The 57,671-nt window shown below is 47.8% G+C and carries 46 protein-coding genes and 3 pseudogenes (2 of these 49 cut by a window edge); 23 read left to right on the top strand and 26 right to left on the bottom strand.

The features are described 5' to 3' along the window. A protein-coding gene (gene yjiA, locus BEA93_RS10725) for a GTPase (protein ID WP_001297640.1) crosses the window boundary here: on the top strand, nucleotides 1-422 show its final stretch. The gene continues 535 nt to the left of window position 1, outside the view; 422 of the gene's 957 nt are visible here — the last part of the coding sequence; the start codon falls outside the window, past its left edge; its stop codon occupies nucleotides 420-422. 43 nt (nucleotides 423-465) lie between these two features. On the opposite strand, the gene mrr is transcribed toward yjiA, so the two are convergent. After that, nucleotides 466-1,380, bottom strand: a complete 915-nt coding sequence (gene mrr, locus BEA93_RS10720; protein ID WP_105224521.1) for an adenine/cytosine-specific restriction endonuclease Mrr — start codon at nucleotides 1,378-1,380, stop codon at nucleotides 466-468. A 187-nt stretch (nucleotides 1,381-1,567) separates the two neighbouring features. Between mrr and hsdR the strand changes: the two genes are divergently transcribed. The 4 genes from hsdR (at nucleotide 1,568) to symE (ending at nucleotide 8,765) form a co-directional block, all read left to right on the top strand. Next, the gene (gene hsdR / locus BEA93_RS10715) at nucleotides 1,568-5,080 is read left to right on the top strand and encodes a type I restriction-modification system endonuclease (protein ID WP_105224522.1); all 3,513 of its coding nucleotides are present in this window, start codon (nucleotides 1,568-1,570) and stop codon (nucleotides 5,078-5,080) included. A gap of 201 nt (nucleotides 5,081-5,281) precedes the next feature. Continuing rightward, nucleotides 5,282-6,871: a type I restriction-modification system methyltransferase gene (gene hsdM, locus BEA93_RS10705; RefSeq protein WP_105224523.1), complete on the top strand. Its 1,590-nt coding sequence runs from the start codon at nucleotides 5,282-5,284 to the stop codon at nucleotides 6,869-6,871. Continuing rightward, complete coding sequence (locus BEA93_RS10700) at nucleotides 6,868-8,196, top strand: restriction endonuclease subunit S (RefSeq protein ID WP_105224524.1); 1,329 nt, start codon at nucleotides 6,868-6,870, stop codon at nucleotides 8,194-8,196. Before hsdM ends, BEA93_RS10700 begins: the two co-directional genes overlap by 4 nt. 227 nt (nucleotides 8,197-8,423) lie before the next feature. Continuing rightward, nucleotides 8,424-8,765: an endoribonuclease SymE gene (gene symE / locus BEA93_RS10695; RefSeq protein WP_046076301.1), complete on the top strand. Its 342-nt coding sequence runs from the start codon at nucleotides 8,424-8,426 to the stop codon at nucleotides 8,763-8,765. 46 nt (nucleotides 8,766-8,811) lie between these two features. Here the strand turns inward: symE and BEA93_RS10690 are convergent, their stop codons facing one another. The 4 genes and pseudogenes from BEA93_RS10690 to BEA93_RS10675 form a co-directional block, all read right to left on the bottom strand. Next, nucleotides 8,812-9,975 (bottom strand): GmrSD restriction endonuclease domain-containing protein, encoded by a 1,164-nt coding sequence (locus BEA93_RS10690; protein ID WP_105224525.1) that lies wholly within the window; start codon nucleotides 9,973-9,975, stop codon nucleotides 8,812-8,814. Nucleotides 9,976-10,251: 276 nt separating this feature from the next. After that, nucleotides 10,252-10,905: pseudogene (locus BEA93_RS10685) on the bottom strand (DUF262 domain-containing protein); the annotation flags it as partial. Between the two features lie 95 nt (nucleotides 10,906-11,000). Beyond that, nucleotides 11,001-11,129, bottom strand: a complete 129-nt coding sequence (locus tag BEA93_RS10680) for a DUF1127 domain-containing protein (RefSeq protein ID WP_228995449.1) — start codon at nucleotides 11,127-11,129, stop codon at nucleotides 11,001-11,003. A gap of 237 nt (nucleotides 11,130-11,366) precedes the next feature. Then, nucleotides 11,367-12,314: an Rpn family recombination-promoting nuclease/putative transposase gene (locus BEA93_RS10675; protein WP_105224526.1), complete on the bottom strand. Its 948-nt coding sequence runs from the start codon at nucleotides 12,312-12,314 to the stop codon at nucleotides 11,367-11,369. 174 nt (nucleotides 12,315-12,488) lie between these two features. Between BEA93_RS10675 and BEA93_RS10670 the strand changes: the two genes are divergently transcribed. The 6 genes from BEA93_RS10670 (at nucleotide 12,489) to BEA93_RS10645 (ending at nucleotide 18,237) form a co-directional block, all read left to right on the top strand. Beyond that, entirely contained in the window at nucleotides 12,489-13,769 is a 1,281-nt protein-coding gene (locus BEA93_RS10670; RefSeq protein ID WP_085448622.1) for a DUF445 domain-containing protein, read from the top strand. Between the two features lie 118 nt (nucleotides 13,770-13,887). Then, nucleotides 13,888-15,033, top strand: coding sequence for a double-cubane-cluster-containing anaerobic reductase (locus BEA93_RS10665; protein ID WP_105224527.1), 1,146 nt, complete (start codon nucleotides 13,888-13,890; stop codon nucleotides 15,031-15,033). A 9-nt stretch (nucleotides 15,034-15,042) separates the two neighbouring features. Next, entirely contained in the window at nucleotides 15,043-15,810 is a 768-nt protein-coding gene (gene yjiL, locus BEA93_RS10660) for a putative 2-hydroxyacyl-CoA dehydratase activator YjiL (RefSeq protein ID WP_105224528.1), read from the top strand. After that, nucleotides 15,807-16,064, top strand: a complete 258-nt coding sequence (locus BEA93_RS10655) for a DUF3343 domain-containing protein (protein WP_001517685.1) — start codon at nucleotides 15,807-15,809, stop codon at nucleotides 16,062-16,064. Before yjiL ends, BEA93_RS10655 begins: the two co-directional genes overlap by 4 nt. A gap of 64 nt (nucleotides 16,065-16,128) precedes the next feature. After that, nucleotides 16,129-16,989 carry an SdiA-regulated domain-containing protein gene (locus BEA93_RS10650; protein WP_105224529.1) on the top strand — a complete coding sequence of 287 codons (861 nt, stop codon included), beginning with the start codon at nucleotides 16,129-16,131 and terminating at the stop codon, nucleotides 16,987-16,989. Between the two features lie 69 nt (nucleotides 16,990-17,058). Then, nucleotides 17,059-18,237 carry an MFS transporter gene (locus tag BEA93_RS10645; protein ID WP_105224530.1) on the top strand — a complete coding sequence of 393 codons (1,179 nt, stop codon included), beginning with the start codon at nucleotides 17,059-17,061 and terminating at the stop codon, nucleotides 18,235-18,237. On the opposite strand, the gene kptA is transcribed toward BEA93_RS10645, so the two are convergent. Beyond that, a complete protein-coding gene (gene kptA, locus BEA93_RS10640) occupies nucleotides 18,232-18,804 on the bottom strand; it encodes an RNA 2'-phosphotransferase (protein WP_001151954.1) in 573 nt (190 codons plus the stop codon). The genes BEA93_RS10645 and kptA overlap by 6 nt on opposite strands. Nucleotides 18,805-18,941: 137 nt before the next feature. Between kptA and BEA93_RS10635 the strand changes: the two are divergent. From BEA93_RS10635 to BEA93_RS10625, 3 genes and pseudogenes are all read left to right on the top strand, one after another. Continuing rightward, nucleotides 18,942-19,216: pseudogene (locus tag BEA93_RS10635) on the top strand (hypothetical protein); the annotation flags it as partial. Nucleotides 19,217-19,228: 12 nt separating this feature from the next. Next, complete coding sequence (gene iadA, locus BEA93_RS10630; RefSeq protein ID WP_016249540.1) at nucleotides 19,229-20,401, top strand: beta-aspartyl-peptidase; 1,173 nt, start codon at nucleotides 19,229-19,231, stop codon at nucleotides 20,399-20,401. A gap of 4 nt (nucleotides 20,402-20,405) precedes the next feature. Further along, nucleotides 20,406-20,581: pseudogene (locus tag BEA93_RS10625) on the top strand (hypochlorite stress DNA-binding transcriptional regulator HypT); the annotation flags it as partial. A gap of 86 nt (nucleotides 20,582-20,667) precedes the next feature. On the opposite strand, the gene nhaC reads toward BEA93_RS10625, so the two are convergent. The 3 genes from nhaC to dhaR form a co-directional block, all read right to left on the bottom strand. After that, nucleotides 20,668-22,071, bottom strand: coding sequence for a Na+/H+ antiporter NhaC (nhaC, locus tag BEA93_RS10620; RefSeq protein ID WP_001208427.1), 1,404 nt, complete (start codon nucleotides 22,069-22,071; stop codon nucleotides 20,668-20,670). A 14-nt stretch (nucleotides 22,072-22,085) separates the two neighbouring features. Continuing rightward, nucleotides 22,086-23,456, bottom strand: a complete 1,371-nt coding sequence (gene ibeA / locus BEA93_RS10615; protein ID WP_000397943.1) for a putative intracellular survival FAD-dependent oxidoreductase IbeA — start codon at nucleotides 23,454-23,456, stop codon at nucleotides 22,086-22,088. Between the two features lie 286 nt (nucleotides 23,457-23,742). Beyond that, nucleotides 23,743-25,677 carry a dihydroxyacetone kinase operon transcriptional regulator DhaR gene (gene dhaR, locus BEA93_RS10605; protein WP_001031487.1) on the bottom strand — a complete coding sequence of 645 codons (1,935 nt, stop codon included), beginning with the start codon at nucleotides 25,675-25,677 and terminating at the stop codon, nucleotides 23,743-23,745. Between the two features lie 393 nt (nucleotides 25,678-26,070). Between dhaR and gcl the strand changes: the two genes are divergently transcribed. The 4 genes from gcl (at nucleotide 26,071) to BEA93_RS10585 (ending at nucleotide 30,728) form a co-directional block, all read left to right on the top strand. After that, nucleotides 26,071-27,810 (top strand): glyoxylate carboligase, encoded by a 1,740-nt coding sequence (gcl, locus tag BEA93_RS10600; protein ID WP_016249538.1) that lies wholly within the window; start codon nucleotides 26,071-26,073, stop codon nucleotides 27,808-27,810. A 12-nt stretch (nucleotides 27,811-27,822) separates the two neighbouring features. Further along, the gene (gene hyi / locus BEA93_RS10595; RefSeq protein WP_105224531.1) at nucleotides 27,823-28,605 is read left to right on the top strand and encodes a hydroxypyruvate isomerase; all 783 of its coding nucleotides are present in this window, start codon (nucleotides 27,823-27,825) and stop codon (nucleotides 28,603-28,605) included. An 18-nt stretch (nucleotides 28,606-28,623) separates the two neighbouring features. Continuing rightward, the gene (locus BEA93_RS10590; protein WP_001020470.1) at nucleotides 28,624-29,511 is read left to right on the top strand and encodes a 2-hydroxy-3-oxopropionate reductase; all 888 of its coding nucleotides are present in this window, start codon (nucleotides 28,624-28,626) and stop codon (nucleotides 29,509-29,511) included. A 74-nt stretch (nucleotides 29,512-29,585) separates the two neighbouring features. Beyond that, the gene (locus BEA93_RS10585; RefSeq protein WP_016249537.1) at nucleotides 29,586-30,728 is read left to right on the top strand and encodes a glycerate kinase; all 1,143 of its coding nucleotides are present in this window, start codon (nucleotides 29,586-29,588) and stop codon (nucleotides 30,726-30,728) included. A gap of 52 nt (nucleotides 30,729-30,780) precedes the next feature. Here the strand turns inward: BEA93_RS10585 and BEA93_RS10580 are convergent, their stop codons facing one another. The 4 genes from BEA93_RS10580 to BEA93_RS10560 form a co-directional block, all read right to left on the bottom strand. Further along, nucleotides 30,781-32,331 carry a BCCT family transporter gene (locus tag BEA93_RS10580; protein WP_105224532.1) on the bottom strand — a complete coding sequence of 517 codons (1,551 nt, stop codon included), beginning with the start codon at nucleotides 32,329-32,331 and terminating at the stop codon, nucleotides 30,781-30,783. A gap of 300 nt (nucleotides 32,332-32,631) precedes the next feature. Further along, nucleotides 32,632-33,996, bottom strand: coding sequence for an FAD-dependent oxidoreductase (locus BEA93_RS10570; protein ID WP_024257680.1), 1,365 nt, complete (start codon nucleotides 33,994-33,996; stop codon nucleotides 32,632-32,634). Nucleotides 33,997-34,013: 17 nt separating this feature from the next. Next, the gene (locus BEA93_RS10565; protein WP_016249535.1) at nucleotides 34,014-35,282 is read right to left on the bottom strand and encodes an MFS transporter; all 1,269 of its coding nucleotides are present in this window, start codon (nucleotides 35,280-35,282) and stop codon (nucleotides 34,014-34,016) included. A 65-nt stretch (nucleotides 35,283-35,347) separates the two neighbouring features. After that, nucleotides 35,348-36,430: a glycerol dehydrogenase gene (locus tag BEA93_RS10560; RefSeq protein ID WP_105224533.1), complete on the bottom strand. Its 1,083-nt coding sequence runs from the start codon at nucleotides 36,428-36,430 to the stop codon at nucleotides 35,348-35,350. A 324-nt stretch (nucleotides 36,431-36,754) separates the two neighbouring features. On the opposite strand from BEA93_RS10560, the gene dhaK reads away from it, so the two are divergent. Genes dhaK through ptsP form a run of 3 tightly spaced genes read left to right on the top strand, consistent with a single transcriptional unit; the run spans nucleotide 36,755 to nucleotide 40,846 of the window. Beyond that, complete coding sequence (dhaK, locus tag BEA93_RS10555) at nucleotides 36,755-37,819, top strand: dihydroxyacetone kinase subunit DhaK (protein WP_000733763.1); 1,065 nt, start codon at nucleotides 36,755-36,757, stop codon at nucleotides 37,817-37,819. 12 nt (nucleotides 37,820-37,831) lie between these two features. Beyond that, a complete protein-coding gene (dhaL, locus tag BEA93_RS10550) occupies nucleotides 37,832-38,464 on the top strand; it encodes a dihydroxyacetone kinase subunit DhaL (protein ID WP_000701649.1) in 633 nt (210 codons plus the stop codon). A gap of 3 nt (nucleotides 38,465-38,467) precedes the next feature. Beyond that, nucleotides 38,468-40,846 (top strand): phosphoenolpyruvate--protein phosphotransferase, encoded by a 2,379-nt coding sequence (gene ptsP, locus BEA93_RS10545; RefSeq protein ID WP_016249532.1) that lies wholly within the window; start codon nucleotides 38,468-38,470, stop codon nucleotides 40,844-40,846. Nucleotides 40,847-40,893: 47 nt separating this feature from the next. On the opposite strand, the gene iraD is transcribed toward ptsP, so the two are convergent. The 4 genes from iraD to uxuA all read right to left on the bottom strand — a co-directional run bounded on the left by iraD (nucleotide 40,894) and on the right by uxuA (nucleotide 45,400). After that, nucleotides 40,894-41,277 (bottom strand): anti-adapter protein IraD, encoded by a 384-nt coding sequence (gene iraD / locus BEA93_RS10540; protein WP_010378341.1) that lies wholly within the window; start codon nucleotides 41,275-41,277, stop codon nucleotides 40,894-40,896. A gap of 409 nt (nucleotides 41,278-41,686) precedes the next feature. Then, nucleotides 41,687-42,460, bottom strand: coding sequence for a Uxu operon transcriptional regulator (gene uxuR, locus BEA93_RS10535; protein WP_000833695.1), 774 nt, complete (start codon nucleotides 42,458-42,460; stop codon nucleotides 41,687-41,689). Between the two features lie 214 nt (nucleotides 42,461-42,674). Further along, nucleotides 42,675-44,135, bottom strand: a complete 1,461-nt coding sequence (locus BEA93_RS10530; protein WP_105224534.1) for a fructuronate reductase — start codon at nucleotides 44,133-44,135, stop codon at nucleotides 42,675-42,677. Between the two features lie 80 nt (nucleotides 44,136-44,215). Further along, a complete protein-coding gene (gene uxuA, locus BEA93_RS10525) occupies nucleotides 44,216-45,400 on the bottom strand; it encodes a mannonate dehydratase (protein ID WP_001517676.1) in 1,185 nt (394 codons plus the stop codon). 339 nt (nucleotides 45,401-45,739) lie between these two features. On the opposite strand from uxuA, the gene gntP reads away from it, so the two are divergent. Further along, nucleotides 45,740-47,083 carry a gluconate permease GntP gene (gntP, locus tag BEA93_RS10515; protein WP_000558241.1) on the top strand — a complete coding sequence of 448 codons (1,344 nt, stop codon included), beginning with the start codon at nucleotides 45,740-45,742 and terminating at the stop codon, nucleotides 47,081-47,083. Nucleotides 47,084-47,267: 184 nt separating this feature from the next. Here the strand turns inward: gntP and fimH are convergent, their stop codons facing one another. From fimH to fimB, 9 genes are all read right to left on the bottom strand, one after another. Continuing rightward, nucleotides 47,268-48,170 carry a type 1 fimbria D-mannose specific adhesin FimH gene (gene fimH / locus BEA93_RS10510; protein ID WP_105224535.1) on the bottom strand — a complete coding sequence of 301 codons (903 nt, stop codon included), beginning with the start codon at nucleotides 48,168-48,170 and terminating at the stop codon, nucleotides 47,268-47,270. Between the two features lie 18 nt (nucleotides 48,171-48,188). Then, a complete protein-coding gene (gene fimG / locus BEA93_RS10505) occupies nucleotides 48,189-48,692 on the bottom strand; it encodes a type 1 fimbria minor subunit FimG (protein WP_000872022.1) in 504 nt (167 codons plus the stop codon). A 12-nt stretch (nucleotides 48,693-48,704) separates the two neighbouring features. Then, nucleotides 48,705-49,235, bottom strand: a complete 531-nt coding sequence (gene fimF / locus BEA93_RS10500; protein WP_000837649.1) for a type 1 fimbria minor subunit FimF — start codon at nucleotides 49,233-49,235, stop codon at nucleotides 48,705-48,707. Between the two features lie 9 nt (nucleotides 49,236-49,244). Beyond that, a complete protein-coding gene (gene fimD, locus BEA93_RS10495) occupies nucleotides 49,245-51,881 on the bottom strand; it encodes a fimbrial usher FimD (protein ID WP_105224536.1) in 2,637 nt (878 codons plus the stop codon). A 66-nt stretch (nucleotides 51,882-51,947) separates the two neighbouring features. Continuing rightward, nucleotides 51,948-52,673 carry a type 1 fimbria chaperone FimC gene (gene fimC / locus BEA93_RS10490; RefSeq protein ID WP_001517673.1) on the bottom strand — a complete coding sequence of 242 codons (726 nt, stop codon included), beginning with the start codon at nucleotides 52,671-52,673 and terminating at the stop codon, nucleotides 51,948-51,950. Between the two features lie 36 nt (nucleotides 52,674-52,709). Next, nucleotides 52,710-53,249: a fimbrial protein gene (locus tag BEA93_RS10485; RefSeq protein WP_000831509.1), complete on the bottom strand. Its 540-nt coding sequence runs from the start codon at nucleotides 53,247-53,249 to the stop codon at nucleotides 52,710-52,712. A 66-nt stretch (nucleotides 53,250-53,315) separates the two neighbouring features. Beyond that, the gene (gene fimA / locus BEA93_RS10480) at nucleotides 53,316-53,870 is read right to left on the bottom strand and encodes a type 1 fimbrial major subunit FimA (protein ID WP_105224537.1); all 555 of its coding nucleotides are present in this window, start codon (nucleotides 53,868-53,870) and stop codon (nucleotides 53,316-53,318) included. 479 nt (nucleotides 53,871-54,349) lie between these two features. Further along, a complete protein-coding gene (gene fimE / locus BEA93_RS10470; RefSeq protein ID WP_000044701.1) occupies nucleotides 54,350-54,946 on the bottom strand; it encodes a type 1 fimbria switch DNA invertase FimE in 597 nt (198 codons plus the stop codon). 479 nt (nucleotides 54,947-55,425) lie between these two features. Then, complete coding sequence (fimB, locus tag BEA93_RS10465) at nucleotides 55,426-56,028, bottom strand: type 1 fimbria switch DNA invertase FimB (protein WP_000790567.1); 603 nt, start codon at nucleotides 56,026-56,028, stop codon at nucleotides 55,426-55,428. A gap of 1,466 nt (nucleotides 56,029-57,494) precedes the next feature. Between fimB and nanC the strand changes: the two genes are divergently transcribed. Then, nucleotides 57,495-57,671, top strand: the 5' portion of a protein-coding gene (nanC, locus tag BEA93_RS10445) for an N-acetylneuraminic acid outer membrane channel NanC (protein WP_000709387.1). The gene runs 540 nt beyond the window's last position; the window shows 177 of its 717 coding nt (coding positions 1-177); its start codon is at nucleotides 57,495-57,497; its stop codon lies beyond the right edge, outside the window.

The raw sequence follows: 57,671 nt of genomic DNA, 5'->3' as shown, positions 1-57,671 counted from the left end.
GTGCACCGGTCTACACCGTCACTCACGGCGACATCGACCTGGGTCTGCTGTTCAACACCAACGGTTTTATGCTGGAAGAGAACGTTGTCAGCACCAAACCGCGTTTCCACTTTATCGCGGATAAACAAAACGATATTTCGTCGATTGTGGTGGAACTGGATTACCCGGTAGATATCAGCGAAGTTTCCCGGGTGATGGAAAACCTGCTGCTGGAATCGGCAGATAAGCTGCTGCGTTACAAAGGGATGCTATGGATTGACGGCGAACCTAACCGCCTGCTGTTCCAGGGCGTCCAGCGCCTCTACAGCGCCGACTGGGACCGCCCGTGGGGCGATGAAAAACCGCATAGCACGATGGTGTTTATTGGGATCCAGTTGCCGGAGGAAGAGATAAGGGCAGCGTTTGCGGGGTTGAGGAAGTAAAGGCTGGTAGGCCGGATAAGCACAGCGCATCCGGCCAGGTTTTTCACTCAAAATAGTCCATATCCAGTTTCGGCACCTTCAACAAACGTGAAGAAACCCCTACTTCGTTTTCGATCATTAAGTGCACCAGGCGTTCCCCATCAACCAACACCATCCCCTCGACGGATTGGGCAAAGTCACGCGCCTGAGACGTAAATCCAGAAGTGGTAATAAAAACTCCACGTTTCGCTTTTTGCCCGGCCAGTGCGCCATAAAACGCCTGTAATTCTGGCCTGCCTACAGTGTTCTGCCAACGTTTTGCCTGAACATAAACTTTCTCCAGGCCCAGTTTATCAAGCGAGATTACGCCATCAATACCACCATCTCCAGTACCGCCAACACGCTGCAAATCATCACGGTGGCCGCCATACCCCAGGCGATGCAAAACATCCAGAACAATGACTTCAAAGCGCGAAGGAGAAACCTGCAATAAGTTTTCCAGAACCTCATCAGCCACCGCATCACGAAGTTCCTTTAGCGCCTGATCTAACCGATCGTCCGGGCTGCTCTTTGCCAGTTCTTCATGATCGGGAGTGTCGGTTTTTGGCTCTAAATCGACGGCATCCGGCTGTGACTTGAGTTTGACATTCGTAAAATCGAAGGCCAGATGGTTCGTCTCCTGCTCCGTCATTGGCTGGGGATGAGACGCAACCCAGTCAAAGCCAGCGGGGGTTAGGCACCATTTGCCACGCGACAAACTCTGCGATAACCCGGCACGTTTTAAACGGTCATGCGCCCATCCTGCACGATTTTTATAAACAAGTTGTCCGCTGGTAATGACTTTCGCTCGCTGGCTGTCATCCAGCCCTAATGCATCCGCGGCAGCCTCATGGACATCACGCGCGGCTGCACCTTCCGGTTTTGTCGCCAGATAACGCAGAACAGGTTCAATAAATTTGTCATAGGTAGGAACCGTCATAGTACATCCTTGCAGAATCAGGTAGATGTTTTTCGGCTACTATAGCACTACAAAAATAGACGAACACGTTAGAAATGAGTCAGTTGCTGTGACCGCGGTCATTGCCCGGAAAGGTACAGAAAGCTAAGATGAGATGTTATGGGCCTTAAATATTTGGACAGGCCCACACAGCAATGGATTAATAACAATGATGAATAAATCCAATTTTGAATTCCTGAAAGGCGTCAACGACTTCACTTATGCCATCGCCTGTGCGGCGGAAAATAACTACCCGGATGATCCCAACACGACGCTGATTAAAATGCGTATGTTTGGCGAAGCCACAGCGAAACATCTTGGTCTGTTACTCAACATCCCCCCTTGTGAGAATCAACACGATCTCCTGCGCGAACTCGGCAAAATCGCCTTCGTTGATGACAACATTCTCTCTGTATTCCACAAATTACGCCGCATTGGTAACCAGGCGGTGCACGAATATCATAACGATCTCGACGATGCCCAGATGTGCCTGCGACTCGGGTTCCGCCTGGCAGTCTGGTACTACCGTCTGGTCACTAAAGATTATGACTTCCCGGTGCCTGTGTTTGTATTGCCAGAACGTGGCGAGAACCTCTATCACCAGGAAGTGCTGACGCTAAAACAACAGCTTGAACAGCAGGTGCGAGAAAAAGCGCAGACTCAGGCAGAAGTCGAAGCGCAACAGCAGAAGCTGGTTGCCCTGAACGGCTATATTGCCATTCTGGAAGGCAAACAGCAGGAAACCGAAGCGCAAACCCAGGCTCGCCTTGCTGCACTGGAAGCGCAGCTCGCCGAGAAGAACGCAGAACTGGCAAAACAGACCGAACAGGAACGTAAGGCTTACCACAAAGAAATTACCGATCAGGCCATCAAGCGCACACTCAACCTTAGCGAAGAAGAGAGTCGCTTCCTGATTGACGCGCAACTGCGTAAAGCAGGCTGGCAGGCCGATAGCAAAACCCTGCGCTTCTCCAAAGGCGCACGCCCGGAACCCGGCGTCAATAAAGCCATTGCTGAATGGCCGACCGGGAAAGATGAAACGGGTAAACAGGGCTTTGCGGATTATGTGCTGTTTGTCGGCCTCAAGCCCATCGCGGTGGTAGAGGCGAAACGTAAAAATATCGACGTTCCCGCAAAGCTCAATGAGTCGTATCGCTACAGTAAATGCTTCGATAATGGCTTCCTGCGGGAAACCTTGCTTGAGCATTACTCACCGGATGAAGTGCATGAAGCGGTGCCGGAGTATGAAACCAGTTGGCAGGACACCAGCGGCCAACAACGGTTTAAAATCCCCTTCTGCTACTCGACCAACGGGCGCGAATACCGCGCAGCAATGAAAACTAAAAGCGGCATCTGGTATCGCGACGTGCGTGATACCCGCAATATGTCGAAAGCCCTACCCGAGTGGCATCGCCCGGAAGAGCTGCTGGAAATGCTCGCCAGCGAACCGCAAAAACAGAATCAGTGGTTTGCCAATAACCCTGGCATGAGCGAGCTGGGCCTGCGTTATTATCAGGAAGATGCTGTCCGCGCGGTTGAAAAGGCAATCGTCAACGGTCAACAAGAGATCCTGCTGGCAATGGCGACCGGTACAGGTAAAACCCGTACGGCGATCGCCATGATGTTCCGCCTGATCCAGTCCCAGCGTTTTAAACGCATTCTCTTCCTCGTTGACCGCCGTTCTCTTGGCGAACAGGCGCTGGGCGCGTTTGAAGATACACGTATTAACGGCGACACTTTCAACAGCATTTTCGACATTAAAGGGCTGACGGATAAATTCCCGGAAGACAGCACCAAAATTCACGTAGCCACCGTACAGTCGCTGGTGAAACGCACCCTGCAATCAGATGAACCAATGCCGGTGGCCCGTTACGACTGTATCGTCGTTGACGAAGCGCATCGCGGCTACATTCTCGATAAAGAGCAGACCGAAGGCGAACTGCAGTTCCGCAGCCAACTGGATTACGTTTCTGCCTATCGTCGCATTCTCGATCACTTCGATGCGGTAAAAATCGCCCTCACCGCCACCCCGGCGCTGCATACGGTGCAGATTTTCGGCGAGCCGGTTTACCGTTACACCTACCGTACCGCGGTTATCGACGGTTTTCTGATCGACCAGGATCCGCCGATTCAGATCACCACCCGCAACGCACAGGAGGGAGTTTATCTCTCCAAAGGCGAACAGGTTGAACGCATCAGCCCGCAGGGGGAAGTGATCAACGACACCCTGGAAGACGATCAGGATTTTGAGGTCGCCGACTTTAACCGTGGTCTGGTGATCCCGGCGTTTAACCGCGCCGTCTGTAACGAACTCACCAACTACCTTGACCCGACCGGGTCACAAAAAACGCTGGTCTTCTGCGTCACCAATGCCCATGCCGATATGGTGGTGGAAGAGCTGCGTACCGCGTTTAAGAAAAAGTATCCGCAACTGGAGCACGACGCGATCATCAAGATCACCGGTGATGCCGATAAAGACGCGCGCAAAGTGCAGACCATGATCACCCGTTTCAATAAAGAGCGGCTGCCTAATATCGTGGTGACCGTCGACCTGCTGACCACCGGCGTCGATATTCCGTCGATATGTAACATCGTGTTCCTGCGTAAAGTACGCAGCCGTATTCTGTACGAGCAGATGAAAGGCCGCGCCACGCGCTTATGCCCGGACGTGAATAAAACCAGCTTTAAGATTTTCGACTGCGTCGATATCTACAGCACGCTGGAGAGCGTCGACACCATGCGTCCGGTGGTGGTGCGCCCGAAGGTGGAACTGCAAACGCTGGTCAACGAAATTACCGATTCAGGAACCTATAAAATCACCGAAGCGGACGGCCGTAGCTTTGCCGAGCACAGCCATGAACAACTGGTGGCGAAGCTCCAGCGCATCATCGGCCTGGCCACGTTTAACCGTGACCGCAGCGAAACGATAGACAAACAGGTGCGTCGTCTGGATGAGCTATGCCAGGACGCGGCGGGCGTGAACTTTAACGGCTTCGCCTCGCGCCTGCGGGAAAAAGGGCCGCACTGGAGCGCCGAAATCTTTAACAAACTGCCTGGCTTTATCGCCCGTCTGGAAAAGCTGAAAATCGACATCAACAACCTGAATGATGCGCCGATCTTCCTCGATATCGACGATGAAGTGGTGAGCGTAAAATCGCTGTACGGTGATTACGACACGCCGCAGGATTTCCTCGAAGCCTTTGACTCGCTGGTGCAACGTTCCCCGAACGCGCAACCAGCATTGCAGGCGGTGATCAATCGCCCGCGCGATCTCACCCGTAAAGGACTGGTCGAGCTACAGGAGTGGTTTGACCGCCAGCACTTTGAGGAATCTTCCCTGCGCAAAGCGTGGAAAGAGACGCGCAATGAAGATATCGCCGCCCGGCTGATTGGACATATTCGCCGCGCGGCGGTGGGCGATGCGCTGAAACCGTTTGAGGAACGTGTCGATCACGCGCTGACGCGCATTAAGGGCGAAAACGACTGGAGCAGCGAGCAATTAAGCTGGCTCGATCGTTTAGCGCAGGCGCTGAAAGAGAAAGTGGTGCTCGACGACGATGTGTTCAAAACCGGCAACTTCCACCGTCGCGGCGGGAAGGCAATGCTGCAAAGAACCTTCGACGATAATCTCGACAGCCTGCTCGATAAATTCAGCGATTATATTTGGGATGAACTCGCCTGACACGTATACACTTCATCCTTCAGGCTGCCTCTGCGTTGGCTGCGCTCGTTCACCACGGTCACGTACTTCTGTACGCTCCTGGGGATTCACTCGCTTGCCACCTTGATGCAACCTGAATGATTTTGTGTATATTACCCCCCGGCAATTTCTTTTTCTGCGGCCCCGAACATGCGGGCCGCTGCTTAATTTACGGAACTCACAATGAACAATAACGATCTGGTCGCGAAGCTATGGAAGCTGTGCGACAACCTGCGCGATGGCGGCGTTTCCTATCAAAACTACGTCAATGAACTCGCCTCGCTGCTGTTTTTGAAAATGTGTAAAGAGACCGGACAGGAAGCGGAATACCTGCCGGAAGGCTACCGCTGGGATGACCTGAAATCGCGCATCGGCCAGGAGCAGTTGCAGTTCTACCGTAACCTGCTGGTACATCTGGGCGCCGACAATCAAAAGCTGGTGCAGGCGGTATTCCAGAACGTCAACACAACCATTACCCAGCCAAAACAGTTGACCGAGCTGGTCAGCAATATGGATTCACTGGACTGGTACAACGGTACGCACGGTAAGTCGCGCGATGACTTCGGCGATATGTACGAAGGGCTGTTGCAGAAGAACGCCAATGAAACCAAGTCTGGTGCGGGCCAGTACTTCACCCCGCGTCCGCTGATTAAAACCATTATTCATCTGCTGAAACCGCAGCCGCGTGAAGTGGTGCAGGATCCGGCAGCAGGTACGGCGGGCTTTTTGATTGAAGCCGACCGCTACGTTAAGTCGCAGACTAACGATCTGGATGACCTTGATGGCGACACGCAGGATTTCCAGATCCACCGCGCGTTTATCGGCCTCGAACTGGTGCCCGGCACCCGTCGTCTGGCACTGATGAACTGCCTGCTGCACGATATTGAAGGCAACCTCGACCACGGCGGCGCAATCCGTCTGGGCAACACTCTGGGTAGCGACGGTGAAAATCTGCCGAAGGCGCATATTGTCGCCACTAACCCGCCGTTTGGCAGCGCCGCAGGCACCAATATTACCCGCACCTTTGTTCACCCGACCAGCAACAAACAGTTGTGCTTTATGCAGCATATTATCGAAACGCTGCACCCCGGCGGTCGTGCGGCGGTCGTGGTGCCGGATAACGTGCTGTTTGAAGGCGGTAAAGGCACCGACATTCGTCGTGACCTGATGGATAAGTGTCATCTGCACACTATTCTGCGTCTGCCGACCGGTATTTTTTACGCGCAGGGCGTGAAAACCAACGTGCTGTTCTTTACCAAAGGGACGGTGGCGAACCCGCATCAGGATAAGAACTGCACCGATGATGTGTGGGTATACGACCTGCGTACCAATATGCCAAGCTTCGGCAAGCGCACGCCGTTTACCGACGAGCATCTGCAGCCGTTTGAGCGCGTGTATGGCGAAGACCCGCACGGTTTAAGCCCGCGCACTGAAGGTGAATGGAGTTTTAACGCCGAAGAGACGGAAGTTGCCGACAGCGAAGAGAACAAAAACACCGACCAGCATCTGGCCACCAGCCGCTGGCGCAAGTTCAGCCGCGAGTGGATCCGCACCGCGAAATCCGATTCACTGGATATCTCCTGGCTGAAAGATAAAGACAGCATTGATGCCGACAGCCTGCCAGAGCCGGATGTATTAGCGGCAGAAGCGATGGGCGAACTGGTGCAGGCGCTGGGCGAACTGGATGCGCTGATGCGTGAACTGGGGGCGAGCGATGAGGCGGACGCGCAGCGTCAGTTACTGGAAGAAGCGTTTGGTGAGGTAAAGGAATGAGTGCAGAGAAATTGCCGGAGGGGTGGGTTGAAACTCAATTAGAAAATATCGTTGATATTTTAGACTCAATGCGTGTCCCGGTTAATAATTCTGAGAGACAATCACGCATTGCAGGAAAAAAAGAAAATGAACTTTATCCCTATTTTGGTGCTACCGGTGAAGTCGGTAAAATTGATGATTATATTTTTGATGAAGAACTTGTTGCATTAGGTGAAGATGGTGTTCCTTTTTTTGATGGGCACAAAAATAAGGCTTATATGCTGTATGGTAAAACGTGGGTGAATAATCATGCTCATGTAATAAGAGCTATCTCTGGACTAAGCCATAACAAGTATTTATGCCATTATCTTAACCAATTCGACTATCATGATTATGTAAACGGCGGGACCAGGCTTAAACTTACACAAGCGAATATGAGAAAACTACCTGTTAGTTTAGCGCCTCTCGCCGAACAAAAAATCATCGCTGAAAAACTCGATACGCTGCTGGCGCAGGTAGACAGCACCAAAGCACGTCTTGAGCAAATCCCACAAATCCTGAAACGTTTTCGTCAGACGGTGTTGGCTGCTGTTGTTAATGGAAAATTATCAAAAAACACGAAGCAATGGGAAATATACTTATTAAAAAATATTTGTACAAGTATTTCAGATGGTGATCATCAGGCTCCTCCAAAATCAGAAACAGGAATACCTTTCCTCGTAATCTCCGACGTTAATAAAGGGGTGATTGATTTTGATAATGTATCCAGATGGGTGCCTGAATCTTACTACCAATCGCTGAAAGAAATTAGAAAACCATGCCAATATGATATCTTATATACAGTTACAGGTTCTTATGGAATACCTGTAATTGTTAACAACAATAAACCATTTTGTTTCCAACGACATATTGCCATAATCAAGCCAAACAGAAATTTAATTGATCATAGATTTTTAGCTTTCTATTTAGAATCACCACAGATTTTCAAACATGCAAGCGATGTTGCTACTGGGACTGCACAAAAAACAGTATCGCTGTCAAGTCTCCGAAATTTTGAGATCTCTGTTCCCCCTTTAAAAGAACAACACGAAATTGTTCGCCGCGTCGAGCAACTCTTCGCCTACGCCGACACCATAGAAAAACAGGTCAACAACGCCTTAGCCCGCGTCAACAACCTGACGCAATCCATCCTGGCAAAAGCGTTCCGTGGTGAACTCACCGCCCAGTGGCGGGCCGAAAACCCGGAATTAATCAGCGGAGAAAACAGCGCCGCCGCGTTGCTGGAAAAAATCAAAGCTGAACGCGCAGCCAGCGGGGGTAAAAAAGCCTCGCGTAAAAAATCCTGATCATTATTTTCTGGCGCACCTTTCCGGTGCGCTTTTTATTATTTCACGCCAATCATAACTCACGCAAATATATTTAAATCATTCCAGAAACCGCCCATTTTATTCTATTTTTAGCTGGACTTTCCCTGTATTTACTGATGATATATTCAGGTATTTAGCGCGGTGCGGATGTGCGCCAACACACCCGCACCGCTCATCACAATCACTATTATCGGAGAATAGCAGTTATGACTGACACGCATTCTATTGCACAACCGTTCGAAGCAGAAGTCTCCCCGGCAAATAACCGTCAATTAACCGTGAGTTATGCGAGTCGCTACCCGGATTACAGCCGTATTCCCGCCATCACCCTGAAAGGTCAGTGGCTGGAAGCCGCCGGTTTTGCCACCGGCACGGCGGTAGATGTCAAAGTGATGGAAGGCTGTATTGTCCTCACCGCCCAACCACCCGCCACCGAAGAGAGCGAACTGATGCAGTCGCTGCGCCAGGTGTGCAAACTGTCGGCGCGTAAACAAAAGCAGGTGCGGGAGTTTATTGGGGTGATTGCCGGTAAACAGAAAGTCGCCTGATACATTGACCCGGTAGCGCCAGTGCTACCGGGTATTATTCGCCGCGTTACACCAACGCGCTCTCCATCTGCTTTTCAAATGCCTGACGAATTAATCCCATAATGTAAGGAAGTTGTGTTAGGTCGCTGAAACCAATTTCCACATCGCCATTGCCACTACGTGCCATACCGGTTACATCTCTTGCCATCCGTTGAGGATCAATCAGTTCGGGAAATGGCATATTCAGTGTCAAATGCAATTGTTTTTTCTGTGGCACCACATCGACAAAGTTCGTTTCAGCTTTAAAGGCGATATACCGTTTCAATACTTCCTGCGTAATCCCGGCACCTATATGCATCACTGCATCGCAAAAATAATCAAACAAGATTCGGCTATGCTCACCTTTTTGTAAGAACGGATAATCATTCAAATTGTACCGGGGCAAGCGGGCCGGTTGCGCACGCCAGACCGCCAATACCTCTTCCGGAAGATACGGCGTCCCCCAGACCTGGACCGCAAGCTCCGCCAGACGATCGGCTCGGGCATGAATGGCAGCTTCATCCCATTTTTCGCACTGTCCAAGACCGATATTCAAATAGAGCGGGCTATGTTTAAAGCCCTCTTCAATATCGCGTTTTTCCGCAAAAGATCTGTCACTGTAGCGGGAGTTATAGCGCGTTAAAGTGAGATTCCCCAACGTATGTAAAAGTTCTTTATGCACACGCTGCCAGTCACTTCCCAGCTCTTCGCGCCATTTAGCCGACAGGTTCTCGTTCTGTGGCATAATGTGTTCAATCGTAAACTCTTCCACGCGCTCTCTGCGTTTATCGTTTTCCAGTCGTCGTAACCAGTAGCTGCGGCTGCGGAAGTTATAGAGATCGCGAATTTTTAATTCCCGTTTAAACTCCTCATCGTTGGGAAAACGACGATATGAAGGTAGTTCTAATAAATGCGCCTGAACGCTTTCCAGATATTTTTCTTTATTAATGGCCTTATAAAAAGTCGCAAACGTCTTATTCAGAGAATTTGTCGGAATCGCACATACTGCACGGCGGAAAACATAAGATTCAATTAAACGAATTATGCGCAGGAAATCTTCGTGAGACAAAACGCTATTTTTATAGTCATGATAAAGCACCAGTAAAAAAGGATACGCCACATCGACTTTTAACTCACGCAAGTCATGAAAAGCCGTGGCAAGCGATTTGTCACTTTCTTTACCCAATGCCATCGCACAGTAATACTCCGCATAGATGTGAATATCTTCAACCAGCCGATCCACGCCTTTTTCAGCAACACTCTGGCTGCGGGCATGCAGTTTAAATGCCTCATAGACTTCATCTGTCCGAGGGATCTCCCCCGTTTTTACCGTCAGATAATGACGCATAAAACTGTCAAAATATTCGCTGTAACCATGCTGACCAAAAGCGACTTCCATTGGTCGCCAGTGATCTTCATACAACCGGGTTTGATGCTCTGGTTCGAGGCCCATCAGAATAAAATTGCGCACCAGATCGGCCTGGCTTAACGCCTTACCGGTGGAATTCATACTTTCAAAAATCAGTTGCGGATTATCCTGACCACGATTAAGCGCCACATCGACAATTAATAACTTTGCTAACCCACGACATAAGGGGCTCAAGTCATCACCGAGTTTGGCAATTTGCTCATCAAAGAAAGTAAAGTTTTTCATTATTCGATGGGAATAGTTTTCTGGCATTGGTCTTTGTTTTATTAACGCCAGCAAACTGTCTTTATCAGTCTCAGTCAGCAGTAATTTAAATCCTTTCTCGCCGGACTCATAAGGATTGAGTAAATAATAATTACGCAATTTCATTGCCGAAAAGCCCTCAAAAACTTCGTCTTCGCCAAGATGGCGCGATAAAGCCTCAATCAGCAACATTGCGGTCGTCAGCCGCTGCTGACCATCAATGACCAGCAACGGAGAAATACCAGAAACCTGATACAACCCCTGCTCTATATAAACAACAGAACCGATAAAATGCGCTGATATATCGTCACGCTTTCCGGCACGAATGATGTCGTCCCAAAGTTGCCGACATTGTTGCCCGGTCCATGAATAGGTGCGTTGATAAATGGGAATAACAAACTGCTGCGAACGTTTTAAAAAATCGAGTAGGCGAGCCTCTGTGGCTTTCATCCTGGCGTCCTTCCATGAAGCAATAATGGCGCAATAATAACCACTTCCTTGTGGAGGTTATAGAGAAATCCTGTTTATCCGCGACGAACTGTCCTTCACTCCACATCCTCCCTGCGCAACCCAATATCCTTCAACCGCTCATCACTCATCTGCTGTAACACGCGCCGGGTCTGCTTTTTCAGCCACCAGCTTCTCACCGCCTGCCAGAGTTGCACAAGGCCGATAAACGGCGCTTTGGCTTTGTTTTCGTGAAATTACATCTGCTGCCTCCTCATCTTTCAGAGGCTTCATCATCCGCCTTCTGGCAGCTCACAATGCAGATACAACTATTACTTTTATTTAACATACAGACAGGTTAAAACAGCATCTACAAATATCGTAAATTCAATAGATTGCAGATAAAATGTAGGTTTGATAAGCGTAGCGCATCAGGCAGTTTTTCGTATGCCATCAGTCTCTGATTAGTACTCGATCCATGGATCGCGCTTGCTTTCAGGCAAGGGCTGCTCTAATGCCTGTATTTGCTCTGCCGAAAGTCCGGTGATTTTTTGTATCCATTCAGGATCTGCCCCATTCTGCAACAACAATCGGAGGAGGCGCTGTTCCCCTTCTTCTTTCCCTTTCTCCCTCCCCAACAGCCATCCATCATGATGAATTCGCTCTGCAATCGTCATTATTCGCTCCCTTTGTTGTGGCATTCGACGGGTAAGTTCGCTGATAAACTTCTTAAAACGCGCTTCATCGCCAGTCAGTAAAATGTAATTTAACAGCGCAGTTATCTGGCTGTCATTAGCACACTCTGTAACCAGTAATACTACCAGTTGATCGATAAGCCCCATCAGATCGCGCTGGCGAATATGCTTTTGGATCAACTCCAACAGGGCGACTCTGCGATGCTGCACAATCTCGTCGTCCGGCACCACGGTGACATCCACCAGCGGGAACGCGGCGGAATAAAGTTTCCGTGCGGTAGCCGGGTCGGCAAATTCATCCAGCCAGCACAAAGACCAGGGATAAGGACTACGGCTACCGTGATAAAACAGCATAGGGATGACCAGCGGTAGCGGTTGGCGTTTATCATGCTCTATATGGCGCTGCATCACCGCCATGGAATATCGCATCAGACGAAAGGCCATATGAATATCCTCGCGGCTCTGATGTTCAATCACCACATAGATATAGCCATCACCTTCGCGGGTCTTTACCGACCACAGAATATCGGAGTGTAGCGCCCGCAATTTTTCATCGACAAAGCGGGCTGATTCCAGTTTTAAGGTGTCGAGATCGCACAGTTCACGTAAATCTTTGGGTAAGTGGATCTCCATAAAATCCCGCGCGGTGTCAGGGTGGGTGAGAAAGGATTTAAATAATGCGGCGTGCTGGTCGTGAAGTTTGTCATGGCGAGCCATCACCTATAAAAGAGATGGCCTGACTTTAGCGATTAATAAACCGACTCTCACCCGGTAATTTCCCATTCCCCGAGGCGCTTTCCAGGCTATTTTGGTTCTCCTGCAAGCGATACATTTTTCTGGAAGGCATCTCGATTTTTGCGTGAATCTACCGCCAGGCTCTATCCTTACGATATGAATAAAATCATTGAACTCCGACGCGCCAAAATGCTGGCGCTCTCTTTGCTGCTCGTCGCTGCTGCGACCTTTGTTGTTACGCTTTTTCTACCCGCCAATTTTTGGGTGAGTGGTGTTAAGGCTATCGCAGAGGCGGCAATGGTCGGCGCGCTGGCAGACTGGTTTGCGGTGGTGGCGTTGTTTCGCCGCGTGCCGATTCCGATTATTTCTCGCCATACGGCGATTATTCCGCGAAATAAAGACCGGATTGGCGAAAACCTCGGCCAGTTCGTGCAGGAAAAATTTCTTGATACCCAATCGCTGGTCGCGCTGATTCGTCGTCATGAACCGGCATTATTGATTGGCAACTGGTTTAGCCAGCCGGAAAACGCCCGCCGTGTCGGTCAGCATCTGTTGCAGATCATGAGTGGTTTTCTCGAACTGACCGATGATGCACGTATTCAGCGTCTGCTTAAGCGCGCGGTGCATCGGGCGATTGATAAAGTGGATCTTTCCGGCACCAGTGCATTGATGCTGGAGAGCATGACCAAAAACGATCGTCATCAGGTGCTGCTCGATACGCTGATCGCACAGTTGATAGCCCTGCTCCAGCGTGATAAATCGCGCAAATTTATCGCCCAGCAGATTGTCCGCTGGCTGGAGAGTGAACACCCGCTAAAAGCCAAAATTTTGCCTACCGAATGGCTGGGTGAACATAGCGCAGAGTTGGTTTCTGATGCCGTGAATTCTTTGCTTGATGATATCAGCCGCGATCGCGCTCATCAGATCCGCCATGCGTTTGATCGCGCCACCTTTGCGTTGATCGATAAGCTAAAAAACGATCCCGAAATGACGGCGCGCGCCGACAATATCAAAGCGTATCTGAAAGAAGATGAAGCCTTTAACCGCTATCTCAGTGAATTGTGGGGGGATTTACGGCAGTGGCTGAAAGCGGATATCAACAGCGAAGACTCTCGCGTGAAGGAGCGTATCGCGCGGGCAGGTCAGTGGTTTGGCGAGACGTTAATTGCCGATGACGCCTTGCGGGCGTCGTTAAATGGTCATCTCGAACAGGCCGCGCACCGCGTCGCGCCTGAGTTTTCGGCATTCCTGACGCGACACATTACTGACACGGTAAAAAGCTGGGACGCACGAGATATGTCACGGCAAATCGAGTTAAACATCGGCAAAGATCTCCAGTTTATCCGCGTTAATGGCACGCTGGTTGGGGGTTGTATCGGGTTGATACTGTATCTTTTATCGCAAATCCCGACCTTGTTATCCATCGGCAATTTTTAGAGATCAATGAAAATACGCTAAGAGGCTAACCGCGAGAGAGATCAAATAAACCACACTAAAAACATGGTAATAATGTGGCCTCTTTTCATCATCTCCCGTGTTACGGGGAAGGAAAATCATGTCACTTGTCACCGATCTACCCGCCATTTTCGATCAGTTCTCCGAAGCTCGCCAAAAAGGCTTTCTCACCGTCATGGATCTCAAAGAGCGCGGCATTCCGCTGGTTGGCACCTACTGCACGTTTATGCCGCAGGAGATCCCAATGTCCGCCGGGGCGGTTGTTGTCTCGCTCTGTTCCACCTCTGATGAAACCATTGAAGAAGCGGAGAAAGATCTGCCGCGCAACCTCTGTCCGCTGATTAAAAGTAGCTACGGCTTCGGCAAAACTGATAAATGCCCTTACTTTTCTGATCTGGTGGTCGGTGAAACTACCTGCGACGGCAAAAAGAAAATGTACGAGTACATGGCGGAGTTTAAACCCGTGCATGTGATGCAACTGCCGAACAGTGTGCAGGACGAGGCTTCGCGCGCGTTGTGGAAAGCTGAAATGCTGCGCTTGCAAAAGGTAGTGGAAGAACGTTTCGGGCAAGAGATCACAGAAGACGCGTTGCGCGATGCCATTACACTGAAAAATCGCGAACGCCGTGCACTGGCGAACTTCTATCATCTGGGGCAGTTAAATCCCCCGGCGCTTAGCGGCAGCGACATTCTGAAAGTCGTTTACGGCGCAACCTTCCGTTTCGATAAAGACGCATTGATCAATGAACTGGATACAATGACCGCCCGCGTTCGTCAGCAATGGGAAGAAGGTCAGCGGCTGGAGCCGCGTCCACGCATTTTAATTACCGGCTGCCCAATTGGCGGCGCAGCAGAGAAAGTGGTGCGCGCGATTGAAGAGAACGGCGGCTGGGTGGTCGGTTATGAAAACTGCACGGGGGCAAAAGCGACTGAGCAATGTGTGGCGGAAACGGGCGATGTCTATGATGCGCTGGCCGACAAGTATCTGGCGATTGGCTGCTCCTGTGTTTCTCCGAATGATCAACGTCTGAAAATGCTCAGCCAGATGGTGGAGGAGTATCAGGTCGATGGCGTGGTAGACGTGATTTTGCAGGCGTGCCATACCTACGCGGTGGAATCGTTGGCGATTAAACGTCACGTGCGCCAGCAGCACAACATTCCTTATATCGCCATTGAAACGGACTACTCCACTTCGGATATCGGGCAGCTCAGTACCCGCGTCGCGGCCTTTATTGAGATGCTGTAAGAGGTGGCTGTGAGGTATTCGATAGGCATTGATTCCGGTTCTACCGCCACCAAAGGGATCTTACTGGCAGACGGCGTAATTATGCGCCGTTTCCTCGTTCCAACGCCATTTCGCCCGGCAATAGCAATTACAGAAGCCTGGGAAACTCTGCGCGAAGGGTTAGAGACAACGCCGTTTCTGACGCTCACCGGTTACGGGCGGCAACTGGTGGATTTTGCCGATAAACAGGTGACGGAAATCTCCTGCCACGGGCTGGGAGCGCGATTTCTTGCGCCAGCAACGCGCGCGGTGATCGACATCGGCGGCCAGGACAGCAAAGTGATTCAACTTGATGGTGACGGTAATCTGTGTGACTTCCTGATGAATGACAAATGTGCGGCAGGAACCGGACGTTTTCTGGAAGTGATTTCGCGTACGCTGGGCACCAGCATCGAGGAACTCGACTGTATTACCGAAAATGTGCCACCGCACGCCATCAGCAGTATGTGTACGGTGTTTGCCGAATCAGAAGTGATCAGTCTGCGTTCTGCCGGGGTAGCGCCGGAAGCGATTCTCGCCGGAGTGATTAACGCTATGGCGCGCCGCAGCGCCAATTTCATTGCTCGTCTCTCCTGTGAAGCGTCGATTCTGTTTACTGGCGGTGTCAGCCATTGCCAGGTCTTTTCCCGGATGCTGGAAACTCACCTGGGAATGCCAGTACATACCCATCCTGATGCACAATTCGCTGGCGCAATTGGCGCAGCGGTGATTGGTCAGCGGCAGAGAAAACGGGCATGACGGAATTCTTATTTTTATTTCATTCAACGGTCGGCGTCGTGCAAACGCGCAAGGCGCTGCAAGCAGCGGGCATGGCTTTTCGCGTCTCGGATATTCCCCGTGAGTTACGTGGAGGCTGTGGGCTATGCATCTGGTTGAGGTGTCCTGCTGGTGAGGAAACACAATGGGTTATCCCAGGTCAAACAGAGTCAATTTATTATCAGCAGGATGGGAGCTGGCTGTGTATTGCAGATTACGATTCAACTCCGCGTTAAGGATTCATTAAGATCGCTACGTATACTTCTCGATATCTTATTGATTTGCCTTAAAGGGAATGCCATGACAAAAAGTTTTTCGTTACATAAACGCATCACGGGTATTGCTATTCTTTTTGCCATCGTAGTCGTGAGTTTTTTCTTTGTGCAATCTTGCGCCCGTAAAAGCAATCATGCGACATCATTTCAGAATTACCACGCCACCATTGGCGGCAAAGAAATTGAAGGTGTAACGAATAATATCTCCTCGCTGACCTGGTCGGCACAGAGCAATACCCTGTTTAGTACTATCAACAAGCCCGCGGCAATTGTTGAAATGACCACCAATGGCGACTTGATCCGCACTATTCCTCTGGATTTTGTAAAAGATCTCGAGACGATCGAATACATTGGCGATAATCAGTTTGTCATTAGCGATGAGCGCGATTATGCCATTTATGTCATTTCTCTTAATGAAAACTCAGAGGTGAAAATCCTCAAAAAAATAAAAATCCCGCTGCAGGAAACGCCGACCAATAGTGGTTTTGAAGGACTGGCTTATTCTCGCCAGGACCACACTTTTTGGTTTTTTAAAGAGAAAAACCCGATTGAGATCTATAAAGTTACCGGACTATTACGTAGTGACGAGTTGCACATTAGCAAGGATAAATCATTACAACGGCAATTTACTTTAGACGACGTGTCTGGCGCGGAATTTAACCCACAAAAAAATACACTTCTGGTGCTGTCTCATGAGTCTCGCGCACTCCAGGAAGTCCCCCAAACAGGCGAGGTCATCGGTGAGATGTCGCTTACCAAAGGTAGCCGGGGTTTGTCACATAACATCAAACAGGCCGAAGGGATAGCGATGGACGCCACTGGCAATATCTATATCGTTGGCGAACCCAATCTTTTTTATCGCTTTACCCCTACATCATCACATTAACAGGCTGGCATGTTTTCCTTTTTTGTTATTAACTTGTTAACAACAAAAAAAATACAAATAAGGTAAAACATGTCCCCTTCATTGCATCCCGTAGAACGCTTCTCTTTCAGCACCGCGTTTTTTGGGATGCTGGTTCTGACCTTAGGGATGGGGTTAGGCCGCTTTCTGTATACGCCAATGCTACCTGTCATGCTGGCGGAAGGAACGTTTTCATTTAGCGAACTGTCGTGGATTGCCAGCGGCAACTACGCAGGGTATCTGGCAGGCAGCATGCTGTTTTCATTCGGCGCGTTTCATCTGCCGTCGCGTCTGCGCCCGTTTTTATTGGCTTGCGCCCTGGCAACCGGATTATTGATCCTCGCGATGGCATGGTTGCCAACTTTTGTTCTGGTGTTGTTGATTCGCTTTCTGGCGGGCGTCGCCAGCGCCGGAATGCTGATATTCGGCTCGACGCTGATTATGCAACATACCCGCCATCCCTTTGTGCTTGCGGCGCTGTTTTCTGGCGTTGGCGTCGGTATCGCGCTGGGCAATGAATATGTGCTGGCGGGACTGCATTTTACCCTCTCCTCGCAAACATTGTGGCAAGGAGCCGGAGCGCTTTCTGCCATTATATTGATTGTTCTGGCACTATTGATCCCGTCGAAAAAACACCTCATCGCGCCTGCGCCGTTGGCAAAAAACGATCAACAGATGATGAGTTGGTGGTTGCTGGCGATTCTGTATGGTCTGGCAGGTTTTGGTTATATCATCGTCGCCACTTATCTGCCGCTGATGGCGAAAGATGCAGGCTCGCCATTGTTAACCGCCCATCTCTGGACGCTGGTTGGCTTGTCGATTGTCCCGGGTTGCTTTGGCTGGCTGTGGGCGGCAAAACGCTGGAGAGCGTTACCTTGCCTGACAGCGAACTTACTGGTGCAGGCGATCTGCGTACTGTTAACCCTCGCCAGCAGCTCGCCTTTATTACTCATCATCAGTAGTGTTGGGTTTGGCGGCACCTTTATGGGTACCACCTCGCTGGTGATGACCATCGCCCGCCAGCTTAGTGTGCCGGGAAACCTCAACCTGTTAGGCTTTGTGACGCTTATTTACGGCATTGGGCAAATTCTTGGCCCGGCGCTGACCAGTTTGCTCGGCAACGGAACATCGGCTCTCGCCAGTGCCACTCTCTGTGGCGCAGCGGCGTTGTTTATTGCGGCGCTGATCTGCACAGTGCAATTGTTTAAGCTGCAAGTGGTGACTTCATAAGGGCTGTTTCCCTTGCCAGTCAAGAAACTCAACCGCAACAGTTGATGTCAGCCAGACCCCGTTTTCCGCTTGCCAGAAAGGTATTCCTCGTTTCGCCATTTCCTGTGCTTTGACGGTTAAGATAACCGGCGCTCCGTGTCTTTCTCCTACTTTGCGAGCTGTCGCTTCATCAGCAGAGAGATGCACATAGTGACGCTCCCCTGCAATTAATCCCTGACTTTTTATCGCCTCAAGGAAACGACTTGCCGTACCGTGGTAGAGAAATTGTGGCGGTGTTTTTTCGGTGAAGGCAATAGCGACCTGCGAAGTCGAATGCCCCTGAACAGCACGAATACACCTACCATCACTGGAATAACTAAAGCGCTTCTTATCACTGGTGGCGACCACGGAATCCAGTAATGCACGCGTTAACCGCTTGCCCGCTTTTTGTGCACAGAGTATGAGCTTATCGATATTCGCCCACCCTTCACGATCCAGCACGATGCCAATCGCCTCTGGTTTATGTCGGAGGACAAAACTTAAAAACTTACTCGTATCCGCCAGATCTTTTTCACTGTACTTTGCCATTTTGCATTCATCCTTGTATTTTCCGCCTTTACTTACTCATCGTTATTGTCACTGTGTTTATGAATTTTCTGCAACTCAATCCTATTTTTCCACTCTGCAAAAAACACGTAGCAACACACGGTCACAAAAACGTTGTGGGAATGCCCGGTGAAGCGGCAACTGTCTTTTAGCCACGTTGATGAGTATGGACGACGCGGTCGGCGTTGCTGCCAGCCAGGCGACCGCGGGCGCATTAACCGATCATGATGTCACCGTTTTACTGCTCGCGATGTATTTAATGGGCAACCCGGTGCAAAATGTCGGTCGCTGCCTGGAGACAGCCGAAGTGAATGCCAAATATTACCCGCATATCATTACGGTCTGCGTGATTAACGCATTGCTGTCGATTTGGGTTATGCAGCTTATTGTTTAACAAGGAGTTACCATGATTGATTATTCCGCAGCCGGTTTTACCCTGTTGCAGGGAGCGCATTTGTATGCGCCGGAGGATCGGGGTATTTGCGATGTGTTAATCGCTAACGGCAAGATTATCGCCGTTGCCAGCAATATCCCTTCTGACATCGTACCGGACTGCACGGTTGTCGATCTCAGCGGGCAGATCCTCTGTCCGGGTTTTATTGATCAACACGTCCATTTGATTGGCGGCGGTGGTGAAGCTGGCCCCACAACACGCACGCCGGAAGTAGCATTAAGCCGCCTGACGGAAGCGGGCGTCACGTCGGTAGTTGGCCTGCTGGGCACTGACTCTATCTCTCGCCATCCGGAATCCCTACTCGCCAAGACCCGAGCACTCAATGAAGAAGGCATCAGCGCCTGGATGCTGACCGGTGCTTATCATGTACCTTCCCGCACCATTACGGGTTCTGTGGAAAAGGATGTGGCGATTATCGATCGCGTGATTGGCGTGAAATGTGCCATCTCTGATCACCGCTCTGCCGCGCCGGATGTTTACCATCTGGCCAATATGGCAGCAGAATCCCGCGTTGGTGGCTTGCTCGGCGGTAAGCCTGGCGTCACCGTGTTCCACATGGGCGACAGCAAAAAGGCGTTACAGCCCATCTATGACCTCCTGGAAAACTGCGATGTGCCAATCAGTAAGTTGCTGCCGACGCATGTTAACCGCAACGTGCCTTTGTTTGAGCAGGCGCTGGAGTTCGCGCGCCAGGGTGGCACCATCGACATTACCAGCAGCATTGACGAACCGGTCGCCCCTGCCGAAGGTATTGCCCGCGCCGTTCAGGCGGGTATTCCGCTGGCACGCGTCACCCTTAGCTCTGACGGCAACGGCAGCCAACCCTTCTTCGACGACGAAGGGAATTTAACCCATATCGGCGTTGCGGGTTTTGAGACGTTGCTGGAAACCGTGCAGGTGCTGGTTAAAGACTACGGTTTCAGTATCAGCGATGCCCTGCGCCCGCTCACCAGTAGCGTAGCCGGTTTCCTTAACCTGACCGGGAAAGGTGAAATCCTGCCAGGTAATGACGCGGATTTGCTGGTATTGACACCGAAGCTGCGCATTGCGCAGGTATACGCTCGCGGCAAACTGATGGTCAAAGACGGCAAGGCGTGTGTGAAAGGAACGTTTGAAACTGCATAAGCGGTTACGAGAATACCTGACAATTCAACTGGAAATTCGCAGCGGTAGCTTATTGTTCTGAATCGGGACGAGCTGGTGATCCCGATTCAGGCCTACGCATACCGAATGAACACCTGCATAAATCCAGTAGCGGAACGCTTCTGGCGTGAAATACGCGAGCTGGAAATTGTGCTTAGCTGAAATTTTTCTGGAGAAAATTGGATTCTGACATTAACGCCGGATGGAGATTAATCCATCCGGCAAACGCATTTATTATCTTGAATAACTCAGGCTTTTGCTTCATTAAAACGCAGTAAACGGAAACCTGTAGAAGCATAAATCAACGCAAATATCATCGAGCAGAAACAGAACACACAGTACGGCAGATAACTAAACGTCGGAACACCCAATGTTGTTGCCATATATAACCCAGCAGCCGACCACGGAATAATTGGCGCACTCATGGTGCCAAAATCTTCCAGCGTTCGGGCTAAGACTAATGGTGATAAATTAAGATCTTCGAACTTCTTCATCATCAATTCGGAAATAACAATCTTATTTAAACCATCAGAACCGGTAAGCAAGTTAATGATTATTGCTAAAACACCGCTTGCCAGAATAGCACCAAAAGCACTTTTTATTTTGTTTGCCGCACTTTGTAATGTGACATCCATCATTCCAGTTCCCGTCAGGATGCCAGCAAACATCATGGCACAGATAATAAATGACAGGAAACCGCCCTGATTATTAAGCCCCCCCTGTTCAAGTAGTTCTTTCACCGAAGGTAGCAACGTCGTTGAATCAGTGATCATCGTCAGACGGAAACCACTCATTGTGGCCTTAATACCTTCTGCCAACGGGAAACCTTGATACAGCCATCCAACCAGCACTGCCACAAATGCACTGCTTAATAATGCAGGTACTGTAGGCAAACGCAAAAAGGTAAAGCACAAAACAATAAGCATAGGTAATAGCGGTAACAAACCAAACTTATATAATTCTTTGAGCTGTACCAGCATTTGCATACTTTCTGGAGAAATAGACCCTGTAGAAGTATGAATCATCCCCAGCCAGGTAAAAAACAACAGGCTAATAATCGTTGATGGGATGGTTGTCCAGAGCAGATATTTAATCAGATCATAGAGTTTAGTTTTGGTAACCGCAGAAGTCAGGTTGGTTGTATCACTTAATGGTGAAAGTTTGTCGCCAAAATAAGCCCCAGTAACAATGGCCGCCGCCAGAATCGGAAGATCGGCATTTAAGCCAGAACCAATCCCCATTAGGGCAACACCAATTGAAGCGACAGACCCCCATGATGCTCCAGAAACATAGGACAACACTGCGTTCAGAAAAAACGCTATGGCATAAAGCCATGCGGGAGCAACCAGTAACATACCGTAATAAACCAGCATCGGCAGCGTACCCGCATAGCTCCATGTCGCGACCATAAAGCCAACGAAAATAACAATAAGTACTGGTGCCATTACTGCCGAAATTTTATCAATAATAAAACCCTGGATTTCATCCCAGGTATACTTCAGCTTAGCCATCGCAATAATGCAGGAAAAAGCCGCTGAAATTAATAAACAGACGCTGGCAGGCCAGCCCATAACGCCGATGCCAACAACTAACACGATCATCATAAAAATGATCGGTGTTAGCGCGACATAAAAACTGGGTTTTTCTCTCATAACTCTATTCCCTGTTAAAATACTTTAACGCCATTTTGCTGTAAGCGTTCCTGTACAGCCTTAATATCCACCTGTGAAACGGCAGTATTATTTTTAATAGCGATTGCAGCGGCCGTTCCTGCACCTTCTCCAGTAACAATGCAGCAGCCCATATTGCGAATTGTCGCGTATGCAAAATTATCTGCATCAATTGCTCTTCCGCAAACCAGCAGATTCTCAACTTGCTGCGGAATCATTACACCATAAGGGATTTGAAAATAATGCGCTTCGAGAGGTAATTTAAGATGGCCATTGCCATCTATAAATTCAGGGAATACACCTATCGAGTCAGCATGACGCCCTTCATTACAAATATCATCTTCAGTTAGTTTATTTCGCCCAAGAATATGTCTTGATTCCCTTGTTCCCACTGTCATACCGAAGTTTTTTAATTGTGCTTGTTCGAATCCTGGCTGGAACTGACGCAAAGCTTCAATTGCCTGCATAGCTTGCTTACGGCCTTCTATTTCCGCACGTGTCAGGTCAAAAACATCCGTACAATCAACAGCCGGGATGCTAACAACGTTCAAATAATTTGCATCTCCATACTCGGTGACCGTACTCCAGGAACCACCTAACGTCACATCCTTTGGAATAATTCCTGCAGATTTTCCTTTCGCAAAGACTTTACCCAGATAAGGACTAAACATATCACGACAAGATTCATGGACATCATAAGACCAATTTTTATTTTCTTCGTCTGCTCCCCAATCACCATATTTAGGCTGAGTGGTCTTAATATTTTGCATAAACGCGTCTTTATTCACATTTGCACAGCTAAAAACAGTTGTCATGCACATTAGTTCTGCACGATCGCGCTTAATAAATGGTGCCCCGGCAAACCATGCAATATCAGCATCGCCAGTACAGTCAATAATGACATTCGCCAAAATAGCCTGACGTCCTGATTTACTCTCAGTGATTACTCCGAGTAAATTATTACCCTGCTTAATAACATCAACAGCAGTAATATGCAGTACGCGACGTACACCTGCCTGTTCAAGCATTGCATCCGCAACGAGTTTGAAACGCTCGGCGTTAATAGCCTGACTATTCGATTGCGGCTCGGGGCTGGACGCCCCCATTGATCTTGCGGTTTCTTCTATTTCGCGCGCCAGCCCGCCTGACTCCACCGTATTTTCATGACGCCACCAGGCAATTGACTCTACACCAGCCGTCGTCATCATGCCGCCAAAACAGCCGAAACGCTCAATCAGCATCGTTGTCGCCCCCTCACGAGCGGCACTCATTGCTGCAGCAATACCCGATGGCCCGCCGCCGACAACTAATACTTCTGTGGTTGCCAGAACAGGTATATTGCGAGCGGGTTCCAGATAAAATTCCATACTTTATCTCCGTATTCAATAATTGAGTAAAATAAACCCTCGCGCTTATATAAGCGCGTTGATATTTTTAATTATTAACAAGCAACATCATGCTAATACAGACATACAAGGAGATCATCTCTCTTTGCCTGTTTTTTATTATTTCAGGAGTGCGCACACATTTTCTTGCCCCTTAACTTATTATCATAATGGTATTTATGGAGCACATCACAATATTTCAATTCAATTCAGTCACTGCACCAAAATGAAACATTGCGATATTAAAGCCTTTTCAATTTGAAAAGCGTCAGTCTGCATGTTCAACATCCGGATAGAGATTATAGTTTTTAAGCTTACGCCATAATGTTGTACGACCAATTTTTAATACCTCAGCGGCTTTAGTCAGATTCCATTCGCAGACGCGACATGTATGCTCGATAGCTTGCATCTCCAGTTCGGCCAGTGAAGTAAGATGAGGGATATCATCTTCACCACTACCGTTATTTTGGCGGATATCCAAAGGAATATTCTCCAACCCGAGAACAAGCCTATTGCAGTTAATAAAAACCTTCTCCATTCGATTCTTGAACTCAGATATGTTCCCAGGCCAACGGTACTCAAGCAGAACTGCATTTGCATCTGGCGTGATCGTCATTTTCTTTCTGGTACGTTCCTGATATTTATCAATAATATCATCAACCATTTGCTTGAGATCTTCCCGACGTTTACGCAATGGCGGGATCTCAATTTCATTCATGGAGATCTCATAATATAACTGGCGGCTAAAAGCCCCTTGCTGAACGTACTCGCGTAAAGAACTACTGGTACATGTAATCAAACGAAAACGTACGGGGATAAAACGATGGCTGTCTGATCTTGTAACAAGTCCAGTTTTTAATACTTTCAATAAAACACTCTGAACCTCTCCAGAAAGATATTCCACTTTATCCAGATATAAGGTGCCATTATGCGCCAGCTCAAATTTCGATGGCGAAGGGCCAACATCAGAGCCAAGAAGTTCGTGTAAGATATTTTCTGGTGATAGCATCTGACAATCCACAGAAATAAACGGTCCATCACGTTGCTCGCTCTCATTATGTATTGCCATCGCCAGACTCAATTTGCCCACCCCTTCTTCACCATTGATCAGAATCGGAGAGATAGACTTAATTGCCCGGCGAGCGATAAGCAGTACCTGCTTCATGCCGCTTGAAGCTGCATGTAAACTATCAAAGGTAAAATTTGCGTTAGTACTTATTTGTTGTTGGGCTATTTTTCTAATTTTATCTAACGGGTGAAGAAAAAGTAGAAACGAACCATCACTCAGTGGACGAAGGGTAACCATTAGCTCAATGAACTCACCACGACATTCAAGAACAATTTGCTTTTGTGATAGTTTATTTCGTTGCGTAATTGCCTCATTTAAAATAGGCGGAAATACGAATCCTTTTCTAATGTTCTGACCAATTAAATTTTCCTTATCAATACTCAGTAATATTTGCGCCTGAGGATTGACCATTGTAATTAAAGAATTGCTATTCCAACAAATAAAACCATCATCCATACATTCAATCACTGCATTGTGTTGACAGAGCACTTTATTTATTAATTTTTGCTCATTTTCAATATAGATATAGTTAGCAATTTCTGTGGCACATGAATATGATGTTCTTAATTTAACGAGTTCTGCTGTTGCTTCAGTTATGCATAAAATATATCCATGAATATTACCATAATAATCAATGACTGGAGCGGAGCTCATTGCATAGCTATGCAATTGCTCACTGAAATGCTCTGCACCTTCCAGTTGCGTATATAAATTTGTTTCCCGGCAGAGACCATATACATTGGTTCCAATTCCATCTTCCGCCCATGACATGCCAGATTCAATCCCTAAATCTCTCAATTGACTGGAATAATCATCTGCTGCATATAACGATAATACCCAACCGTGAGGATCTAGGATTAAAAATGCCAGGTGGCCATCACCAGACAGCGTAAAATGGTCTTCAACAACTCTTTGCGAAATTCTAATAAACTCTTTGTTACGAGATAAAATCGTTTGTAATGTTTGCCCGGAAGCTTTAACAGGTGTGTTCCAGTGGCGAGGATCACAATGCTTCAGGCATTTTTGCCATGATCGCAGCATTACATGATTTGTCGAATTTGTTGCAACCCAACCATGCTTAACAAACATTTTCCATTTATTTTTTAGATCATTATGATACGACTCTTTATTCATTATAAGAATATCCATTTAAGTCACTTTTAGAACTTGTATCAGAATGCTATGGCAGTAAGATTGATCAAACGCAATAATATCAGGTCTACTTTGCTACAAAAACAGACCCTATCAACAATGTAATAACTCATCCATTAGAAAGAATAACCTTTAAAGCAATAAAAAACGAACGATACATTAGATAAATTTTAAAACTGCCAACAACATCTGAAATCTTTGTACTTGATATTTATAATTATCCAAACTGAAACAATATCATCATTAAAGCTGTTTCAGTGTGAAACAGTACAGCGAAAATTGTTCTGCCATTTCATTTCCTCAAAGATATTTCATCGTTAAATTCCAACATTGGCTGGCTATTCTAATCAGCGTAAATATCAGGAGAAATAATGTATGGCGAGGATGCGTGCAATCGAAGCTGCAGTAGAAATACTGAAAAAAGAAGGCATTAGCGTTGCTTTTGGTGTTCCCGGCGCAGCAATAAACCCACTCTATGCTGCGATGAAAAAATCAGGCGGTATCGATCACATTCTGGCCCGTCATGTTGAGGGCGCTTCGCATATGGCTGAAGGTTACACTCGCAGCCATAATGGCAATATTGGCGTGTGTATCGGCACATCTGGCCCTGCGGGTACTGATATGATCACCGGCCTTTATTCTGCCTCCGCGGATTCTATTCCTATTCTGTGCATTACTGGTCAGGCCCCTGTAGGAAAACTTCATAAAGAAGATTTTCAAGCCGTCGATATCGAGGCAATCGCCACGCCAGTGACTAAAATGGCACGCACTATTCTCGAAGCGGGTCAGTTACCGGGAATATTTCAAAAAGCCTTTTGGGAAATGCGTTCAGGCCGCCCTGGCCCGGTTCTTTTGGATCTCCCTTTTGATGTTCAGATGGCCGAAATTGAGTTTGATATCGATCTCTATCAGCCACTCCCCCCCTGGCAACCCCAGGCAACGCTGGCCCAGGCAGTACGCGCATTAGAAATGCTAAACCGCGCCGAAAAACCGGTAATCATCGCTGGCGGTGGAATTATTAACGCCGAAGCAAGCGAACTGCTACGCGAGTTTGTCGAATTAACCGGCGTTCCCGTCATTCAAACCTTACGCGGCTGGGGTGCATTATCAGACGATCATCCGCTAATGATTGGCCGCATGGGATGTCAGGCGGGTCACCGCTATGGCAATGCCAGTTATCTGGCCTCAGATTTTGTTTTTGGTATCGGTAACCGTTGGGCAAACCGCCATACCGGAGCCCTTGAGACCTACACAGAAGGTCGCAAATTCATTCATGTTGATATCGAGCCTGCGCAAATTGGCCGAATATTTGCGCCAGATCTGGGTATTGTTTCAGATGCTGAAAGCGCCTTAACGCTATTTATTCAAGTTGCCCGTGATATGAAAGCACGCGGCGAGCTGAAAGAACGCAGTAATTGGGTTGCCGAATGTGCCGAGCGTAAACGTACAATGCTTCGTCGCTCAGACTTTGATTGTAATCCGATTAAACCGCAACGCGTTTACCATGAAATGAATAAGGTTTTCGGACCTGAAACGCGCTATATCTCGACAATTGGCCTGGCACAAATTGCTGCGAACCAATTTTTGCATGTTTACCGCCCGCGCCACTGGATTAATGCCTGCCAGGCAGGCCCGCTAGGCTGGACAATGCCCGCTGCACTGGGCGCGGTAAAAGCTGATCCAACGGTTCCCGTTGTGGCAATATCCGGTGACTACGATTTTCAATTCTTAATTGAGGAATTAGCCGTCGGCGCACAATTTAATCTTCCGTATATCCATGTATTACTTAACAACGCTTATCTTGGTTTGATTCGTCAATCACAACGCGCATTTGATATTGATTACTGCGTTCAATTGTCATTTGAAAATATTAATGCTCCAGAGATTGATGGTTATGGCGTTGATCATAAAGCGGTGGTAGAGGGATTAGGGTGTAAAGCTATTCGAGTTTTCGCACCACAGGATATTGAACCTGCACTGCAAGAAGCTCAGCGTTTGCGTGACGAATTTCACGTACCGGTGGTCGTAGAGATTATTACCGAGCGAGTGACTAATATCGCTATGGGGCCTGACATTAATAAAGTCACAGAATTTGAAGAAACTCTCGACTTATAGGGGAACGGAATTATGGCAAAATTTGCAGCAAATTTATCAATGCTTTTTACCGAGCATCCATTTATTGAACGTTTTGCGCAAGCAAGTCACGCAGGGTTCCAGGGTGTTGAATATCTTTTCCCCTATGACTTTTCCACTGACGAGTTGGCTTCGCAACTGCATCAACATAATCTGAGTCAGGTTCTGTTTAATCTTCCTGCGGGTAACTGGCAAGATGGCGAGCGAGGTATCGCATGTCATCCAGGCCGGGCAAAAGAATTTCAGGAGGGTGTTTCCAGGGCGATAATGTATGCACAAGCGCTTAACTGTTCACAAGTTAACTGTCTCGCAGGGAAACATCCCGGTGGTTATTCGCACGAACAATGCCATGAAACACTGGTCGAAAATTTACGTTATGCGGCAGATAAGCTGGCATCTCATGGGGTAAAGCTGGTTCTGGAAGCCATTAATACAAAAGATATTCCCGGTTTTTTTGTTAACAACACCAGACAAGCACTCAATATTATTCATGCCGTAAATAATCCTAATTTGCGCTACCAATACGATATTTATCATATGCAAATTATGGAAGGGAATATTGCCATAACGCTCAAAAACAACCTGGAGAACATTGGACATATTCAATTAGCCGACAACCCAGGACGCCATGAGCTAGGTACGGGAGAAATTAATTATCCGTGGTTACTGAATTATATTGACCAGATAGGTTATCAGGGGTGGATTGGTTGCGAATATATTCCATCTACGACCACGGCGGAAAGTCTGGACTGGCTAAAAAATGAGACGCATATTTAAACTCTAAGGATATTTATCATGAATATTGGATTTATCGGTACAGGTATAATGGGTAAGCCGATGGCTTATAATTTACAACAAGCCGGACATACCCTTTATTTTTCAGCACATTTTGAACCCGCACCGCAAGAACTGATTGGTGAACGTGGCATTGTTTGCTCTACTCCCCGTGAAGTTGCGCAGGAATGTGAAATCATCATCACCATGCTCCCAGATACACCGCATGTTGAGGATGTTCTTTTTCATCCTCACTATGGCGTAATACACGGTTTAAGCCAGGGGAAGGTTGTGATTGATATGAGTTCAATTTCCCCGGTTGCCACCAAGGCGTTTGCGCAACGTATTATCGCGGCTGGCGCGGAATATATCGATGCACCCGTCTCCGGAGGTGAAGTTGGTGCGAAAGCCGGGACGCTTTCCATTATGGTTGGCGGACGAGAAGAAGTTTATTTGCAGATCAAACCAATTCTGGAACTGATGGGTAAAAATATCACCCTGGTCGGCAATGCCGGTGATGGTCAAACGTGTAAAGTCGCTAACCAAATTATTGTTGCACTGAATATTGAAGCGGTGGCTGAAGCCCTGCTCTTTGCCAGCAAATCAGGTGCTGATCCCGCCCGTGTACGTGAAGCTCTGATGGGGGGGTTTGCTTCCTCTCGCGTGCTGGAAGTTCATGGCGAACGGATGATCAAAGGAACATTCGAACCCGGTTTTCGTATTAGTCTGCATCAAAAGGATCTGAATCTGGCACTGGAAAATGCCCGCCTGTTGAATACACCGCTACCTAACACGGCGCTGACACAACAATTATTTAGCGCCTGCGCTGCGCTCGGCGGCAAAGAATGGGATCATTCCGCTTTAATTCGGGCGCTTGAAACACAAGCCAATTACACCATTCGTAAATAATGAACAAAGGGGACCACTGGTTCCCTTTGTTCACTCGTTGCCCAGCCCCATCCCCTTATTTTGAGAGACCTGCTATGAAGATAGTTATCTCCCCCGACTCCTTTAAAGAATGCCTTCCCGCATGGAAAGTAGCCGAAGCACTGGCAACTGGCTGGCGCAAGGTCCTGCCAGGCAGCCAACTGGTGTGTTTGCCCGTGGCTGACGGTGGCGAAGGCACGCTCGAAACACTCATTCATGCGACTGACGGTACGTTTTACACTAAAACCGTCACTGGACCGCTTGGCGAATCGATACATGCGCAATACGGTATTTTAGGCAACCAAACTACCGCAGTGATAGAACTGGCACAGGCTTCAGGGCTAGAGCTGGTTTCCCCAGTCCTGCGCTCGCCCCTTTATACGACGTCGTTCGGAACTGGCGAACTTATTCTCGCTGCACTGGAACACAATATTGATACCGTTATTCTGTGCCTGGGTGGTAGTGCTACTAATGATGGTGGCGTTGGATTAATGTCGGCACTGGGCGCGCTGTTCACTGATGCTGATGGAAATTCTGTTTCGGTTAATGGTATGGGGCTGTCAGCAATTCACCATATTGACTTACAACATCTCGATCCACGGTTGAAAAATGTGAAATTTATTGCGGCCTGTGATGTCACCAACCCACTAACCGGTGATAACGGCGCAACCCGGGTTTTCGGTCAGCAAAAAGGGGCCAGTGCTGATGATCTTGAGCAACTGGAGCAGGGAATGAAAAACTATGCCCGTTGCATCCACCATTGCTGTGGTAAAGACGTCGACGCAATACCCGGAGCCGGGGCTGCAGGCGGCGTTGGCGCAGCGTTGATGGCGTTTCTTGATGCTCGTCTACAGCCCGGTATTTCGCTCGTGCTGGAAGCTATTCAATATACCCAGCATTTAAAATATGCGGCCCTGGCGATTGTCGGTGAAGGTAAATTAGATAGTCAGAGCCTGAATGGCAAAGCGCCTGTGGGTGCTGCCAAAATCGCCCAAATGATGGGGGTTCCGGTGATAGCAATCGCCGGGTATATCGACGATCAACTTGATCTGAATGAATTACGTCAGTGTGGAATAGAGGCCTGTTTTTCCGTCGTCAATGGCCCTTGTGATTTACCCACCGCGCTGAGTCAAGGGGAAGATAATTTAATTCGCCTTGGAGAGAATCTGGCGGGATATTTTCGTGCGGTTCTAAGTTAATTCCCGTTCGGTAAAATGCCCAATAATGCAAATTATCGGGCATTCCTGAACATCATATTCCAGCAACACTTACATTGTTTTTCTCATCAACTGCAAGTTGCGTCAAAAAACTCTTCAACAGGATAATCACGACACCGCAAAGCGGTAATCCGGCCAGAATAGAGACCGTTTGTAGCGGCTGCAAACTTTGCGCATCAAGAAGATAGAGAGTGATGGCGACGACTCCGGTCATAATCAACCAAAATGCCACATTCCAGAATGCAGGTTCACTATCACAATCTGCCCGTTTTTGCGTTGCAAAACCGAGGGCATAACCGACAGTACAGTGTCCGGTTATATATGAAATTAACGCTATAGCCCCAAAAGCAACCAAAAATATCTGACTTGCGGGTAGCTGTTCCAGCAAGCGAGAAACGACAACGCCTCGCCCTTGTTCATTCAGAATAGGAACAAAATCGATAAGATGAGTTGTCTGCAACGATAAGCCGAAATTAGCCAGTACCATATAGAAAACCATGCATCCCAATGAACCAGCGAGGGTTCCGCAAACAATCAATTGCCGGATCGTCCTTCCCTTTGAAATGCGGGCAATAAATAAACCAAATGGGATGGCATATACGACCCACCATGAAAAATAAAATACAGTCCACATTTGTGGGAATCCGCTACGGCCAATAGCATCGGTACTTAAACTCATTGCCACAAAGTTTTGTAGCATCAGGCCGAGACCATCAATTGACTGGTTAAGTATAAATGCCGTTGGTCCACAAATCAGGATTGCCATAAGCATCAAAATATCGGCACGTATATTCCAGTTACTGGCCCATGCAACACCTTTCTTAAGTCCAAAAAAGAGAATTAATAATGGCACCAGCGTCCAGATAAAAATAACCATGACATTGATAAACCGCCCTGCGGGATCCAGATTGAATACATGGCAAAATACGGCAGAAATCATCGGTGTTCCCAGCGCCAGAGACGTCACTGCGCCACCGAGTAAACCAAACATATAGAAAAAGTTTACACAATGCCCGCAAAAACCATCAGCGCGAGCCCCCAGACATCCACGACATAATTCACTGACTTTTAATGATTTTGTTTTCTTAACATGCATAAACCAGCCAATGGGAACGGCACAAATCAGATACCATGCCCATGCTGACGGTCCCCAATGAAACATGCCATAAGCAGAGGCCCAACGAGCAGCCTGAGAGCTTCCTGCTGCTGCACCAAAAGGAGGTTGTTGAATGATCCAAATCCACTCTACAGAGGCAAGATATAACAGGCTCCCCCCCGTTCCGGAGGTAAAAATAAGGCCAAGCCAGGTCAACAAGCTGAAGTCAGGTTTTTCTCCAGGCTGGCCTAACAAAATATTCCCATAACGTGAAAAGGCCAGCCACAGACAACAAAGCACAACCAAAAAAGTCATGACCAAAAAAATACCACCCATTTCCCAGGTTAGGAAATGATGCATTTCATTAATATATTTACTGGTATTTTGTGGGTATATCGTCAAACACAGAATGATTATCGCAATAAATATCATTGCTGGAATAAAAACATTCAGTTCAATCAAAGAGAAGCGTTTTTTGAAATATTGCATGTCAGTCTCCTGAATGTTTTCATTCAATGAGGACGAATATTTCGCCGTTCCTTTTTCATTTGTTGCAATTGTCGGGAAAGGCGTAAAGAAAAAAATGCGCAAATAAGTGAGAGCGCAGCAATACAATACAGGGAAAAACCACGCTGATGTTGTTGCAGCATAAACAGGAATATCCCCAAAAAGAGGCCGCAGAGAACTGTGGTTATCCAGTAATTGGCACTTAAGTGCTCCAGATCATCATCCCTCATGGTATTTCTCCTGCAAGGCGCAGAGAGACTTTTTCCCCTCTGCGCCTTGTTGTTATGCCAGACGCACACCCTGCTGTTTCAGCGTGTTTTGCAAATCAGGGATAGCAACCTGACGCACGGTGCAATGTTGCTGTAGCGATACTACCGCCGCAGTCCCTGCAGCCTCACCAGTTACAGCACAACACATCATGTTGCGCATGGAAGTATGCGCGACGACGCCTGCGGAAATACAGCGCCCGGCGACCAGCAAATTCTCCACTTTTTGCGGCACCAGGCAGCCGTAGGGAATCTGAAAGAAGCGACCGGTCGTTGGCAAAATGAGATAACCGGAACCATCAATAAATTCCGGGAAGATCCCTACGCTATCTGTGCATCGCCCCTGGTTAAGGACGTAATCGTCAGCAATACGGATTTTCCCCTCGATAAGCCGTGATTCACGTGTGCCCAGCGTGGCACCAAAATTGCGTAGCCGCACATTTTCAAAGCCCGGAACATAGTGGCGTAATGCGTCAATCGCCCATAATGCTTGCTGCCTTCCGGCGATCTCTGCTTTGGTTAAATCGAAGACATCAGTACAGTCAAAACCAAAGGCGTACACCATATTCATTTGAAAAGCTTCGCCGCTTTCAGAAAAGGTTGACCAGGTTCCGGCAATCGCCTGTGCGTCGCCTGGGATGACCCCATCCTGTTGCGCGCGGGTAAAAATATCCTCCATATACGGGCTAAACATCTGGTCTTCTTTACCCGTAGTTTGAATCGTCCAGTTTTTCCCCCAATCCGCGTAGGTTGGCTTAAGTTCTTCCTCAACAAAACGGTTAAAGCGGGCCACATCAACACCAGCGCAACTGAACATTACGGTGACGCCCATCAATTGGTCCTTGCTCCGTTTCGTCCAGGGCGCGCCAGCACGAGCGGCAATATCAGCATCCCCCGTGCAATCGACGATTCTTTTCGCCAGAATTGCCCCCCGGCCAGATTTATTCTCGACGATAACACCGCATAACGTATCCCCTTCCTTGATCACGTCCACAACCCAGGAGTGATATAACGGCTCAACGCCAGCTTCCGTTATCATCTGATCGGCAACAACTTTAAACCCCTCTGTATCTATAACTTCGCTAATTGACTGAGGTTCTGGTCGCGTAAAACCCAATGCTCGTGCGCGACCTTCATATTCACGACAGATCCCTTCACAATCTACCGTCCCCGGATGACGATACCAGGCAAAACTTTCCACACCGACCTGCGTCAATACGCCGCCAAGCGATCCGTAACGCTCAACAATCATGGTTCTGGCACCTAACCGCCCCGCGGCTATCGCCGCCGTTAAACCTGCCGGACCGCCACCGATAACCAGAACATCCGTTTGCGCAATGACTGGCGTTTGTCGCGCACTTTCGTTAATCATGTCCACTATTTATTCCCCCGTCGGACTCAGGATGCACAGTCCACATTGTTTTGAGTAATTTCATTACCTTGATTCTTACTTTTACGATTCACACGCTGGAGGACCAGCGCGGCGATAAGGCCGATGAATGCGCAAACCAGCATGAACAGGAAGACATCCTGGTAACCGGCAATACCCGGTTTACGGTCGACCATATTGCCCACCATCGTGTAGCAGTAGATTTCCGGGAAATAGGTCAGTAAAGAGATCAAGCCAGCAGCAGTCCCTGTAACTTTTGCCGGAATGCGTACCTCATCAATAATTGAGAAGAACACTGCATTCGCGGAGTAAATAAACACGCCCAGGGCAACCATGTTCGCCAACGCGATGGTGACATAACGAGATTCACCAGGCAGGAAGAAATAAACGGTAGTAAAGACAATCATGCCGATGAAGGCGTAGATCATAAAACGCGTGCGTGACGCGCAGCGGTCAGCCAGTTGTCCGCCAATTAACCCGCCCATCGCAAATAACACATAGGCGCGAAGAATACTGGCAACTGCCACTTCCGATTCGCCCATATGCAGGATCTGCGTGAGATACGGCGTGACCATGCCAAAGCCGATATAAATTGACCACATACAAAAGGTCACAGCACCAGCCAGCCAAACCGTCGGCATTTTCAGCACGAATGCCATATCCGCCAGACGGAAATTGGCTTTATCTTCGCTGTGCGTTTCATCCTGACAAACAAACCAGGCTAAAACACCGGTCAGAATAGTCACTACGGAATAGAATATAATTGTCGCCCGTAAACCATCGACACCTTCACCAAATTTGGCAAATACCGGCACGGAAAGAAAACCTAGTACAATGGAGGTTAATCCCTTACCAAGAAACCAGTAACCATATAAGCGCCCTTGTTCTTCACTGGATCCTAGGGTACGAATAATACGCACACACACGGCCCAAAACGTAAATACGGTTGTCACAGCCCAAAGTGCATGTAACAGACAGATCATGGTATACGAGGGGAAAGTCGCATAATAAAAACCGCTAATTCCGGTTGATATTAATGAAAATGTCATTAATTTTCTTGCTGAAAATCTATCAGCGGCCCAACCGCCCGGTAAATATAATACAAAGTTCACCAGTCCATAGGCTGTCATTAAAAAACCAAGTTCAGCATTGGTTGCTCCGGTAGCCTGTTGCATGGCATCGTAATAGGTTTCCCGAAGATAAGGTAATTTATATATTGCACTTCCGGCAATACCGCATAACGCCAGCGTGATCCAACGTTTCCAGTTACTGGTCATATTTATTCCCGAATGAAGTATTTTAAATGTCACCAGCGGCCTGCTTTGTACAGGCCGTTTATTTTTTAAAGTCCTAAATTATGTGCGGTCAAAATTGCGGAAAGAACATCCTGCGCGGTCACCTCGAATGGCATATTATGGATAGTTTCTCCTTCAGCAGTAGCTGCTTCAGCAACTGCCAGTAATTTATCCTTGTTAATTTCTTTCACCCCCAACATATAGAGATTTGTTGGCAAGCCAACGCTACTACAGAAATTAAGTACGGTTTCAATTTCCTCCTGTGGTGCGTTTTCCAGTATGAGTTGAACCAGAACACCAAATGCCACTTTTTCACCGTGGTAGCAATGATGGCATTCCTCCAGTTGCGTCATACCATTATGGATAGCATGAGCTGCAGCCAGGCCGCTACTTTCAAATCCAATGCCACTAAGATAGGTATTAGCTTCGATAATATTCTCTACCGCTTTGGTGCTAACTCCCTGTTCAACCGCGACTTTTGCCTTAAAACCATCTTCCAACAGCGTGGTATAACAAAGCCGGGCAATAGCCAGCGCCGCCAGTGTGGACGCCCCGCCTGCCATTGTGGCTTTTCCTGATGCCTGATTGGCTCGCGCTTCAAACCAGGTTGACAGCGCATCCCCCATACCGGCCACCAACAGACGCACTGGCGCGGCTGAAATGATGCCTGTATCCATAATCACCATATCTGGATTTTTCGGGAAAAACAGATATTCACTAAACTGACCTTCCGGGGTATAAATTACCGCCAGCGAACTGGTTGGCGCATCCGTGGAAGCAATTGTCGGTACAACTACTACCGGAACTTTTTGGTAATATGCTACGGCTTTTGCTGTATCCAGCGTTTTACCACCGCCAATACCAATAACAACATTATATTTACGCTGGTTAAACTTATCACGAATTCGCGAAATTTCATTCTGCGAACATTCACCACAAAAAATATCAAAATCCGCAGCGATATTTTCTTTTGCAAAGCTATTATTGACCCTGTCACCAACCAGACCGGTAACAAAATCATCTGCAATAATTAATGGTGCGGTTCCCAAACTTGCCGCATACATAGCAATATTATCCAAAGAACCATTTCCCTGAATATATTTAGCCGGACTTATAATAATCTTATCCATGTCATTCCTCGCGTAACTTGTTTTGCCTCACCGTTAACCTACTCGTTGCATCCAGTGGCGGCAAATGTTTCATTCACGAAAAATTATGTTTTATGATCATGCTGTAAAAAACATCATCCTTAGACAATAATAAAAAATATTTTTTAAGCTTTAATCACAATCCCCCAATTCCATCACAGGTTCCATTTCATTTTGAAACAACAGCATGAGCTAACCGTTTCATTATGAATCTTATTATCCTTTAGTTTGTTTTGTTGCGTCTGGAGAATTAATCTCGCAAACATCCTTAGCGCGGTTTACGTAATTATCAGAACAGGAATGACTATGAAGAAATTAATTAACCAGATTGATTCTGTTGTGACAGAACAAATGGAAGGACTCATCGCCACCTGGCCACACCTGCAGGCAAATTATTCTCCCCGGTATGTGTGGTGCAAACAGAACGATAATGCGGTGGCGCTGGTTTCAGGCGGTGGCTCCGGCCACGAACCACTACATGCAGGTTTTGTTGGCATGGGTATGTTAACTGGCGCTTGCCCTGGCGAAGTCTTCACGTCACCAACACCAGATCAAATGATCGAATGTGCTAAAGCGGTTGATAATGGCTCTGGTGTTCTGTTTTTTATCAAAAATTACACTGGCGATATTCTTAATTTCGAAACCGCAGTCGAGATGCTACACGAAGAAGGCATCGCCGTTGGCACAGTCATTATTGATGATGACGTAGCTGTAAAAGACAGCTTGTACACAGCCGGGCGTCGCGGAGTTGCGGGGACGGTGTTTGTCGAAAAAATTGTCGGCGCGGCTGCGCTTCAGGGTTATGACCTTGGGCAATGCGAGCAACTTGGCAAAGATGTTAACAATGCCACCCGCTCCTTTGGCATCGCACTATCAGCCTGTACTGTTCCCGCAGCGGGAAAACCCTCATTTGAACTGGCAGATAATGAAATTGAATTTGGTGTTGGGATCCACGGTGAACCCGGTATTGAACGACGTCCCTTGCAAGACCTGAACTCTTTAATCGACGACGTGATAGCGCAGTTACTGGATAATACGCCCTGGCGACGCACATTACGCCATTGGGATCGCCATGCCGGTGGATGGATTGACGCGGCATCAATGAATGAATCATTCGATAAAAATGCTGAATATATTGTATTAATTAACGGACTTGGCAGCACACCTGAATCAGAATTATATGGTGTAACCAGGGTATTTATGCGCGCAGCACAGCGCCAGGGACTTAAGATTACACGCCAGTTGGTCGGTAATTATTGCACGTCATTAGACATGGCAGGATTTTCCATTAGCCTGCTGAAGTGTACCCCAGAGTTTTTGCAGCTTTGGGATGCCCCGGTAAATACACCGGCTCTTCGTTGGGGATGTTAATAAGGACATTATATGAAAATTCAAAACAAACATATTATCGCCTGGCTGGAGAGTTGTGCGACACATCTCACTGAACAACAAGACTTTTTAACTGCACTAGACAGAGATATTGGTGACGCCGACCACGGTCTCAATATGAATCGTGGTTTCAGTGCGGTCAAAGCGATCTTACCCGACATTGAACGTCAGCATATTGGCAACATCCTTAAAAATACCGGTATGAAACTGCTTTCCAGTGTAGGTGGAGCCAGTGGTCCCCTCTACGGCACATTATTTATTCGTGCTTCTGCGGCGGTCGGAGCCAGAACGGAGTTAAGTCTGGAAGAGTGGCTGGCGTGTCTGGAAGAAGGAATTGCCGGAGTCATCGCGCGAGGAAAAGCAGAACAAGGGGACAAAACACTGTGTGATGTCTGGGTTCCGGTACTCAACGAAGCCAAAAAAAACCTGCAAGACGGAATGTCGCATTCCCTCCTGCTGAATACGATGGTGCAAGATGCTGCAACCGCAGTTGATAACACCATCAATATGCAGGCGAAAAAAGGGCGAGCCAGCTATCTGGGCGCTCGCAGTGTGGGCCATCAGGATCCAGGCGCTACCTCCTCCTGGCTGATGATTAAGGCTATGCAGGAAGGATTCGCGGAATAAATTATGGTTGCTATTGTTATTGTTTCTCATAGCCTACGCCTCGCCCAGGGGATTGAGGAGTTAGCACTTCAAATGTCTGGTGGTGTCGTTCCTCTGGCTATTGCTGCAGGTATTGATGATCCGCAAAATCCGATTGGCACTGATGCCATAGCAATTATGTCTGCTATTGAATCGGTCTGGACGCCGGAAGGCGTTCTGGTTCTCATGGATATGGGCAGTGCATTGCTTAGTACAGAGATGGCTCTGGAATTGCTTTCTGAAGAACAGAGAAGTGCTATCTATCTTTTGGCGGCACCGATAGTGGAAGGTGCCATGTCTGCGGTGACGTCTGCGGCAGCAGGACTTTCGGCCGCGGAGATTATCGCTGAAGTGGATCTTGCCCTATGTGCCAAACAGCAGCAACTCACGCCTCATCTTGCAGACACTGCTGCACCTGCGATATCACAGGTCAATCATTCCGTCGAATGGCAAACCTTTTGCTGGACGATACGTAATCCCCACGGTATTCATGCGCGTCCGGCAGCAAGCATCCTGAAAGTATCAGCGCAATACTCTGCAAACATCATCGTCATCAAAGGGGATAAACGCGCCAGCACCAGAAGCCTCAACGAACTGGCAATGCTGGGTGTCCGCTGTGGCGATGAAATCATCTTCCAGGCCGAAGGCGTTGATGCCAGTGATGCTCTTAAGGCAATTGAAACGTTGGCGAAAGATCATTTTGGTGAGGCTCACCTGCTCGCCTCTTCTGAGATTCTGCCAACAACAATGCCGATAGTAAGCGCCCCTGTTGATGGCGCAATATCAGGCCTGTCGGTACAAAATGGTATCGCTATTGGCCCGGTAAAATGGTTTACCTGTGAACTACCGGAAATAACGCAGCGAACGGTCAATTCTCCGCAAGAAGAACTATCGCGAATTGAGTGTGCAATCGACGCTGTAGTTCGTGAACTTGCTGATAAAGCAGCAGGACCTGAAGGCGATATTTTTGCCGCCCATAAGATAATGCTTGAAGATCCCGAGATTAACCGGCAATTACAGCAAAATCTGGCAAAGGGCAAACAGGCGGAATTCGCATGGTTAGAAGTCATGCAGGCATTGGCAGAACAATATTGTCAGGCAGAAACACTCTACTTACGTGAACGCGAGGCTGATATCCGTGATCTTACGCGTCAGGTACTGAACCAGCTTTGCGGGGTAAGTGAGCAACTCTTTATGACTACCGCACCCTGTATTTTGTTAGCCAACGATCTGTTGCCTTCGCAGATAACCAGCCTGAATAAAGAGCATATTCTTGGCATTTGTCTCCATCATGGGGGAACAACGTCGCATACTGCTATTCTTGCCAGAGCGATGGGTATTCCTGCGATTGTGAAGGCAGATATTACCCCGCAAAACGTCCGCGATAACGAAATGGTTATCCTTGATGGTGAAACCGGTCGCTTGTGGTTAAATCCGGATGAAATTACCCGCCTGGATTTGCTCCAACGATCTGAAGTCTGGCAGCAAAAAAGGGATCGTCAGTTAGCTGATGCTATGCTGCCCGCTATCACGCAAAGTGGTCGTAAAATTAGCGTACTGGCGAATATTGGTGACCTGCAAGACATTGAGGCAGCGCTATCTCACGGAGCTGAAGGCGTTGGTTTGCTACGCACAGAGTTTTTATTCCATGAGTCAGCGACATTACCCGATGAGGAAGAGCAATTTCGCGTGTATTGCTCTGTTGCCCGTGCTTTTGGCGATAAACCAGTAACTATCCGCACTCTGGATATTGGTGGCGATAAACCGTTGCCGTCGTACCCGCTGCCGTCAGAAGACAACCCATTCCTTGGTCTGCGCGGCATTCGGCTGTGCCTGGCGCATCCACAAATATTTATTCCTCAATTACGCGCACTTATCCGGGCGGGGAAACAATATCCCACGCTGCAAATTATGCTGCCAATGGTTTCAACACTTGAGGAAGTCAATGCTGTCAAAACATTGATACAAGAGCAGGCCAAATTGTTGAAGATCGCTACTGAAAATCTTCCGGCACTGGGAATTATGATTGAAGTTCCGGCCGCTGTAATGATTGCGGATAAATTAGCCAGCGAGGTTGATTTCTTCTCCATCGGCACTAACGATCTGACGCAATATATTATGGCGGCAGACAGGGGAAATAGTACCGTCGCAGAACTGGTCGATTATCGTAATGATGCGGTGATCAAAGCTATTGCTATGGTGTGTCAGGCCGGACGTAACAATGAAATTCCAGTCAGTATGTGTGGCGAAATGGCCGGAGATACCCAACAAACAACGCTTCTGCTCAACATGGGAATTGATAAACTCAGCGCCAGTTCATCCCGCCTTCCGGCCCTGAAAGCGGCAATCAGAGCTTCCCACTAATGCATACCCAATGCGATACGTCTTACACGTATCGCATTTTCCACTGTTTACTGCGGCATCAAGCAACACCAGCCATTACTCTGCCAGATCAATTCCAATGTTAGCGGTTCATCGTCGTGGTACAGCATCATCTCCAGACTGATTGCCAGATCGTGGCAATATACTTCTTTCAGACTCACCTGCAATGCTGCAATACGTGGTTCATGAAATAAAAGAGCGGAACGCAACTGGCGGCAATACCAACTCTGGAGACGTTTGTCGCACTTATTATGCCCTTGCCACTCAGGCATGCCAGAAACAAGTAATGTTGGTAGCGGTGAATGAGGAGAATTAAAAAGTTGAAAGAGATCCTGGCATACGGAATCACGCAGCAATGATGTATTGCTTCCTGTTTTTTCAGGTAATACGGTCTGAAGTAATTGGCGCATCATTTTGCGCACTCCTGACGTTTAGCGGCATCGATATCTTGCCCTGACGGCAGGATACCACTGAGTTGATGCTCATTTTCCATAGTCATTCCTTTTTGCTCATTACGTCCGTGACTGATACAGGCCTAATTCTTGCCCGCGAAGTATAAGACCCTGAACAGAAATGAAGATCCACTTACTTTTTATTTAAAAAGATATAATTTGATAAAAATCACTAAATCAGATAGAAACAAATCAATATATTTTGATTATTCCGAATGATTACTCAGATTTAAATAGAGATATAATATTTATAAAAGATATGTAATAAGTAATTATTAAATTACTCATAGTTTATTATTAATAATATATGTTATTACATGGCTACAAGACCCGGTGCAAAGCAGCTCAACTTTGCACCAGAAATAAGGGTTCAGGCGTCAACTTTATCCAATGGCCAGGAGTCAAAGAGATAACCATCAAAATAGATATCATCGACGTTGGAAAATTCCAGCAAACGCTGTTTCACATTTTCCAGATGCTGCCACATTGCCAGCTTCGCCGCACGGGCGTCTTTTTTGATTAACGCCGCGAGGATCTGTTTGTGATCGCCCAGCCACTCTTTGCGGTATAAGCTGTCATCCAGATGGCTGTGCAACTGGATCCACATCGGATTGTTTTCCCGCCACTGCCAGGACTGACGGAACAACTCCACCAGCATACTGTTATGGGTTGCTTCGGCAATGGCGAGGTGAAACTGCATGTCACCGCTTTCGCTGCTGCCCGGCGCACTGGAAGCCAGTTCGCGTTCTTCAAGCTGCAATGCCTGGCGCATTTTCACAATATCTTCCCGTGTTGCCTGCAAGGCGGCAAACTCGGCTATGTTGCTCTCCAGCAACTGGCGCGCCTGTAACAGCTCAAAAGGACCAGCGTCGTTGCAGGCGTTAACATCTGCGCTGTCCGCACTCTTACTGGTGGAACTGTCAAGAACATAGATACCGGCACCACGGCGTACTTCTACCAGCCCTTTGATCTCCAGCATGATCAATGCTTCACGTACCACAGTACGCGTGACGTCGAGCATTTCTGCGATCTCACGCTCCGGCGGCAGCCGTTCGCCAGGATTGTACGGCGTCTTAATGATCAGATCGCGGATCATTGCCCCGACTTCCTGGTAAGGTCTTTGCGCAGAGGTGGCAGATTTCATGGTGTTGTGTCCGTTAGGTGCGGTTAATCAAATTTTTGCCGGATGCGGCGTGAACGCCTTATCCGGCCTACAACGGGCAATTTTACGGCACCCGTTAATCTCAAACTATACCATTTGCACTGGAAGTTGGCACGTACAGGTGGGCAAAAAAACGAAAACTGGTCAACCAAATATAAATTTGATTGACCAGTCAGTCTGTAGGGTAATCAGTCAGTTACAGAACAGCCACGCACTCACGCGCACCACGTTCGCACAGTTGCTGATATGCAGTCGTCACCGCGCCAACAAAGTCCGCGTTCTGCGGCAGATCATCGGCAAAAATACCGCTCAGACCCAGCAGAGCTTTCACACGTTCCGCCCCCTGATATTGCGCGTTGATCTTCTGGAACTCCGCCAGCATCGGGTCGACCACGTCGATGGCGTTGCCTTGCTCATCAATCCCTTGGGTGTAACGCATCCAGCCCGCGACGCCGAGTGCCAGATGACGCCAGCTACCGCCGTTTTGCAAATGCAAGCGAACCGGATCCAGCAGACGCTGCGGCAACTTCTGGCTGCCGTCCATCGCAATCTGCCAGGTGCGATGACGCAGAGACGGGTTGCTGAAACGCTCGATCAGCAGCGTCGCATACGCGTTCAGGTCTGTACCTTCCGGCATCGACAGCGTCGGCGCTTGTTCCTGCATCATCAGAGCAAAGGCTGCTTTGCGATAATCCGCGTTGGTCATGGTATCAGCGATGGTTTCATAACCACCGAGGTAACCGAGGTACGCCAGGAAAGAGTGACTGCCGTTAAGCATACGCAGTTTCATCATTTCGAACGGAACAACGTCCGCAACGAACTGTGCGCCGACTTTATCCCAGTCCGGGCGACCATTGACGAAGTTATCTTCAATCACCCACTGACGGAACGGCTCGCAGGCAATGGCACACGGATCGTAAACGCCCAACTGGTCAGCAATTTCCTGCAATGTTTCAGGAGTAGCCGCCGGAACAATGCGGTCAACCATTGTGCACGGGAAAGTCACGTTCTCTTCAATCCATGCCGCCAGTTGCGGATCACGAGCCTGAGCCAGTCCCAGTACTGCGACTTTCGCCACATGACCGTTTTCACGCACGTTGTCGCAAGACATCACCGTAAAAGCTTTCAGCCCTTTTTCACGACGCAGACGCAGGGCTTCTACGATGTAACCAATTGCAGACTTCGGCGCGGTCGGGTTTTCCAGATCGTGCTTAATCAGCGGGTTATTGAGATCCAACTGACCGCTTGCCGCGTCGGCACAGTAGCCTTTTTCCGTGACCGTCAGGGAAACAATTGCCGTCTGCGGACGCGCCATCGCGTTCAGAATGCCTTCGCAACCGTCGATTTCAGGGTGCAGCGCTTCTTTCATCGAACCGATAATTTTCAGCTCGGTGCTTTCTGCGCCTTTTTCCGCCACGGTATACAACAGTTGCTGTTTTTTCAGGTTTTCGATCAGCACGCGGTCGTTACCTGGCATCAGGTTAACTTCGCAGATCCCCCAGTCGCTGTCGGTGCTTTCCAGCAAATGGTGGGTATACAGCGCCTGGTGCGCGCGGTGGAACGCCCCGCAACCGAGATGCACAATGCGTGATTCCAGACGAGAATGATCCCATGACGGGCGGGCAACCGGCAGATTGCTGTCAACAATAGTAGTCATCGTAAACTCCAGAATCCGTCTTCAGAGAGTGACGGCAAGGAAGAAGGAACCGGCACGGCGCGAAGCCATGCCGGTGAGTATTAACGGCTAAAGAAAGCGCGTTGGATCGCCAGTTCGACACCGCGAACTTCGGCCAGGCCTTTCAGACGACCAATAGCGGAGTAACCAGGGTTGGTTTTCTTCTTCAGGTCGTCCAGCATCTGGTGACCGTGGTCCGGACGCATCGGGATCAGGTCTTCTTTGCCTTCCGCTTTACGACGGTGCTCTTCTTCAACGATCGCTTTCACCACTTCGTACATATCAACGTCACCGTTCAGGTGCGCCGCTTCGTGGAAGGTTTTCGGGTTTTCTTCACGCATGGTGGAACGCAGATGGGTGAAGTAAATACGTGGACCAAACTGCTTGATCATATCAACCAGATCGTTGTCAGCACGCACGCCGTAAGAACCGGTACACATGGTGAAACCGTTCGCCATGCTGTTTACGGTGTCAACCATCCACTGCATATCTTCAATGGTGGAAACGATGCGCGGCAGGCCGAGGATCGGGCGCGGCGGATCGTCCGGGTGAACAGCCATGCGCACGCCAACTTCTTCCGCAACCGGAATGATCGCCTTCAGGAAGACAGCAAAGTTTTCGCGCAGTTTGGCTTTGTCGATATCTTTGTACAGTTCCAGGTGCTTACGGAACTGATCGAGGGTGTAGCCTTCTTCCGCGCCCGGCAGACCCGCAATGATGTTACGAGTCAGACGCGCTTTGTCTTCATCGCTCATGGTGGCGAAGCGTTCTGCTGCCTGAGCAATTTCTTCTTCGGTGTAATCCGCTTCTGCGCCTGGACGTTTCAGGATGTGCATTTCGAATGCAGCAAATTCGATCTGGTCGAAGCGCAGTGCTTTGGAGCCATCCGGTAGCACATATTCGAGGTCAGTACGGGTCCAGTCGAGAACCGGCATGAAGTTGTAGCACACGGTGCGAATGCCGCACTGCGCCAGGTTGCGCAGGGTCTGCTGATAGTTAGCAATCCACTGCTCATAGTTGCCAGTGTGAGTTTTGATATCTTCGTGAATTGGCACGCTTTCCACGACAGACCACACCAGGCCCGCGTCTTCAATGATAGCCTTGCGTTTGAGGATTTCTTCAACGGACCATACTTCGCCGTTCGGGATATGGTGCAGCGCGGTAACCACGCCAGTTGCGCCCGCCTGACGGACATCTGCTAAAGAAACCGGATCGTTAGGGCCGTACCAGCGCCAGGTCTGTTCCATGATATTTCCTCTTTCACATAGCGGGTTCCACAGCGAAGAGACGCGGAACCCCGGAGTTGTTTAGGTATCCGGATGAACAACCAGACCGCAGCCGTGGCGTTGCATCGGATGAGATGGCGTATAAGTTCTACCTTTTGGTAAGACATGTCAACCCGAATTCTAAAATTGGTTAACCACATCACAAGAAATCCACTCTCACACAGGTTGATGCAAATTACAGCAAAGGGTATTCAGCGGTTATTGATCGGGGGATGTGATATTCATCGCAACAATGGTTGACCAATTTGCATAACATGTCGCCCAAAATAGCAATGGTTCAACCAGGTAAGGTAAAACGTTATGCATGTGCTTAACATTCTTTGGGTGGTATTCGGCATCGGCCTGATGCTGGTACTGAATTTGAAGTTCAAGATCAACTCGATGGTGGCTTTGCTGGTGGCAGCGTTGTCCGTTGGGATGCTGGCGGGTATGGATCTGATGTCGCTGCTGCACACCATGAAAGCGGGCTTTGGCAACACGCTGGGGGAACTGGCGATCATCGTGGTGTTCGGTGCGGTCATCGGTAAGCTGATGGTTGACTCTGGTGCGGCTCACCAGATAGCGCACACGCTGCTGGCGCGTCTCGGCCTGCGCTATGTTCAGATATCGGTGATCATCATCGGCCTGATTTTCGGTCTGGCGATGTTCTATGAAGTGGCCTTTATCATGCTGGCACCGCTGGTGATCGTGATTGCCGCCGAAGCTAAAATTCCCTTCCTGAAACTGGCTATCCCGGCAGTAGCGGCTGCAACCACCGCACATTCACTGTTCCCACCGCAGCCGGGTCCGGTGGCGCTGGTCAATGCTTACGGCGCAGATATGGGGATGGTTTACATCTATGGCGTGCTGGTGACTATTCCCAGCGTTATCTGTGCGGGGCTGATCCTGCCGAAGTTTCTCGGTAATCTTGAGCGCCCAACGCCGTCATTCCTGAAAGCGGATCAACCGGTAGATATGAATAACCTGCCCTCTTTCGGCATTTCCATTCTTGTGCCGTTGATCCCGGCGATCATTATGATCTCCACCACCATCGCTAATATTTGGTTAGTAAAAGACACACCGGCATGGGAAGTGGTTAACTTTATTGGTTCCTCCCCAATTGCGATGTTTATCGCGATGGTGGTTGCGTTCGTACTCTTTGGCACCGCACGCGGCCACGACATGCAGTGGGTGATGAACGCCTTTGAAAGCGCGGTAAAAAGTATTGCGATGGTGATTCTGATCATCGGTGCAGGCGGCGTGCTGAAGCAAACCATTATCGACACAGGCATTGGTGACACCATCGGCATGCTGATGTCGCACGGCAACATTTCTCCATACATCATGGCGTGGCTGATCACCGTGCTGATTCGTCTGGCGACTGGTCAGGGTGTCGTTTCAGCGATGACCGCCGCGGGGATTATCAGTGCCGCAATTCTTGATCCGGCAACCGGTCAATTGGTTGGTGTAAATCCGGCGCTGCTGGTTCTGGCAACTGCCGCGGGTTCCAACACCCTTACCCACATTAACGATGCCTCTTTCTGGCTGTTCAAAGGTTATTTTGATCTGTCAGTAAAAGACACCCTGAAAACCTGGGGTCTGCTGGAGCTGGTCAACTCCGTGGTTGGGCTGATTATTGTGTTGATTATCAGTATGGTGGCGTAAAGGAATATCAGAGCCTGCCATTGGCAGGCTCAGTTCGGATGGTTGGCAACGTGCGCCTTGTTTATGCCAGATGCGGCGCTGGCGCGTCTTATCTGGCCTACAAAAAGCTAACATACAGGTTTTGTAAGCCTGATAGCCATCAGGCAAATATTGCGTACTCGCATTGGCAACCCCTGTGATTTCTTTATTGATAAACAAAAGTCACACCAATAATTGACTGCACATTACCTGCAGTCACCTGCCCTCCAGTACGTGCGTAATTTGCCGTTAACCCAAGACTTACCGCTGAAGTCCCTACTGCCCCTAATGACACAGTGCTATTCGCTGGAATAATCGTACCGTTGCGCGTCAACTGCACGCCGACGCCCTGTGCTGGCGAAAACGACGCCGTGTTGGTGAAAATCGAGTTGTCCGCATCTGCGGTTGTACCTGAAAGGTAATACCCCAGGTTTTGGCTTTTCGCACAATAAACAGTAAGAGGAATCAGCACCGAGCCGGGGTAGTCCGGCAGAGTGACGGTGACATCTCGCGCAGAAACATCACAACCACCGGTAGGCACCACCACATCGTTATTGGCATAAATATTCCAGACAAACTGGAAATCATCGCCGTTATAGTTGTTGGTCTGGCGCAAAATGAGCACGGCTATTAATGAACCAGCCTTAATCGCCACTCCGCCCGCACTGCTGACAGGCGTCAGATAAAGCGCCACTGGCCAGGGCTTATCCGTTCTCGAATTATAAACAACGCGTGGCGTTTCGCTGGTGGTAGGAAAAGGATAGCTACTGCCATTATATTTTACGGTTCCGGAAAAATTAGATAACACGCCGCCATAAGCTGAACCTCGTTGCAGTGTTACATAGTCTGTAATGGTTTCCGGGTAATCGTTATGGCAAAAGATCTGCGTCGAAAGATCCACGACCAGGTTTTGCCCCACATTCACTGCGGGCGCAAGGTTAACATAGACATTGGCGCTGCCGCCGCCAATAGGGATAGCCGTACCATTAGCGGTTTTACAGGCGAATGACCAGGCATTTACCGACCAGCCCATCAGCAGTACAGTAAATAAGGTAATAACGCGTTTCATTACAATCATCTCTTCGGGTTAGCTGTAGGTATAGGTGATGCTAATCACTGCCTGAATGGTTCCCTGGGTGGCACCACCATTTACCGTCAATGCTCTGACCTGCAACGGAAAGTGCGCAGATTGAGAGGAATCATCCACCTGAACAGTTTTGGTTGCGCCGGTGTTCAATGTGTTGCCGTTGTCATCCTGTAGCTCTAACTGGATGTTTTGCGCGGTTCCCTGGTTTTTATAATATCCGGTGCTGTCAGCCGCCCCGCTGAAACTGGCGGTGACTCTGGACGTTCCCACCGGACAATTCGTCAACTCAAGCGCAACATCATGCCAGGACGATGCCGCTCCGGCAGACATCAGGCTGAAAGAATAAAGATCGCCGAGATCAACCGTGGCATTGGTGGTGGAAACTGTGCACGGTTTGGCGACGACCTTACCATTCACCGTAATGGTGACATCGGCTGCCCGTACCGTCGCGCTTGCGAGCGCCAACATTGCCGCCAATAAATACCCACGTTTGCGCCATTTCATGAGCATCTCCAGTTACTGATATTCAAGAGTGAAGGTTGCCGTGGCATTGATATGCCCCGCAGTGACAGGCACCTGTGTCGCCATTAGCCGGGCGTAAAAATTCAGCGTATTTGGTTTACCCGGCGTCAGGGTCGTCCACGAAATCGCGGACGATGGGGCATTAAGTGGTATCTGATTTTGTTGCTCATTCAGAAGCTGTATTCCCAGTCCCGCAGCCGCTGACACAGTCTTTTCAAGTGCAAGCAGGTTGGAATTATGGCTATCTGCAACACCGGTAAATCCGATCTTTACAGCAGAGACGGCATTACCACAGGGTGACAGCAAAATACGAAAAGGAACGACCGGAGTCGTCGCCCCAATGTTGTTAAATTGCTTCGCCGCATTTTCCAGCAAATCAACGGTAAAATTGGTTGATTCAACTGCCACACTACAGCCGTTATCCCTGACATAGCCGCGGATAGTAATCGTGCTATCCGCAGCCAAAGCGTGACTGACAACCAGCCACAAAAAAGCGCACAGAAGATAAAAAGGTTTGCTTTTCATCACGCCCCCTTAACGACATTCAACTGATAGCTGGGTTAATAACTGCTGCTGACTCTCAGGTGGCAGTTTGTAATCTGCGACACAGTGAGCATTCTCCCCTTCTCCCCATTTCACCTGAACTTTTCCCGCTAAAGGCATCCCGCTGAGGTAAACCTGGCCATTATCCGCAACAATGCCGCTACTCTGGCTACTCTCTGATGTGACCATCGCACCAAACGGCAGCGGCTTATTATTGTGGGTCAGCGTCATGAGCAGTTTTATCCCAACGCGCGCTTTAAACTCTGCTCGCACGATTGCCCCACGGGTGGGAACAACGTTAGCGACCGCGTTATCTAAATCGACGTTATCAGCCAGGGTATTGGTATCCAGTGCCACTCTATTTTCCCGATATTCAGTGGCATAAGGCAGCACGGCATAACCGCGCCAGTCGGTACGAACACCTGTCTGGTTTTCGACTTTTACATCTTTTGCTCCAGGCGCTTTAATCAGCACAACCGTATCGTTTAACGGCTGCCCCAGCGTTACGCCATTGGCATGGGCCAATACCCCACCGCTGACTCCGTAATAGACCTGCTTAATATCATCGCTATGGCTGTAACCTATGTTGGCATTGCCATAACCGCCGCGATAATTCAGCGCTGCGTAGCCTGTACTTCCGCTATTCCCATCGCCACCTCCGGCATATCCGGTTTGTACGCTGTAGCTGAGGTTGTTGTCTTCCAGCAACGTACCGTATACACCGGCCAGGTTGGTCATCCGACCATTGAGATCGTGTGACATGCTGTAGCTGGCACTGGCATGTCGCCACTGAGATTTACTGTCAGAACGCAGCCAGTGGCTGAAAGGAATATTGACGTTAAGAGCCAACATCTGATCTCGTCCTTTTTGCCAGGCGTTTTTCGTCAGGCTATAGCTGAGCGTCCAGTTGATATCCTCGAATGCGGTATTTAATCCGGCCTGGAATTGCTCATCGACATTACTCGTTCCCCAATAAGTCTGATGGCTACCACTCAAATAAAGTGTTGATGTGCGCCCAACTTGCTGAGTGACAGTAAGTTGTAATTTTCCGCGTTTGTTATAAGCGAGGTTGTAATAGTCGGTGAATTTCGGCTTAACCTGAATAACACCATCCTGCGTTTCAATGTTGTAGCCATTCATTCGGCGGTATGTTGTATCAGCGAAATTGAAATATCCGCTGGTCGAATAGCGGTAACCCACTAACTGAATATTCGTGCCTGACTCATTGAGCGATTTGTTATAAAGAAAACGCACTGATTGTCCGTCATGCTGACTTTCATCGGGAAGTGTGGCATTAGCCTGCGTCATATCCACGGACAGAGCCCCCAATGTCCCCATGTTTTTCCCGACACCGAAATTAAAAGCACGATAACGATCCGCCAGTTGAGTACCGCCGTATATTGTCCAGCCAGCCGGGAGGCCGTGGAGTAACGTACTCTGGAAAAAGCGGGGGTTTTCCTGTTGCGCATTACCACTGCGGTACTCTCCAGCCGTAATGGAATAACGTGTATGTCCCTCACGCTGCAGGAGCGGTACTGACGAATAGGGTACGGTAAAGATCTGTGTGCTGCCGTCGGCCTCTTTAATCGTTACCTGCAAGTCACCACTATTACCTGCGGCATAGAGATCATTAATAGTAAAAGGCCCCGGTGGCACCGTACTATTATAAATGTCATACCCGTTCTGTTTAATAGATACTTGTGCAGTACCACGTGCAATACCGTGGATCACCGGGGCAAATCCTCTCTGGCTATCGGGTAACATATTGTCATCTGAGGCCAACTGTGCGCCGCGAAAGTTAATACCATCGAAAATATCGCCCTGGGTATAACCATCGCCCAACGTCAGGCGAGAACGTAACGGAATTATGTCTCGCTCAAGCCAGGTATTGATATGTTGCCATTTATTTTTGCTACCTGATGAACTGCCGCTACTGTTATAATTCCAGGTAGTATTGTCGCGTAAACGCCACGCACCAATATTTAATCCACTCTGCAGGTTTAAATATGCATAATGGCTGTTACCCCCAATCCGATTCTGCACACTATTTCCACTGAAGTTATAATTGAGTAATCCGGCATTAATACCTGAATCCCACAACTCTGGTGGAATATAGCCACGCGCACGCTGATTCATAAATGCCTGCGGGATCGTGAGGTTAAGCCGCTGCAGGCCAACATCTAAATGCGCAGTGGCTTCATTGATCATCGAAGTTAATGGTACGCAGGCATCAGCCGCCAGCAGATTCATACCGGAAACAGAGGCCGTATTCAGCCCCATACTGGCGAGTTGTGCGCGTGTCAGACAAGGGACAATCCCTTGTTCACTCTCCCCCGTATTAAACGTGACATCTCGTGTCGCCATATAACCATTATTCATATAGATATCGACACGATACGTTCCCGGCGGTAATTCTTGTCCATTTTCAAAACTCGATAAATCGGCAACAGCCTGAGGATCATCCGCTAAAAAGCGCGGGTTAAAATAGAGTTCGGCAGATGAAAAAGGTGCCTGTGCAGCAAATGCACAGGCAACAGAGAGCCGGATAAAAAAACCAGCCAGACAAGGCTTACGATTATGCAAGCATTGCGTGTTTCGCTGGTAAAATCTTAAATTCAGATATGACATTATTCCTCCGGTTAAAAATCACCCGGCAGTCAATTCTTTTTATTCAGGCGAAAAATTCCCCCTGCGTTATTCCATTACGCCCTTCATTTTTGGGGTAAGTGCACCATAATCATTTATTGTTCGATAAGTTATGCTGCTTCCGGCATCAGAAGGCAATTTAACCGTGCTTTCGCCCATTGGAGGCACCAATGCATTATCAAGAATCCGAGTTCCGGCATTAAGCTCTGTTACCGTCAGGTAATAGGGTGTCGGGTTAATCAGCGTCAGAGAATTTGTGCCGCGACGGAATCTTAATTTTTCTGCGGCCTGATCGGGTGGCAACGCTAATTTAGCCGGGCGGTAATAGAGTTTAATGCGGCTGATTATCGCGAGCTGTAACGTATTCTCGTTCAATTTTGATTTATCCATTGACGGAATCGCTTTTACATTCATCCAGAACAAACTTTCCCGATCCTGCGGCAATTGATTATTTGTGGCATCAAGAATACGCAGGGTATTCTCTTTTTTTCCCTTCATCGCAAACAGAGGTGGCGTCACGATAAAACGACCATCCTTTACACCATCAGCATTTTCTACCCATGATTGAATTAAATAAGTGCTATTTTCATCATTATTTGTCACGGCAAGTTGAACTTGTTTTTGCCCTGCCGGATAAATTACGCGAGTCGCACCTAATGCCACTCCCGCTTCAGCGCGTCCGGCAAGCATCATTGCAACGATCATCAGGATACCTGCCAGTAAGCAGAATGTTATTTCCTGCGATTTTCTTACATTGACGTTTTTATTACTCACTGTCCTGTTCCTGTTATCACAATATCTGCTGAACAATTACTGATAGGTTAAGGAGAACCAGGCCTGAGCATTAGCCATGCCGCCAGTAACCCAACGCCCTGTTGCGCGATATTTAGCAATGAAATGTAGCGAAGTCGCGCCTGAGTAAAGCCGTTTCCAGTGTATTGGTGGACGATTAATCGGTACGAGGTTTCCCTCGTCATCAAACAAGGCAATACCAACATTGGTTGCAATTCCCGGCCCCTCACCCACAGAAAGCACATCCGGATTTTTGCCATCAGCGACACCGTGAAACGCCACGCCCACACGTTCACTCACCACCGTGCTACATTCCCGTAAATGAATAACAAACGGCACCGGGGCGCTATCTTCCCCTACCGCATGAAACCGGTTACTACTGATTTGCCCCATATTGACCGTCATTTGTTTATCACCAGCTTCAATCCGGCAAGCTTCCGCAATAATGACGCCCTGAAATTGCATATTTCCACCGGGCAACGTGGTGTTCCATTTATTTCCGGCCAGTGCAAACATCGGCAGTAACGACGCTACTAGAAATAATTTCGTCCTTTTCATCGTTATTTTTATCGCGCAGGGAGCGGGCATCCTTGCCCATAATTATTTCCCTAAAACCTGAGTGGATTATTGATACTGAACCTTGAAGGTTGCATCCGCATTAGCAGCACCCGGGGTTGCCTCGCCGATTGCATAATAACGCGCCTGGAACGGAATGGTGTTAGTGCCATTATTCAGGGTTGTTTGCTCACTAAATGTCGCACCGTCCAGCGTCAGCGCAGTGCCTGTTCTGTCAAGGATCTGCACACCAACGTTTGTTGCGCTACCTGCAGCAGAACTCTGCAGAGCCAGTACTGTAGGATTGTTGCTGTTAATCGCTGTGCCCAAGAAGGCAACAGCGGCTGTGCTTGCAACAGAAGTATCGCAATCATTCAGTTGAATGTTAAAACCGACAGCAGAGCTGGTTGCTCCAGCCTGCTTCAGAGTAGCAGTACGAACCTGGCCCAACTGAACGGTTTGATCAACAGAACCCGCATCAACCGCACAAGCAGCATTAACGATTTCCCCTTTAAAGTGAACGGTCCCACCATTTACCGTCGTGGGAGTAGTATCGGCCAAAGCCGCTGTAGAACTGAGGGACAGCGCCGACAGAACAACAATTGCCAGAGTTTTAATTTTCATACTGCTTTCCTTTTTAAATCTACGTATAAATCGACATGGGCAGTCGTTCTGTACACTTTGTTCAGATAGATAGTTTGACTGCCAACACTGCACAGTTTTCCCCCAAAAAATGAAACATTTGGGGCCATTTTGACTCATAGAGGAAAGCATCGCTCGCTTACTTATTTAGTTTATTCGTTGGATTAATGAACTTTATTTAATTGATTTTATAGATTTTTATGCTATCTGAGGTGGTTTTTGAAGAGAAGAATGAGGAAGTTGCTTCGAGAGTCAGAAACGCTATCTTTACGTAACGCGGAGGCAATGTGAAATTAATTTACAAGAGAAATAATTTACATATCAAATGGTTAGCTGGTTTTCGTCGATTTTTTATATTTTTATGCTTGAGAAAAAACACAAAACTTTTTTATGATATGGACAGTTTGGCCCCAATTGTCTTGTATTAATCTAATTTTTTATTTTTTTATCAATAGGTTACATTAAGCCTCTTCTCTTTTTAAATTTTCATTTATTAGATTATTTCTTTCCCATAATCCGGCAAAACGTGCGGCATTACTGGCGGTATAACGCACAGTATGGCGAATATTTCGATGCCCCAGATAATCCTGAATTAAACGAGTATCTGCACCGCGCTCGGCCAGTTCATAACCGCAAGCATGTCTTAACATATGAGGGTGAGTCTGCGTCACGGTTCCAGCTTCAACACCCGCATCACGAATGATGCGATAGGCCTGCTGGCGAGAAAGTCGGCTTCCACGACGAGAAATAAATATGGCATCGGTCTGGTCAGCACCTTTCCAGTTAGAACGTTCAAGGGTCCAGCGTTCTACAGCCTCACGCTCGTCGAAACGTAGTGGATGGACAGTAGAAAATCCGTTCTTCAGCCGACGAATATTTATCCGGCCTTCATTGAGATCAAGATCCTGATAATGAAGATCAAGTAGCTCACTAATACGCATCCCGTGCCGATATGCCAACAGAATAAGACAATAATCTCTGGCTCCCGTTGCCCCATAGCAAACCGCTTGCATCATTGCCTGAACTTCTTTACCGGTAAGATAGCGACGTTTACTCACAATAGTAGTACTCCTGAACTGGGTTATATTTGAATGAATACCTATAGGAAAACCTCAATCGGTTAAAATTAGCCCAATAGATAAAAAGATAATCACACACGACATTGAGCGATTATCAGACGTTCACATTAAATATCATACAAAAATAAAATATCACTGATGTGACAAAATCTATTTTCATTGATTTAATTCAATATAACAATAGAGTAAACAGAATTAACTTCCAGTTGCTTAAAAAATAAAGAAAAAAACACAATGAGGTAAGAACTTAGGTGATGTGTAAATTTATGAATGATTTTGTTTGTTTATTTTAAAAAAATAAAACCATTGTGGTTTGTATGGTTGTGGTTAAACCAATGTTTATTCTGATAATTAATGATTATACTTACAATAACATCAATTAATAAATGGTTAATTATTATTGATACATCGTAAGAATAATGTGGTTTTTAACACCATCCATGGTATCTCATCCGTTTTTATAAAACAGCATGGCGTTGCCGACCTCTGGGGCTATCCCAGATACCGTAAAAACGCCCTGCATTACTGGCGGTATACCAGACAGTATGACGAATATTACGATGGCCAAGATAATCCTGGATAAGCCGTGTATCTACTCCCATATTCGCCAAAGCAAAACCACATGAATGACGTAACATGTGAGGATGAATCTCTAGTGATAATCCAGCATTATCACCTGAAGTAGAGATGATTTGATAAAACTGTTGACGAGAAAGAGGATTCCCCTTGCGTGACAAAAACACCCACTCGCTCTCAGCATGTGGATAAGAAGTACGCATACTCAACCAGTTTTTTAAAGCCTGAACTTCTTTGTTTAAGAGCGGGTGTGTCGTTGAAAAGCCTTTTTTTAATCGATGGATATATATACACTTTGCCTTAAGATCAATATCTGAAATTCTCAATCGACAAATTTCACTCGCCCGGAAGCCATGAATAAAACAAAGTAAAGTCAGACAATAATTACGTGCAGCATGAGGCCCGGTATTTGCTGCTTTAAGGAGTAACTCGATTTCACTGTGGGTCAGGAAGTTCCTTTTTTTGTTATCAGCCTTATTCTTCATCGTTTTCCCTTATAATTGCAGACACGCACTAGCTGTACTGGGTTATTATCAGCCCAACATTTAGCCCTGATTATGTTTATAAAAGCGAACGTTTGTGTAATGACTAACGCAAGTGGATCAGCTCTTTTGAATGAACTAAAATGGAGTGGCGATAGTTACTTATAATAACTTTGCCATACAAACGCTATATGCTCTTGTATGCTATGTTCATTAATATATTTATCAGCGTAAGACGAAATCCAATAATAAACCTCATGATCAATATAACTATTCTTATCTATATATCATGTGATATCTTCTGTAACAAGCAAATCATCATAAAAATTTAATATTGCTTCTGTCAGCCATCTCACACATAACATTATTAGTCAACTCTGTTTTTCCGCATAATTGCTATTTCATAGAAACCGGTAATTTTCAGGTGGCTATTATCATGCTAATGCTTAGTTTCCTAGCCATTATTATCCTTTGGTTTGTAAACTCATGCTGTGAGGTTGTTACATCCCTTTTTCATACTGTGTATTTCCCGAAGATATGAGGAAAGCCAGGACACGCTTTTTCCATCTGCATTCGTTGCTAAAGATAGCTTTGGTCACTACGACTTAAACCTTCCTGACTCACAGCTATTCGCCGGGTGATACGGCAACAAACGGATTGAAACATCATCCTGAAAATACCGATGCGTGCTGAACATCAACAAGCCTGCCCGGAACAACTCCGGGAGTTCCCAGCTACGTGCCACAAAGCAGGAAACATATTTCATGATGAGAATTATGCCCAGTCTGATGGCGGATAGACACTTATCTTTACCATGCCCGCTGAGTTATCTTGCAAATCGCCTCCTGTTTGAACTAAAAATAAATAACATATAAAACAAATAATTAAAGAAAAACCTTTGGTTTATGAAGAGCTCCGCAAGTGGTCATCTGGCTTCACATAGCATCTTCTTCTTAGAAAAATATCGACATATTTTGTGACACGAATTGCAAATCTGGTTTTGTTGTATGGATTGTGTGATTTTTGATCTGGTATAACAGGTATAAAGGTTCGCCAAGACAGTAAATGAAGCTGGGCATCTCGCAATCTATGACAAACATCACTTCAGTTCTTTCTCATCGGGTGATGAAAACGCACTTCAGTCTGAAAGGAGTATGAAAATGAGATCAACAAACAATCTATTTTATGACTCTGGGTAAAATGGATTGAGTAAGTGATATAGCTTACGAACATTCAAATCAATTAAACATCAGAAGAGATTTTATACTCAGGTATTTAATCTGGTCCTCTGTATATTTAAATAATGTGGAAAGTGAATTTTCACAGGAGACCTTATACAAAAAATATAAAATACAGCTATCCGCTGCCAAAGACACTATAAGCCTAGCAAAAAATATTACACGACATAAATGCTAATTGTTTATGCGGGCTTTGTATTACTTTCTGTATCCTACAAATGAGTGAAATTTATGAAAAAGGCTAAAATACTTTCTGGCGTATTATTACTCTGCTTTTCGTCGCCATTAATTTCTCAGGCTGCAACACTGGACGTCCGTGGTGGATATCGTAGTGGGAGCCATGCTTATGAAACTCGACTCAAAGTCAGTGAGGGATGGCAAAATGGATGGTGGGCAAGTCTTGAAAGT

The sequence above is a fragment of the Escherichia sp. MOD1-EC5950 genome (assembly GCF_002965345.1).
Classification (GTDB): domain Bacteria; phylum Pseudomonadota; class Gammaproteobacteria; order Enterobacterales; family Enterobacteriaceae; genus Escherichia; species Escherichia marmotae.
This window is presented reverse-complemented; position numbering and strand designations above follow the sequence as displayed.

Coding starts and splice junctions, on each gene's coding strand:
- mrr (WP_105224521.1), bottom strand. CDS start 1,380: ATGACGGTTCCTACCTATGACAAATTTATTGAACCTGTTCTGCGTTAT.
- hsdR (WP_105224522.1), top strand. CDS start 1,568: ATGATGAATAAATCCAATTTTGAATTCCTGAAAGGCGTCAACGACTTC.
- hsdM (WP_105224523.1), top strand. CDS start 5,282: ATGAACAATAACGATCTGGTCGCGAAGCTATGGAAGCTGTGCGACAAC.
- BEA93_RS10700 (WP_105224524.1), top strand. CDS start 6,868: ATGAGTGCAGAGAAATTGCCGGAGGGGTGGGTTGAAACTCAATTAGAA.
- symE (WP_046076301.1), top strand. CDS start 8,424: ATGACTGACACGCATTCTATTGCACAACCGTTCGAAGCAGAAGTCTCC.
- BEA93_RS10690 (WP_105224525.1), bottom strand. CDS start 9,975: ATGGCATTGGGTAAAGAAAGTGACAAATCGCTTGCCACGGCTTTTCAT.
- BEA93_RS10675 (WP_105224526.1), bottom strand. CDS start 12,314: ATGGCTCGCCATGACAAACTTCACGACCAGCACGCCGCATTATTTAAA.
- BEA93_RS10670 (WP_085448622.1), top strand. CDS start 12,489: ATGAATAAAATCATTGAACTCCGACGCGCCAAAATGCTGGCGCTCTCT.
- BEA93_RS10665 (WP_105224527.1), top strand. CDS start 13,888: ATGTCACTTGTCACCGATCTACCCGCCATTTTCGATCAGTTCTCCGAA.
- BEA93_RS10655 (WP_001517685.1), top strand. CDS start 15,807: ATGACGGAATTCTTATTTTTATTTCATTCAACGGTCGGCGTCGTGCAA.
- BEA93_RS10650 (WP_105224529.1), top strand. CDS start 16,129: ATGACAAAAAGTTTTTCGTTACATAAACGCATCACGGGTATTGCTATT.
- BEA93_RS10645 (WP_105224530.1), top strand. CDS start 17,059: ATGTCCCCTTCATTGCATCCCGTAGAACGCTTCTCTTTCAGCACCGCG.
- kptA (WP_001151954.1), bottom strand. CDS start 18,804: ATGGCAAAGTACAGTGAAAAAGATCTGGCGGATACGAGTAAGTTTTTA.
- iadA (WP_016249540.1), top strand. CDS start 19,229: ATGATTGATTATTCCGCAGCCGGTTTTACCCTGTTGCAGGGAGCGCAT.
- nhaC (WP_001208427.1), bottom strand. CDS start 22,071: ATGAGAGAAAAACCCAGTTTTTATGTCGCGCTAACACCGATCATTTTT.
- ibeA (WP_000397943.1), bottom strand. CDS start 23,456: ATGGAATTTTATCTGGAACCCGCTCGCAATATACCTGTTCTGGCAACC.
- dhaR (WP_001031487.1), bottom strand. CDS start 25,677: ATGAATAAAGAGTCGTATCATAATGATCTAAAAAATAAATGGAAAATG.
- gcl (WP_016249538.1), top strand. CDS start 26,071: ATGGCGAGGATGCGTGCAATCGAAGCTGCAGTAGAAATACTGAAAAAA.
- hyi (WP_105224531.1), top strand. CDS start 27,823: ATGGCAAAATTTGCAGCAAATTTATCAATGCTTTTTACCGAGCATCCA.
- BEA93_RS10590 (WP_001020470.1), top strand. CDS start 28,624: ATGAATATTGGATTTATCGGTACAGGTATAATGGGTAAGCCGATGGCT.
- BEA93_RS10585 (WP_016249537.1), top strand. CDS start 29,586: ATGAAGATAGTTATCTCCCCCGACTCCTTTAAAGAATGCCTTCCCGCA.
- BEA93_RS10580 (WP_105224532.1), bottom strand. CDS start 32,331: ATGCAATATTTCAAAAAACGCTTCTCTTTGATTGAACTGAATGTTTTT.
- BEA93_RS10565 (WP_016249535.1), bottom strand. CDS start 35,282: ATGACCAGTAACTGGAAACGTTGGATCACGCTGGCGTTATGCGGTATT.
- BEA93_RS10560 (WP_105224533.1), bottom strand. CDS start 36,430: ATGGATAAGATTATTATAAGTCCGGCTAAATATATTCAGGGAAATGGT.
- dhaK (WP_000733763.1), top strand. CDS start 36,755: ATGAAGAAATTAATTAACCAGATTGATTCTGTTGTGACAGAACAAATG.
- dhaL (WP_000701649.1), top strand. CDS start 37,832: ATGAAAATTCAAAACAAACATATTATCGCCTGGCTGGAGAGTTGTGCG.
- ptsP (WP_016249532.1), top strand. CDS start 38,468: ATGGTTGCTATTGTTATTGTTTCTCATAGCCTACGCCTCGCCCAGGGG.
- iraD (WP_010378341.1), bottom strand. CDS start 41,277: ATGATGCGCCAATTACTTCAGACCGTATTACCTGAAAAAACAGGAAGC.
- uxuR (WP_000833695.1), bottom strand. CDS start 42,460: ATGAAATCTGCCACCTCTGCGCAAAGACCTTACCAGGAAGTCGGGGCA.
- BEA93_RS10530 (WP_105224534.1), bottom strand. CDS start 44,135: ATGACTACTATTGTTGACAGCAATCTGCCGGTTGCCCGCCCGTCATGG.
- uxuA (WP_001517676.1), bottom strand. CDS start 45,400: ATGGAACAGACCTGGCGCTGGTACGGCCCTAACGATCCGGTTTCTTTA.
- gntP (WP_000558241.1), top strand. CDS start 45,740: ATGCATGTGCTTAACATTCTTTGGGTGGTATTCGGCATCGGCCTGATG.
- fimH (WP_105224535.1), bottom strand. CDS start 48,170: ATGAAACGCGTTATTACCTTATTTACTGTACTGCTGATGGGCTGGTCG.
- fimG (WP_000872022.1), bottom strand. CDS start 48,692: ATGAAATGGCGCAAACGTGGGTATTTATTGGCGGCAATGTTGGCGCTC.
- fimF (WP_000837649.1), bottom strand. CDS start 49,235: ATGAAAAGCAAACCTTTTTATCTTCTGTGCGCTTTTTTGTGGCTGGTT.
- fimD (WP_105224536.1), bottom strand. CDS start 51,881: ATGTCATATCTGAATTTAAGATTTTACCAGCGAAACACGCAATGCTTG.
- BEA93_RS10485 (WP_000831509.1), bottom strand. CDS start 53,249: ATGAAAAGGACGAAATTATTTCTAGTAGCGTCGTTACTGCCGATGTTT.
- fimA (WP_105224537.1), bottom strand. CDS start 53,870: ATGAAAATTAAAACTCTGGCAATTGTTGTTCTGTCGGCGCTGTCCCTC.
- fimB (WP_000790567.1), bottom strand. CDS start 56,028: ATGAAGAATAAGGCTGATAACAAAAAAAGGAACTTCCTGACCCACAGT.